Annotated in this window: 48 protein-coding genes, 1 pseudogene and 1 riboswitch (2 of these 50 running past the window's edge); of the genes and pseudogenes, 10 read left to right on the plus strand and 39 right to left on the minus strand. The window is 69.1% G+C overall.

The features are described from left to right. Nucleotides 1–1,420 carry the 3' portion of a glycoside hydrolase family 65 protein gene (locus ACLJPX_RS10350; RefSeq protein ID WP_410600040.1) on the plus strand. It extends 881 nt beyond the left edge of the window, so the window shows 1,420 of its 2,301 coding nt (coding positions 882–2,301); its start codon lies beyond the left edge, outside the window; its stop codon occupies nt 1,418–1,420. A gap of 80 nt (nt 1,421–1,500) precedes the next feature. On the opposite strand, the gene ACLJPX_RS10355 is transcribed toward ACLJPX_RS10350, so the two are convergent. The 5 genes from ACLJPX_RS10355 to ACLJPX_RS10375 form a co-directional block, all read right to left on the minus strand. Then, complete coding sequence (locus ACLJPX_RS10355) at nt 1,501–1,680, minus strand: hypothetical protein (RefSeq protein WP_101609374.1); 180 nt, start codon at nt 1,678–1,680, stop codon at nt 1,501–1,503. 52 nt (nt 1,681–1,732) lie between these two features. After that, nucleotides 1,733–2,689 carry a Ppx/GppA phosphatase family protein gene (locus ACLJPX_RS10360; protein ID WP_410599874.1) on the minus strand — a complete coding sequence of 319 codons (957 nt, stop codon included), beginning with the start codon at nt 2,687–2,689 and terminating at the stop codon, nt 1,733–1,735. Nucleotides 2,690–2,891: 202 nt separating this feature from the next. Then, nucleotides 2,892–3,932 carry an LLM class F420-dependent oxidoreductase gene (locus ACLJPX_RS10365; protein WP_101609376.1) on the minus strand — a complete coding sequence of 347 codons (1,041 nt, stop codon included), beginning with the start codon at nt 3,930–3,932 and terminating at the stop codon, nt 2,892–2,894. Nucleotides 3,933–3,964: 32 nt separating this feature from the next. Next, nucleotides 3,965–4,753 (minus strand): class I SAM-dependent methyltransferase, encoded by a 789-nt coding sequence (locus ACLJPX_RS10370; RefSeq protein WP_410599875.1) that lies wholly within the window; start codon nt 4,751–4,753, stop codon nt 3,965–3,967. Between the two features lie 39 nt (nt 4,754–4,792). Beyond that, nucleotides 4,793–8,107 carry a DUF885 domain-containing protein gene (locus tag ACLJPX_RS10375; protein ID WP_410599876.1) on the minus strand — a complete coding sequence of 1,105 codons (3,315 nt, stop codon included), beginning with the start codon at nt 8,105–8,107 and terminating at the stop codon, nt 4,793–4,795. Between the two features lie 133 nt (nt 8,108–8,240). Between ACLJPX_RS10375 and ACLJPX_RS10380 the strand changes: the two genes are divergently transcribed. Beyond that, the gene (locus ACLJPX_RS10380) at nt 8,241–9,221 is read left to right on the plus strand and encodes an AsnC family protein (RefSeq protein WP_410599877.1); all 981 of its coding nucleotides are present in this window, start codon (nt 8,241–8,243) and stop codon (nt 9,219–9,221) included. A 6-nt stretch (nt 9,222–9,227) separates the two neighbouring features. Here ACLJPX_RS10380 and ACLJPX_RS10385 read toward each other — a convergent pair whose 3' ends face one another. The 10 genes and pseudogenes from ACLJPX_RS10385 to ACLJPX_RS10430 form a co-directional block, all read right to left on the minus strand. Beyond that, a complete protein-coding gene (locus ACLJPX_RS10385) occupies nt 9,228–10,154 on the minus strand; it encodes an RluA family pseudouridine synthase (protein ID WP_101609379.1) in 927 nt (308 codons plus the stop codon). Further along, nucleotides 10,151–10,714, minus strand: coding sequence for a signal peptidase II (gene lspA / locus ACLJPX_RS10390; protein WP_101609380.1), 564 nt, complete (start codon nt 10,712–10,714; stop codon nt 10,151–10,153). Before lspA ends, ACLJPX_RS10385 begins: the two co-directional genes overlap by 4 nt. 24 nt (nt 10,715–10,738) lie before the next feature. Then, nucleotides 10,739–11,323: a hypothetical protein gene (locus ACLJPX_RS10395; RefSeq protein ID WP_410599878.1), complete on the minus strand. Its 585-nt coding sequence runs from the start codon at nt 11,321–11,323 to the stop codon at nt 10,739–10,741. 19 nt (nt 11,324–11,342) lie between these two features. Continuing rightward, nucleotides 11,343–12,719: an aminotransferase class V-fold PLP-dependent enzyme gene (locus tag ACLJPX_RS10400; protein ID WP_410599879.1), complete on the minus strand. Its 1,377-nt coding sequence runs from the start codon at nt 12,717–12,719 to the stop codon at nt 11,343–11,345. 32 nt (nt 12,720–12,751) lie between these two features. Then, a riboswitch (SAM riboswitch) is annotated at nt 12,752–12,866 on the minus strand. A gap of 163 nt (nt 12,867–13,029) precedes the next feature. Next, entirely contained in the window at nt 13,030–13,707 is a 678-nt protein-coding gene (locus ACLJPX_RS10405; RefSeq protein ID WP_410599880.1) for a M23 family metallopeptidase, read from the minus strand. 142 nt (nt 13,708–13,849) lie between these two features. Next, complete coding sequence (locus ACLJPX_RS10410; RefSeq protein ID WP_410599881.1) at nt 13,850–15,328, minus strand: potassium/proton antiporter; 1,479 nt, start codon at nt 15,326–15,328, stop codon at nt 13,850–13,852. A 111-nt stretch (nt 15,329–15,439) separates the two neighbouring features. Next, on the minus strand, nt 15,440–16,123 hold the full coding sequence (locus tag ACLJPX_RS10415) for an ArsR/SmtB family transcription factor (RefSeq protein ID WP_410599882.1): 684 nt from the start codon (nt 16,121–16,123) through the stop codon (nt 15,440–15,442). Nucleotides 16,124–16,166: 43 nt separating this feature from the next. Next, nucleotides 16,167–17,771 carry a penicillin-binding transpeptidase domain-containing protein gene (locus ACLJPX_RS10420; protein ID WP_410599883.1) on the minus strand — a complete coding sequence of 535 codons (1,605 nt, stop codon included), beginning with the start codon at nt 17,769–17,771 and terminating at the stop codon, nt 16,167–16,169. A gap of 205 nt (nt 17,772–17,976) precedes the next feature. Further along, nucleotides 17,977–21,147, minus strand: a complete 3,171-nt coding sequence (ileS, locus tag ACLJPX_RS10425; RefSeq protein ID WP_410599884.1) for an isoleucine--tRNA ligase — start codon at nt 21,145–21,147, stop codon at nt 17,977–17,979. Nucleotides 21,148–21,424: 277 nt separating this feature from the next. Then, a pseudogene (locus ACLJPX_RS10430) lies at nt 21,425–21,640 on the minus strand (hypothetical protein); the annotation flags it as partial. Nucleotides 21,641–21,719: 79 nt separating this feature from the next. Here ACLJPX_RS10430 and ACLJPX_RS10435 point away from each other — a divergent pair. Further along, the gene (locus ACLJPX_RS10435) at nt 21,720–21,944 is read left to right on the plus strand and encodes a hypothetical protein (RefSeq protein WP_410599885.1); all 225 of its coding nucleotides are present in this window, start codon (nt 21,720–21,722) and stop codon (nt 21,942–21,944) included. Nucleotides 21,945–21,966: 22 nt separating this feature from the next. Here the strand turns inward: ACLJPX_RS10435 and ACLJPX_RS10440 are convergent, their stop codons facing one another. Beyond that, on the minus strand, nt 21,967–23,223 hold the full coding sequence (locus ACLJPX_RS10440; protein WP_410599886.1) for a DUF222 domain-containing protein: 1,257 nt from the start codon (nt 23,221–23,223) through the stop codon (nt 21,967–21,969). Between the two features lie 326 nt (nt 23,224–23,549). On the opposite strand from ACLJPX_RS10440, the gene ACLJPX_RS10445 reads away from it, so the two are divergent. Continuing rightward, nucleotides 23,550–25,367 (plus strand): FUSC family protein, encoded by a 1,818-nt coding sequence (locus tag ACLJPX_RS10445; protein WP_410599887.1) that lies wholly within the window; start codon nt 23,550–23,552, stop codon nt 25,365–25,367. Here the strand turns inward: ACLJPX_RS10445 and ACLJPX_RS10450 are convergent. The 11 genes from ACLJPX_RS10450 to ACLJPX_RS10500 form a co-directional block, all read right to left on the minus strand. Continuing rightward, a complete protein-coding gene (locus tag ACLJPX_RS10450; protein WP_410599888.1) occupies nt 25,364–25,960 on the minus strand; it encodes a hypothetical protein in 597 nt (198 codons plus the stop codon). The two genes, ACLJPX_RS10445 and ACLJPX_RS10450, sit on opposite strands and share 4 nt — an antisense overlap. A gap of 110 nt (nt 25,961–26,070) precedes the next feature. Further along, nucleotides 26,071–26,934, minus strand: coding sequence for a DivIVA domain-containing protein (locus ACLJPX_RS10455; RefSeq protein WP_184893210.1), 864 nt, complete (start codon nt 26,932–26,934; stop codon nt 26,071–26,073). A 54-nt stretch (nt 26,935–26,988) separates the two neighbouring features. Next, nucleotides 26,989–27,264, minus strand: a complete 276-nt coding sequence (locus ACLJPX_RS10460; RefSeq protein ID WP_005155180.1) for a YggT family protein — start codon at nt 27,262–27,264, stop codon at nt 26,989–26,991. A 114-nt stretch (nt 27,265–27,378) separates the two neighbouring features. Next, the gene (locus tag ACLJPX_RS10465; protein WP_101609393.1) at nt 27,379–27,978 is read right to left on the minus strand and encodes a cell division protein SepF; all 600 of its coding nucleotides are present in this window, start codon (nt 27,976–27,978) and stop codon (nt 27,379–27,381) included. Between the two features lie 82 nt (nt 27,979–28,060). Further along, nucleotides 28,061–28,792, minus strand: coding sequence for a YggS family pyridoxal phosphate-dependent enzyme (locus tag ACLJPX_RS10470; protein WP_410599889.1), 732 nt, complete (start codon nt 28,790–28,792; stop codon nt 28,061–28,063). Beyond that, a complete protein-coding gene (pgeF, locus tag ACLJPX_RS10475) occupies nt 28,789–29,496 on the minus strand; it encodes a peptidoglycan editing factor PgeF (protein WP_410599890.1) in 708 nt (235 codons plus the stop codon). The genes ACLJPX_RS10470 and pgeF overlap by 4 nt, the downstream gene beginning before the upstream one ends. A gap of 75 nt (nt 29,497–29,571) precedes the next feature. Then, nucleotides 29,572–30,894 (minus strand): cell division protein FtsZ, encoded by a 1,323-nt coding sequence (gene ftsZ / locus ACLJPX_RS10480; protein ID WP_410599891.1) that lies wholly within the window; start codon nt 30,892–30,894, stop codon nt 29,572–29,574. A 251-nt stretch (nt 30,895–31,145) separates the two neighbouring features. Then, a complete protein-coding gene (locus ACLJPX_RS10485; RefSeq protein WP_410599892.1) occupies nt 31,146–31,916 on the minus strand; it encodes an anti-sigma factor domain-containing protein in 771 nt (256 codons plus the stop codon). After that, the gene (sigK, locus tag ACLJPX_RS10490; RefSeq protein ID WP_410599893.1) at nt 31,913–32,524 is read right to left on the minus strand and encodes an ECF RNA polymerase sigma factor SigK; all 612 of its coding nucleotides are present in this window, start codon (nt 32,522–32,524) and stop codon (nt 31,913–31,915) included. The genes ACLJPX_RS10485 and sigK overlap by 4 nt, the downstream gene beginning before the upstream one ends. After that, nucleotides 32,517–33,266: a DUF1365 domain-containing protein gene (locus tag ACLJPX_RS10495; RefSeq protein ID WP_410599894.1), complete on the minus strand. Its 750-nt coding sequence runs from the start codon at nt 33,264–33,266 to the stop codon at nt 32,517–32,519. Before ACLJPX_RS10495 ends, sigK begins: the two co-directional genes overlap by 8 nt. Beyond that, a complete protein-coding gene (locus tag ACLJPX_RS10500) occupies nt 33,260–34,585 on the minus strand; it encodes an NAD(P)/FAD-dependent oxidoreductase (protein ID WP_410599895.1) in 1,326 nt (441 codons plus the stop codon). Before ACLJPX_RS10500 ends, ACLJPX_RS10495 begins: the two co-directional genes overlap by 7 nt. A gap of 39 nt (nt 34,586–34,624) precedes the next feature. Between ACLJPX_RS10500 and ACLJPX_RS10505 the strand changes: the two genes are divergently transcribed. Both ACLJPX_RS10505 and ACLJPX_RS10510 read left to right on the plus strand, forming a co-directional pair. Continuing rightward, the gene (locus tag ACLJPX_RS10505) at nt 34,625–35,896 is read left to right on the plus strand and encodes a class I SAM-dependent methyltransferase (RefSeq protein ID WP_410599896.1); all 1,272 of its coding nucleotides are present in this window, start codon (nt 34,625–34,627) and stop codon (nt 35,894–35,896) included. After that, the gene (locus ACLJPX_RS10510; protein ID WP_410599897.1) at nt 35,896–36,681 is read left to right on the plus strand and encodes a DUF1295 domain-containing protein; all 786 of its coding nucleotides are present in this window, start codon (nt 35,896–35,898) and stop codon (nt 36,679–36,681) included. The genes ACLJPX_RS10505 and ACLJPX_RS10510 overlap by 1 nt, the downstream gene beginning before the upstream one ends. Here ACLJPX_RS10510 and ACLJPX_RS10515 read toward each other — a convergent pair. Then, nucleotides 36,668–37,177, minus strand: coding sequence for a DinB family protein (locus ACLJPX_RS10515; protein ID WP_410599898.1), 510 nt, complete (start codon nt 37,175–37,177; stop codon nt 36,668–36,670). The genes ACLJPX_RS10510 and ACLJPX_RS10515 overlap by 14 nt on opposite strands. Before the next feature lie 221 nt (nt 37,178–37,398). On the opposite strand from ACLJPX_RS10515, the gene ACLJPX_RS10520 reads away from it, so the two are divergent. Then, on the plus strand, nt 37,399–38,715 hold the full coding sequence (locus ACLJPX_RS10520) for a wax ester/triacylglycerol synthase family O-acyltransferase (protein WP_410599899.1): 1,317 nt from the start codon (nt 37,399–37,401) through the stop codon (nt 38,713–38,715). Between the two features lie 82 nt (nt 38,716–38,797). On the opposite strand, the gene ACLJPX_RS10525 is transcribed toward ACLJPX_RS10520, so the two are convergent. The 5 genes from ACLJPX_RS10525 to ACLJPX_RS10545 form a co-directional block, all read right to left on the minus strand. Continuing rightward, a complete protein-coding gene (locus ACLJPX_RS10525) occupies nt 38,798–40,189 on the minus strand; it encodes a class II 3-deoxy-7-phosphoheptulonate synthase (RefSeq protein ID WP_168214365.1) in 1,392 nt (463 codons plus the stop codon). Nucleotides 40,190–40,268: 79 nt separating this feature from the next. Beyond that, complete coding sequence (locus ACLJPX_RS10530) at nt 40,269–41,201, minus strand: trypsin-like serine peptidase (protein WP_410599900.1); 933 nt, start codon at nt 41,199–41,201, stop codon at nt 40,269–40,271. 191 nt (nt 41,202–41,392) lie between these two features. Then, a complete protein-coding gene (locus tag ACLJPX_RS10535; protein WP_410599901.1) occupies nt 41,393–42,358 on the minus strand; it encodes an FHA domain-containing protein in 966 nt (321 codons plus the stop codon). Continuing rightward, the gene (locus ACLJPX_RS10540) at nt 42,355–42,888 is read right to left on the minus strand and encodes an RNA polymerase sigma factor (RefSeq protein WP_410599902.1); all 534 of its coding nucleotides are present in this window, start codon (nt 42,886–42,888) and stop codon (nt 42,355–42,357) included. Before ACLJPX_RS10540 ends, ACLJPX_RS10535 begins: the two co-directional genes overlap by 4 nt. Then, nucleotides 42,885–43,097 carry a hypothetical protein gene (locus ACLJPX_RS10545; RefSeq protein WP_410599903.1) on the minus strand — a complete coding sequence of 71 codons (213 nt, stop codon included), beginning with the start codon at nt 43,095–43,097 and terminating at the stop codon, nt 42,885–42,887. Before ACLJPX_RS10545 ends, ACLJPX_RS10540 begins: the two co-directional genes overlap by 4 nt. Before the next feature lie 92 nt (nt 43,098–43,189). On the opposite strand from ACLJPX_RS10545, the gene ACLJPX_RS10550 reads away from it, so the two are divergent. Continuing rightward, on the plus strand, nt 43,190–43,606 hold the full coding sequence (locus ACLJPX_RS10550) for a hypothetical protein (RefSeq protein WP_410599904.1): 417 nt from the start codon (nt 43,190–43,192) through the stop codon (nt 43,604–43,606). Here ACLJPX_RS10550 and ACLJPX_RS10555 read toward each other — a convergent pair whose 3' ends face one another. The 3 genes from ACLJPX_RS10555 to gltB all read right to left on the minus strand — a co-directional run bounded on the left by ACLJPX_RS10555 (nt 43,607) and on the right by gltB (nt 51,187). Then, nucleotides 43,607–45,004, minus strand: coding sequence for an alpha/beta hydrolase (locus ACLJPX_RS10555; RefSeq protein ID WP_410599905.1), 1,398 nt, complete (start codon nt 45,002–45,004; stop codon nt 43,607–43,609). 113 nt (nt 45,005–45,117) lie between these two features. Then, complete coding sequence (locus ACLJPX_RS10560) at nt 45,118–46,626, minus strand: glutamate synthase subunit beta (protein WP_410599906.1); 1,509 nt, start codon at nt 46,624–46,626, stop codon at nt 45,118–45,120. Beyond that, entirely contained in the window at nt 46,619–51,187 is a 4,569-nt protein-coding gene (gltB, locus tag ACLJPX_RS10565; protein WP_410599907.1) for a glutamate synthase large subunit, read from the minus strand. The genes ACLJPX_RS10560 and gltB overlap by 8 nt, the downstream gene beginning before the upstream one ends. A gap of 430 nt (nt 51,188–51,617) precedes the next feature. On the opposite strand from gltB, the gene ACLJPX_RS10570 reads away from it, so the two are divergent. Then, complete coding sequence (locus ACLJPX_RS10570) at nt 51,618–52,682, plus strand: diacylglycerol kinase (protein WP_410600041.1); 1,065 nt, start codon at nt 51,618–51,620, stop codon at nt 52,680–52,682. Between the two features lie 87 nt (nt 52,683–52,769). Here ACLJPX_RS10570 and lgt read toward each other — a convergent pair whose 3' ends face one another. The 3 genes from lgt to ACLJPX_RS10585 are packed head-to-tail and all read right to left on the minus strand — an operon-like array spanning nt 52,770 to nt 56,196. Continuing rightward, the gene (lgt, locus tag ACLJPX_RS10575) at nt 52,770–53,858 is read right to left on the minus strand and encodes a prolipoprotein diacylglyceryl transferase (protein ID WP_410599908.1); all 1,089 of its coding nucleotides are present in this window, start codon (nt 53,856–53,858) and stop codon (nt 52,770–52,772) included. 29 nt (nt 53,859–53,887) lie between these two features. Next, nucleotides 53,888–55,057: a M20 metallopeptidase family protein gene (locus ACLJPX_RS10580; protein WP_410599909.1), complete on the minus strand. Its 1,170-nt coding sequence runs from the start codon at nt 55,055–55,057 to the stop codon at nt 53,888–53,890. After that, entirely contained in the window at nt 55,054–56,196 is a 1,143-nt protein-coding gene (locus ACLJPX_RS10585) for an amidohydrolase family protein (protein ID WP_410599910.1), read from the minus strand. Before ACLJPX_RS10585 ends, ACLJPX_RS10580 begins: the two co-directional genes overlap by 4 nt. 94 nt (nt 56,197–56,290) lie before the next feature. On the opposite strand from ACLJPX_RS10585, the gene ACLJPX_RS10590 reads away from it, so the two are divergent. Then, nucleotides 56,291–57,351, plus strand: partial view of a glutamine synthetase gene (locus tag ACLJPX_RS10590; protein ID WP_410599911.1) — the 5' portion only. 313 nt of this gene lie beyond the right edge of the window; the window shows 1,061 of its 1,374 coding nt (coding positions 1–1,061); its start codon is at nt 56,291–56,293; its stop codon lies off the right edge, out of view.

Consider the following 57,351-nt stretch of genomic DNA (forward strand, 5'->3'; position numbering starts at 1 on the left):
GGACATCGAAATCGACGGCGACCCGGAACTCCAGCAGGCGGTGCGGTTCTCGCTCTTCCATCTCCTGCAGGCCGGCGCCCGCGGTGAGGCGAGAGCCTTGGCGGGCAAGGGGTTGACCGGCCCCGGCTACGACGGGCACGCGTTCTGGGACACCGAAACCTTCGTCCTTCCCGTGCTCACCTACAGCATGCCGGACGCCGCCCGCGACGCCCTGCGCTGGCGTCACTCCACTTTGGACAAAGCGAGGGAAAGGGCGACGCAGCTGGGTTTGCGCGGCGCGGCGTTCCCCTGGCGGTCCATCAACGGCGCGGAATGCTCGGCGTACTGGCCCGCGGGCACGGCGGCGTTCCACGTCAGCGCGGACATCTCGGACGCCGTCGTCCGCTACCTCAACGCCACCGGCGACAGCGAGTTCCTGCGGACCTGCGGCGCGGAACTGCTCCTCGAAACCGCGCGGATGTGGTTGTCGCTGGGCCATTTCGACCGCCAGGGCCGGTTCCGGATCGACGGCGTCACCGGACCGGACGAGTACTCCGCGGTGGCGGACAACAACGTCTACACGAACCTGATGGCCCGCCGGAACCTCTTCTACGCCGCCGAAATCTGCGGTCAGCACGAAGACATCGCGACCGCGTTCGACGTCAGCGCGGAAGAGGTCGAGTCGTGGCGCGAGGCGGCCGAGTCGATGCTGGTGCCCTACGACGAGGACCTCGGCGTCCACCCGCAGTCCGAAGGGTTCCTCGAACACGACGAGTGGGATTTCGAGGCCACGGACGCGGACTTCTACCCGCTGCTGCTGAACTTCCCGTACTTCGACCTGTACCGCAAACAGGTGGTCAAGCAGGCGGATCTGGTGCTCGCGCTGCACCTGTGCGGCGATTCCTTCACCCCGGAGGAGAAAGCGCGCGACTTCGCCTACTACGAAGCGCGGACGGTGCGGGATTCGTCGCTGTCGGCGGGAACGCAGGCCGTGGTGGCGGCCGAGGTCGGGCATCTCGAACTGGCCTACGACTACCTCGCCGAGGCCGCGCTCACCGACCTGCACGACGTGCACAACAACGTCCGCAACGGCCTGCACCTCGCCTCGCTGGCCGGCGCGTGGCAAGGCACCGTCGCCGGGTTCGGCGGCCTGCGTGACCACGGCGGACGGCTGACCTTCGCGCCGCGGCTGCCGCCGCAGCTACGGCGGATCGCGTTCCGGCTGACCTTCCGCGGCACGCGGTTCCAGGTCGAGATCGACGGCGAGGGCGCGACGTATCACGTGATCACCGGGGAGCCGCTGGAACTCGCGCACCACGGCGAAACCTTCACCGTGAACTCCGAGCCGGTGCGGCTGCCGATCCCGGCGCTCGATCCGGGTCCGGCGCCGGTGCAGCCCGCGGGCCGGGCCCCGGTGCGGCGGCGCCCCAAGGACGCGTGAGCGGCCCCGCGGCGTGCTATGAAAGGCCCGTTACTTGCAAATTTTGCAAGTAACGGGCCTTTCATAGCACGCGCGGACGCTCAATCCGGAGGTTCGACCGGGACTTCGCCGCTGCCCGGCACGCCGTCGACCTCCTCGGTGCCGTGCGGGCCGATGTCGCGGTTGGGCGCGCTCGGCACGTCGGTCTTCGGCTGGGTCTTCCGGAGGTCCTCGAGGTCTTCTTCGTCGTCCTGCCCGAAGCTCTTCTTGCTTTCCCTCATGTGTCCGGGGTACCCGTTCGCGAGCGGATACGCCAGCTTTCGAGTGGATTGGTCAGGCGGCTTTCGCCGGTTTTCCCTCCAGCGTGACCAGTCCGTCGAGCATGCCGAGCAGCAGACCGTCCCTGGTGGACCACGGGCAGATGGCGACCTGACCACCGGAAAGCGTCAGCAGCGCCTCGGCGACGATCGCGCCCGCGAGCGCCTGGTGGGAGCGCTGGCGCGAGATGCCGGGCAGTTCGGCGCGGCGTTTCGCGGGCAGCTTCGCCAGCCGCGGGATCCACGCGCGGAGGTCGTCGAGGTGCAGTTCCCGTGCGCGGGACGGCCGGTCGCCGGCGAGCCGGGCGAGTTGCCGCAGCACCTTGGAGCAGCCGACGGCGCGGTGGTCGCGGATCTGCGGCAGGACGTCCTGCATCGCGTCGCGGACCTCGTCGAGGACGTGTTCCCGCATCGCCCGGACGACCTTGGGCGACGGGCATTCGGTGGCGAACCAGTCCCGCGTCAGCGAGCGGGCGCCGAGCGGCAGCGAGTGCGCGAACTCGGCTTCCTCCGCCTCCCCCGCGGCGAGTTCGACGGTCCCGCCGCCGATGTCGAGCACCAGCAGCCCGCCCGCCGAGGCGCCGTACCACCGGCGCGCGCCGACGTAGGCCAGTTCGGCCTCGCGGCGGCCGGTCAGGAACCGCAGTTTGACCCCGGTGGCCTTCGCGACGTCGCAGACGACCTGCTTCACGTTGGCCGCGTCGCGGATCGACGAAGTGGCGAGCGGGTACACGTCTTCGACGCCGTGCTTGGCGGCCATGGTCATGCCCGCCTCGACCGCCGAAGCGACCGCGTCGATGCCACGCCGGGTCAAGTTCCCGTCGTCATCGAGTTCCCTGTCGAGCCGCAGGCGCGTCTGGTGGCTCAGCACGGGGTCGAGCGGCGAACCGCCCTTGGCCAGAACCACCAGCCGTGCACTGAACGACCCGACGTCCAGGACCGCGGCGGACGGCTCCCCGATCTGCTTGCGCACGCGAGGCACCTCACCTTCGTCGCGAACGGATTCCCCCGAGGTCTCGCTTCCACTCCTGATAATGGCGGATTTTCCGGCCGTTCAGGCGTGGTTTACGTTCTCTTTCCACCGGGAGGCCGCTTTTTGACCACGATGGGGGTACACCGGCGCAGGTCAAGTATACCGTATCGATACAGGTGAGAGGTTCGACTCCTTCGCGCGGCTAACCAATCAGTTCGCGAAGCTTCGAAACCTGGGCGACGCGGGCCTCGCGGCCGGGCAGCAGCGGGTTGACCACCAGCGTGGTCGCGCCCGCCTCGCGGAAGGCGGCCAGCCGCTCCTTGACGTAGCCCTCGGGCCCGATCAGCGAGATCGCCCTGATCAGTTCCGTCGGCACGGCCGCGGCGGCTTCCTCCTTCTTGCCGTCCAGGTAGAGGTCCTGGATGAGCTTGGCTTCGGCTTCATAGCCGTAGCGCTGCGCGAGGCTGTTGTAGAAGTTCTTGCCCCGCGCGCCCATTCCGCCGATGTACAGCGCCAGCATGCCTCGCAGGTGGTCCAGCAGCCCTTCGACGTCGTCGCCGATCGCCAGCGCGGTGCCGACGAAGGTGTCCAGCTCACCCAGCGACGGGTCGCGCTTCGCCTTGCCCTCCGCGAGCGACGCGCCCCAGACGTCGGCGGCCTTCTCGGGGTGGAAGAAGATCGGCTCCCAGCCCTCGGCGAGTTCGGCGGTGAGCGCGACGTTCTTCGGGCCGATCGAGGCCAGCAGGATCGGGATCCGCGAACGCACCGGGTGGTTGATCAGCTTCAGCGGCTTGCCGAGGCCCGTGCCCTGCTCCGGCGGCAGCGGGATGTTGTAGTGCGTGCCGGAGTGCACGACCTTCTCCCGCCGCCACACCTGACGGCAGATGTCGATGATCTCGCGGGTCCTGCCGAGCGGCGCGTCGTACTTCACGCCGTGGAAACCCTCGATGACCTGCGGACCGGACGCGCCGATGCCGAGGGTGAACCGGCCGTCGGAGACGAAGTCGAGTCCGGCGGCGGTCATCGCGGTCAGCGTCGGCGTCCGCGTGTAGATCTGGAAGATGCCGGAGGCGATCTGGACCCGCTCGGTCTTCGCCGCGACGTAGCCGAGCTGGCTGACCGCGTCGAACGAGTAGGCCTCGGGGACGAAGACGATGTCCAGCCCGGCCTTCTCCAGCTCGACGATGTCCGCCACGCTCTCGGCGAAGCCACCGGCGTAGCTGATCGCGGTTCCGATCCTCATCCGTATCTCCTCACAAGTTACTGAGCGTTCGCTTAGCGATAGTATGCCCGGTGCAGGGTCGCCGCGAACTCCAGAACGATGCCACCATCTTCGTGCATTCGCCGGGCTCCCTCCAGGAACCGGCGGCGGAACTCCGCACCGCGCTCGGACGGCAGCGCCGAGATCATCTCGGCCAGCCCTCGCGGCATCATCCAGTCCAACAGGTCGTCCGGACCGGCCAGCGGTTTGGGCAGCTCGACGGTTTCCCTCGTCAGGTCTTCGAACCCGGCCTCGACGAGCAGCGCGTCGAGCTGGTCGAACGTCATGGGGCCGGATTGCGCGGCCTTCGGCTCGGCGGCGCCGCCGGGAGCGAAGAACTCCAGGCTCAGATCCTGGAACCACGCCAGGCGGCCGACGGACTGCCGTTCCAACGACAGCGCGACGGTGCCGCCCGGCGTCAGCACCCGCCGGAATTCGGTGAGCGCGGCGAGCGGCTCGTCGAGGACCTGCATCACGAAACCGGCGGTGACCAGGTCGAACGCCCCGTCCGCGAACCCCGTCCGGTAGAGGTCCCCCTCGCTCGCGGAGATCTCCGGGTGGTCCTCGGCCAGCCGTCGCATCATCAACGGTGACGCGTCGATCGCGGTGACGGCGCAGCCCTTGGCCAGCGCCGCCCGCGCGACCGCCCCGCGCCCGGCCCCGACGTCGAGCAGCCGGGTGCCGGGCGCGGGATCCGCGAAAGCGACGAGGTCCCTCCCCACGTCGGCGACGTAGAAGAAGATGTCCTCGTAGCGGTCCACGAGCTGGTCGTACTTGGCCTTCGCCTGGGCTGCGGTCACCATCGGGCGAGGGTATTTACGCTTCCCAGCGCCGAGATACCGCTATTTGTGTGCGGCCACCCACTCCTTCACCACGTTGTCCAGTACCCGCAGCGGCAGGATCCCGTTGCTCAGCACGACCTCGTGGAAGCCCTTGATGTCGAACCGGTCCCCGAGCGCGGTCTCGGCCTCGGCCCGGATCCGCTCGATCTCCAGCCGTCCCACCATGTACGACAGCGCCTGCCCCGGATACGCGGCGTACCGGTCGATCTCGGCCTCGATCTCCACGCGCGCCATCGGCGTGTTCTCGACCAGGTAGTCTACCGCCCGCTGACGGCTCCAGCCGAGCGCGTGCATCCCGGTGTCGACGACCAGGCGGCCGGCCCGCATCGAGTCCTGCGTGAGCATGCCGAACCGGGTCAGCTCGCTGGAGTACAGGCCCATTTCGTCGGCGAGCCGCTCCGAGTAGAGACCCCAGCCTTCGACGTAGGCGTTGACGTCGGCGTGGCTCCGCAGCATCGGCAGCCCCTTGAGGTGATGCGCGATGCAGATCTGGAAATGGTGCCCCGGAACGGCTTCGTGGAACGCGATCGCCTCGCTGGTGTGCTTGGGCCGCTGATCCGCTTCGTGGGTGTTCGCGTAGTACGTGCCCGGACGGGAGCCGTCGAGCGCGGCCTCCAGGTAGTACGCGAGCGTGCCGCCCGGCGCCTCCGCGGGCGGCACCGGCTCCACCTGGCACTTTTCCTCGGGAATGGTCGAGAACCACTGGGGGGCGACGGCTTCGGCACGGGCGATGGCGTCACGCGCGGCGTCGAGCAGTTCGTCGCCGTCGCGCCAGCGCAGGGCCGGGTCGGTACGTAGCCGCTCGAAGATCTCGCCGAGATCCTGGGTGTCGAAGATCTTCTCGCCCAGCTCGCGATACTGGCCGGCCAGTTTCGCGATCATGTCGAGACCGGTGTCGTGCAGGTCCTGCGCGGTACGTTCGGTGGAGGTGTGCGCCCGGATCAGCGCGGCGTACTTCTCCTGCCCGCCCGGCAGCGCGCACAGTCCGGGCTCTTCCTCGGGCTTCGCGAGGGGACGCAGTTCGCCGTCGAGGAAGTCGCGGTACCGCCGGTACGCGGGCCGGACCACCTCGGCGAGCAACCGGTCGCGCTCGGTTTCGTAGCCCTCCACGGAAACGGACGCGGTGAGTGCCAGCGGGTCGCCCGCCTCGTCACCGAGATACCGCTCCACGTAAGCGACACCGCTCTCGACGAGGAAGCCGGGCGGCACCAGTCCTTCGGCCGCCGCCGCGCGCTGGCGCACGATCAACGTGTCCAAATAGGACCCGAGTCCTTCCAGCCGTTCGAGATAACCCCGGACCCGTTCCTCGTCGGTCAGCGCCAGCATCGCGAGTTCGTTGAGGACCGACAACGCGGGCGAGGCCAGCCCGTCGCTGACCGAGATGTCCGCGGAGCGGGAGTCGGCGAGGTCGATCATCGCCTTCGCCTGCTGGATCACGACCTCGCGGGTGACCGCCTCGGTCGCGGAAAGTCCTTCGACGGCGAGGGCTTCGGCCCGCTCGGCGATGGCGGCCGCCGACGCGCGCTGGACCGCCACGGCCTCGGCGCTCGGGTCGGGCAGTGAGCCGTCGTGACCGGGCAGTCCGAGCAGGGACCGCCACAGCGGGTACTCCTCGAACTTGAGCTCCATCAGCTCGCCGGCGAGGCTGTTCGGGGTGTCGCCGTGACCGGCGACCCAGTCGCGGACCACGCCGTCCAGCACCGAAAGCGGCAGTGAGCCACCACCGAGCACGACGTCGTGGAAGGCCTTGATGTCGAACCGGCCGCCCAGCGTCAGCTCGGCTTCCTCGCGGATGCGCTGGATCTCCAGCCGCCCCACCATGTACGACAGCGCCTGACCGGGGAAGGCGATGTAACGGTCCACTTCGGACTCGATCTCGACCAGCGCCATCGGCGTGTTCTCGGTGAGGAAGTCGATGGCCTGGCGGCGGCTCCAGCCCAGCGCGTGCAGGCCGGTGTCGACGACCAGGCGCCCGGCGCGCATCGAATCCATGGTCAGCATGCCGAGCTTCGCGACGTCGTCGGAGTACAGGCCCATCTCGTCGGCGAGGCGCTCGGTGTAGAGGCCCCAGCCCTCGGCGTACGCGTTGAAGTCTCCGATGCGGCGCAGCAACGGGAGTTCGGAGAGTCCCTGCGCGAGACTCAGCTGGAAGTGGTGCCCGGGGATGGCCTCGTGGAACGCCGTCGCCTCGGCCGCGTGCCGGAACCGTTCCTCGGCCTTGTGGGTGTTGGCGAAGTAGATGCCCGGCCGGGAGCCGTCGATCGCGGGCCACATGTAGTACGCGGCGGGCGCGCCGGGCGCCGATTCGGCGGGGACCGCCTCGACCTTCCACGGCTGCGGCGGAATCCGGCCGAACCACTTCGGCGCCTCGGCCTCGGCCCTGGTGATGGCCGCACGGGCGGAATCGAGCATCTCGTCGGCGTTGGACCAGCGCAGCGCCGGGTCGGTGCGGAGCTTGCTGAAGATCTCCGCGAGGTCGGTGGTGCCGAAGACGCTGGAGCCGTACTCGCGGTACTCGGCGGCGAGGTTCGCGATCACGTCGAGCCCGGTCTGGTGCAGCTCACGCGGGGTGCGGACGGTCGTGGTGTGCATTTCGGCGAGCAGGGCGTAGATGCGCTCGCCGTCGGGCAGCCAGCAGACGCCGGGTTTGTCCTCGGGGCGGCCGTGCGGCGCGATCTCCTTCGCGAGCACCTCGCGGTACTCCGCGATCGCGGGCCGGACGACGTCGCGCAGCAGGTCGGCGCGCCGGGTCTCGAAGTCGTCGTCGGGCGCGGGCTGGCGCAGCAGCGGGTCGGCCGACGGGTCGGCGAGGTGCCGGTCCAGGTACTCGACGGTGGAATCGACGAGGTACGCGACCGGGACCAGGCCGCGGGCGACGCCGTCGCGATGCCGCTGGGCGGCCTGCCGGAGGAATTCGGGGATCGCGGCGATCCGCCCGAGGTGGGCCTCCGCCTGCGCGCCCGTGCCGACCGACATCATCGGCAGCACGGTCAGCACCTCGGCGGCGGGCGAGATGAACAGGTCGCTGATGGTGAACTCGACGAACCGCGAGTCCAGCAGCGCGATCTTCGCCCGCGCCGACGCGATCAGGACGTCCCGGGTGGTCTTCTCCTCCGCGCTCAAGCCGTCGGTGCCGAGCGCTTCGGCCCGCTCGGCGAGGCCGGCGAGCTTCGCGCGGAAGGCGTCTCCCGCGGCCTCGCTGAGATCGGTGAGCCCGGTCGATTCCGGACGGAAGCCCTGCAAAGCGGGCGTGACCGGCTCGGCGTCGAAGAGGACTTCGACGAACTCGTCGGCGAGGGCGGAGACTTCGCTCATGTTTCTTCCCCAGGGATCGGTGGAGGCGGTATCCCCGACCCTAATGGAGACCACGACCTACCGAAGCCGGGTTTTGCGGCACGCGGGCGGGCACTCCCGCGGCGCCGGGGGCGAGGCGGTAGCGTTCCCGGACGTGGCCGTGACCGATCCCGTGGATATCCGTCTGCTCGCCGCCCTCGCGGACCTGGGCAAGGCGGCCGTACACGAACTCGCGGCCAAGGTGGGGATGGATCCGCGCGAGGTCGCGTACCGGCTCGTCGCCCTCTCCGGCAGCGGGTTGCCGTTGCTCGTCGGCGTGGAAAGCGACCCGAACGGGCTACGCGCCGCCATCGCGAGCTCGCCGCCTTCCTGGGCACAGCAGCAACCCCAGCAGCGTCCGCCCGCGCAGGGATCCGGACCGCACAACGTCCAGGGCACCCCCTCTGGTCCGTACAACGTCCAGGGGACTCCGTCGGGGCCGTACAACGTGCACGGAACGCCGTCGGGCCGCTACCCCGGCCCGCCGTCGGCTCCGGTCCGCCAGCCGATGGCACCACCGCAGCCGCAGCAGCGCCCGCCCGCCTCTCAGCAGCAGTTCGCCGCTCCCCCGATGGCGCCCGCCGACCCGGTGATGAGCACCTGGGGCGTCCCCCAGACGGCGTCGTGGGCCCGCGGCGACGAGCAGCAGCCCGCGCCGCGGCAGGTCCCGGAGGGCAAGAAGGGCAAGACCGGCGACGTCATGGAGACCCAGGGCCTGGAGGGCGAGCAGCTCACCGTCCAACTGCTCGAGGTCCAGGACCCGGCGGACTACCTGTTCAGCGCGGCGGGTTACTCCCTGGAAGCCGGGGAACGGTCGGTCGTGGTGCACACCGAGATCACCAACCGCGGGAACATCCCGTTCGTCTCGCTGCCGGACAACTACCTCGAACTGCTCAGCGCGGACGGCAAGCCGATCACGAAGGCGCCGGTGTCCCTGACCTCGCGGCCGCCGCACAAGATCGGCGTCCGGCCCGGCGAGACCCTCGGCGGCCACACCGTGTACGTACTGCCGGACGCCACCCGTGTGGTCGCCGTGCGCTGGTCACCGAGGCCGGAGCCCGACGAGCGCACGCTGACCTGGTCGATCGACGACTAGCCCCGGCTAGTTCTCGTCCTGCAGGATCCGCAGCGCGTTGGCCAGGTCGTCCGGGTACTCCGACTCGAACTCGACCCAGCGCCCGTCGGACGGGTGAGCGAAGCCGAGCGTCTTCGCGTGCAGCCACTGCCGGGAAAGCCCGAGTTTGCGCGCGAGCACCGGGTCGGCGCCGTAGGTCAGGTCGCCGACGCACGGGTGCTTGAGGGCCGAGAAGTGCACGCGGATCTGGTGCGTGCGGCCGGTCTCCAGCTTGATCTGGGCCAGCGACGCGGCACGGAAGGCCTCGACGACCTCGTAGTGCGTGACGCTGGGCCGTCCGCCCTGGACGACGGCGAACTTGTAGTCGTGCCGGGGGTGCCGGTCGATCGGCGCGTCGATGGTGCCGCGCGTCGGATCCGGGTGGCCCTGGACGATGGCGTGGTAGCCCTTGTCGACGGTGCGTTCCTTGAACGCCCGCTTGAGCACGGTGTACGCGTGCTCGCTCTTGGCCACGACCATCACGCCGGTGGTACCCGCGTCCAGCCGGTGCACGACACCCTGGCGTTCGGCCGCGCCCGACGTCGCGATCCGCAGCCCGGCGGCGGCGAGACCGGCGACGACGGTCGGCCCGTTCCAGCCGGGGCTCGGGTGCACGGCGACACCGACCGGCTTCGAGATCACCACGATGTCGTCGTCGTCGTGCAGGATCTTCATCCCGTCGACGTGTTCCGCGACGACCTCGATGGGCGAGGCCGGATCGGGCAGCGTCACCTCGAGCAGCCCGCCCGCGGCCAGCCTGTCCGACTTCCCGGCGGGCCTGCCGTCGAGCAGGATCTCGCCGGATTCGGCGAGTTCCGCCACGACCGTGCGGGAAAGTCCCAGTAGTTTCGCCAGCCCCGCGTCGACGCGCATGCCGTCGAGCCCGTCGGGAACGGGCAACATCCGCGCGCTCATGCGCTCGCCGCCTTCTTCTTGTCCTTTGTAGACGATCCGTCGTAGTCCTTGCCCAGCAAGGAAAGGATCACGATGAGCACCCCGCCGACGCAGATCGCGGAGTCGGCGACGTTGAAGATCGCCCAGCCCTGCCCGTTCGGCGCGAACGCGGAGATCATGTCGACGACGTGTCCTTGCAGCGGGCCGGGGGCCCGGAAGATCCGGTCGGTCAGGTTGCCGAGCGCGCCCGCCAGCACCAGCCCGAGGCCGATCGCCCAGCCGACCGAGCGCAGCCGCCGGGCCAGCCAGACGATGGCGACCACGACCGCCACCGCGACCAGCGCGAGCACCCAGGTCAGCCCGGTCGCCATCGAGAAGGCCGCACCGGGGTTGCGCACCAGCTGGAAATACACCAGCCCGCCGAGGAACTCGACCGGCTGCTTGCCCTCCAGCGTGGACACCGCGATCTGCTTGGTGAGGAGGTCGATCCCCCACAGCACCGCGGCGACGGCGAACACCACGGCGACGCGCTTCTTGGGCAGCGGCGGCGCCGGTGGCGCGGTTTCGGGCTCTGTACTCACGCCCCCATTGTCCACGGAGCGTGCTCAGGTCTCCTCGGCGGCTGTCTTCGGCCTGCTCAGCAGGGCCGCGAACGCCCCGGCGAGCGCGACCAGCGACGACAGCACCAGCGCGAGCTGTCCCTGGGCGAGCACGACGGCGCAGAGCACGAACGCGGCGGCCACGACCAGCACCAGCACGCTGCGGTCCAGCCAGGCGAGCAGGACCAGGCCCAGCGTCACCAGGATCGCGCTCCGCGCGTCGCCGTCCATGTCGAGTTCCCAGTAGCCGACCAGATCCGCCAGCGCGATGGCGACCAGCCCGCCGAGAGCGATCGCGAGGACCTTCCACCACGGCAGGCGCTTCGACCGGAAGGCATAGAAGAGCACGGTGCCGAGGTAAACCGCGAAGACGGCGAACAGCCAGTCGTCCATCCTGCTCATGCCGATGACCGAAACGGCGGACACGGCTTCACGGCTCATCTCCACGCTGTGGACGGATCCCAACAGGCCACCGTTCCCGTAGGCCGTGTAGTCGACCGGGCCCGTGCCGACGGACAAGGCCACCACCGTCAGCTGGGCGAAACCCAGCAACGCCAGCGGAAACCAGTAACGCGGTCGCTCGCTCCCCATGCGAGGGGAGAGTAGTGGGTCAGGCGCAGAACGGGGGAAGCTCCCGCGGGTCGTTCTCCGGCACCCAGCGGCCTTCCGGCTTCTCGTACTGCCAGCGGGCGCCGCGGGCGACGATCTGGCGCAGCGCCAGGACGAGCCGGTCCACGTGCTCGGCGGTGCTGCCGAGACCGAGGCTGACCCGGACGGCCTGCTGGCCGGTCGAACCGGCGGCGGAGATGAGCCGTTTGGTCGCGATGTGCGCGCAGAACGCGCCGTCCCGCACGCCGATGCCGTACTCCGCGGACAAAACAGCGGCGAGCCAGCCCGGGTCGAAGCCGTCGATGACGAAGCTCAGGGTGCCGACGCGGTCGACGGGCGCGTCGAACAGCCGCAGCTCGGCGAAACCGGGGACACCGGCGAGACCACGGCGCAGCCGTGCCAGCAGTTCGTCCTCGTGGGCGACGATCGCGTCCCAGTTCCCGGCCAGCGTCTCGCAGGCGACACCGAGCGCGTAGACGCCGACGGTGTTGGGAGAACCGGCTTCGTGCCGCTCGGCGCCGGCGTTCCAGACCACGCCGAAGTCTTCGGAGTCGCGGGTGACGAGCTTCGTCGCGCCGCCACCGGCGAGGTACGGCTGGGCGGCGCGCAGCCAGTCGGCGCGGCCGATCAGCGCACCGGCGCCGAAAGGCGCGTACAGCTTGTGCCCCGAAATCGCGATGTAGTCGACGTCCAGTTTGCGCAGGGAGATCTTGCGGTGCGGCGCGAGTTGCGCGGCGTCGAGCGCGATCCGGGCGCCGTGCCGCCGCGCGACGGCGGAGATCTCCTTGACCGGCAACAGTTCCCCGGTCACGTTGGACGCGCCGGTGATGACGACCAGCCGCGGGCCCTGAGGGCAGTCCGCGAGCGCTTCGTCCACAGCGGACACCGCGGCGAGGCGGGTGCGCGGGGTCTGGATCCGGCGGACGTTCGGGCCCTTCCACGGCAGCAGCGCGGCGTGGTGCTCGGTGTCGAACACGACGACCGACGTGTGCTTCGGCAGGCTGCGGGCGAGAAGGTTGAAGGAATCGGTGGTGTTGCGGGTGAACACGACGGTGTCGGTCGACCGCGCGTCGACGAAGTCCCGCAGGATTCCGCGCGTCCGCTCGTAAAGCTTGGTGGAGACCTGCGAAGCGAACCCGGCGCCGCGGTGGACGCTGGCGTACCAGGGAAGGAACTCGTCGACGGCGTCGCGCACCTTGTCCAGGCAGGGAGCGCTCGCCGCGTGGTCGAGGTTGGCGTACCCGATGTCGCCACCGGTGACCAGCGGGACCCGCAGATCGGCACACGCCACGGCCGGGATTTCGCGGGTGGCAACGGTTTCCGCGACAGCGGTGGAGATGTCGGCGGGGGTGCTGGTGCGTTCGAGAGCGAGAGTCATCGTCATCCTCCGGGCCTGGGGACCCGACGAGGATCCCGCGCTTGCCCGCCGCACCACGCGACGAGCCAGGTCCTCACCCGGGGCACCCCACCGCGGAAGGAGGGTTGCCGGTCAGCTAGCCGGGGCTTGACGCTGACACTCGTGACCTACGAACGAAGTTAGCGGATGCACCCGCGATCGAGCCACCCCTCGTCCGGATGTTGAGACGCCGGTCACGCGTTCCGCGACCGAGGAGAACCCCCGCGTTTCGTCCTCTGGTTGCGGTACTTGCACGCGCAACTACCGCAACCAGAGGACTAATTGCGGGAGGTCAGACGCGGAATCGGCCGGGCAGGGGGATGGTCGCGCGGGACGAGACCTCGGTGGCCGTACCCGAGTACTGATCGGTGCCCGCGGCGAACTGCCAGCCGCCGAAGATCTTGCCGTCGACCGCTTCGCCGTAGGCCTCGGCGACCTTGGTCGAGACCTCGTCGTAGGACATGCCGTTCCAGTTGCCCGCTCCGACGCCGAAGTCGCGCGAGTCACCGCCCTTGGCGACGGCGGGCAGGGTCCACAGGGTGAAGTGCACGTGGGCGCCGGTGCTGCTGCCGCCGCAGGGCAGCGCGTTGCCGGTCCGGCCGAGGGCGTCGCCCGGGACGACCCGCTGGCCGTCGGTGACCGAAATGCCCTCCATGTGGTAGTACCCGGTCCGCCAGCCGCCGTCGTGGTCGACGGTCACCCAGTCGCCGCCGTCGCAGTGCTGGATCCGGACCGTGCCCGCGAGCGGGGCGCGTACGGTCTTGTCACCCGGGCTGAAGTCGATGGCGTTCTTCACGCCGGAGGTCCCGTTGTCCGAGTGGATCCCCGCCGAGTAGACCGACCGGCCGGTGTCGAACGGCAGGCCGAACGCCGGGAACGCGCCCGCGGCCGCGGCCGGCGTCGAGAGAACCACCCCGACGAGGACGGCGGCGGCCCCCAGGCCGGCGAACCGCACAGGAAGTTTCGTCACCTTGCGTACTCCTTACCCCGTGACACTCACCCATTCGATGGAGTGGATTGCGGGGAAAGTAATCCAAAAGGAGTACAAAAGGGAACAACTCGTAGTGAATTTTCTGAGATCAACCGACGAAAGACTGGTGCGATCTCGTGACCTATTGGCCGGATTCGCCCTTCCACCTGGCGAGGCGTCCGGCACGGTCGACGGCCCGGAGGCGTCGTTCGGCCGCGTCACGGGCGTCGGACGTGGTCACGACGAGTAACTGATCGCGTTCCTGGAGCCGGGTGTCCTTGTTGGGCGTGAAGCCGATGCCGTCGCGCACGAGCAGGCTGATCGTCGCCCCGATCGGCAACCGCAGCTCCGCCAGGTAGACGCCGTGCATCTTCGACCCGGGATTGATCCGGACCTGCAACAGGTCGGCGCCCATCTCGTCGAGCGGTGCGGAGTCGACGTCGATCTCGTGCGCTTGGGCGTGCTGGGTCAGCCCGAGCACTCTCGCGAGCGGGCTCAGCGTCGCACCCTGGAGCAGGGTCAGCACGATGACCAGCACGAACACGGCGTCGACCAGCTCCTGCGCACCGGGCACCCCGGACGACAGCGGGATCAGCGCGAGCACGATCGGGACGGCCCCGCGCAACCCGGCCCAGGACAGGAACACCTGTTCTCGCCAGGGGATCTTGAACGGCAGCGCGGACAGCACCACCGACAGCGGACGGGCGAGCAGCAGCACCACGGCGCCCGCGACGAGCCCCTGGATCAGGCTCTCGAAGATCCTGCTCGGCGAGGCGAACAGGCCCAGCAGGACGAACAGCCCGATCTGCGCGAGCCAGCCGAGCCCCTCCGCGAAGGACAGCGTGTCGGACCGGTGCGGCAGCTTCGAGTTCCCCAGCACCAAGGCGGCGACGTAGGTGGCGAGCAGGCCGGAGGCGTGCGCCAGCTGCCCGCTCGAGTACGCCACGACACAGACGGCGACCGTGGCCAGCGGATACAGGCCGGTCGCCGGCAGCGCGGCCCGTCGCAGCGCGTGCGTGCCGATCCAGCCGAAGGCCAGGCCGATGACCAGCCCGGCGGCGAGTTCGTAGACCACCAGCAGCGGCAGCGACCAGTCGATGGTCGTGCCCTCGGCCAGCACGACGACGGCGATGTACGCCGGGGCGTCGTTGATGCCCGACTCGATCTCCAGCGCGCCGACGAGCCGCTTCCCGACCCCCGCCGATCTCAGCACCGAGAACACCGCGGCGGCGTCGGTCGAGGCGAGCACCGCGCCCCACAGCAACGCCATCCGCCAGTCGAGGCCCAGCAGCCAGTGCAGGGCCGCGCCGGTGACCGCGATACTCACCGCGACGGCCACTGTGGACAGTGCGATTCCGATGCCCAGCGAGGGTTTCACGGCCGTCCACCGGGTGGTGAGACCACCTTCGGACAGGATCATCACCAGCGCGGCGAGGCCGAGCGACTGGGTGAGCTCGGGATTGTCGTACTGGATGCCGAACCCGGCTTCGCCGAGCAGCACCCCCATGCCCAGGTAGAGCAGTAGCGAGGGAAGACCGACCCGGATCGACACGCGGACGGCGATCACGGCGACGAGCAGGACTGCACCACCGGTACCGAGAACGAGCGGGAGCTGCTCCATGTCGCCTCCCGTCCGGTCGCCGTGAGGCCTCCAGAATAGTGAGGCGGTGGTCGTCACTCGTTCGTGTACCGGTCGAAAACCGTCCGGATAGCCTGTGTTACAGACTGTCCTTTACGGACTCCGCAGGGCCACCAGGTCCACCCCGAGTTCCGCGAACGGTTTCTCCGCCGCGGGCAGGACTTTCACCGCGCGGTTGCCCTCACGGGACAACCAGCCGGCACTCACTCCGTGAGACAGTAACGCCGCGGGGACCCGGCCCGCCAAATGATCACGGCGCACTGTCCAATCGAGACAGTCACGCAGCATCGGACGGCGGCTTTCGGCGATCTCCACCCCGAGAGCGCCGAGCACCTCGCGTCCGCGACCGGTCAACGTCAGGCCGTCGGCCTCGTCGATCAGCCCGGCGGTGAGCATCCCGTCCCGCAGCGCGACCCCGACCGTCCCGGCGAGGTGGTCGTAGCAGGTCCGGGCGAATTCGAGCCGCTTCACCCGGACCGACGAGCGCAACCCCTTCACCGGGCGATGCTCGGCGTGCTGCGCCAGATGCTCGATCAGCTCCGCCACCCGGGGGTCGGCGATCCGGACGTAGCTGTGCCGCCCCTGTTTGACCCGCACGACGAAGCCGGCCTCGGCCAGCTTCGTCACGTGTTCGCTCGCCGTCGACGCGGCCACTTCGGCCGCTCCGGCCAGCTCGGTCACCGTCCAGGCACGTCCGTCGAGCAGCGCGAGGCACATCGACGCGCGGCTCGGATCGGCGAGCACGGCCGCGACCTCGGCCAAGGCGATCGTTTCCATGAGTTCACCGTAGAAGACGCACGGTTCGGCGAGGGCCGAAACGTCAGCCCGCCAGGAACTTCGCCGCCAGCCGGACCGCGGGCCCGGAATCGTTGGAGCCCTCGAGCATGACGGCGAACGCGACGTCGCCGCGATACCCGACGAACCAGCCGTTGGCGTCGGCACCCGAACCGAACTGCGCCGTCCCGGTCTTGCCGAAGACGGCTCCGCTGCCCTTCAGTGCCTTCGCGGTCCCCGTCGTGCAGACCTCGCGCATCATCGCCCGAACCTGGTTCAGCACCCCGGCGGGCGGGGCCTGGTAGCCGGTGTTGACCTTGGTCTCGAGCCCCTGCCACAGCTTCGGCACCACCGGCTTCCCCGTCGCGACGGTGGCGGCCATGAGTGCCGCGCCCAGTGGGCTGACCTGCACCCTTCCCTGCCCGATCCCGGCCTCGACCTGCTCGTCGCCGCCCGCCGACGGCTCCACCTTGCCGGTCTCGGTCGCCAGTCCCGGGATCTCGAAGTCGGCGTTGAGGCCGAACTGACTCGCGGCCTTCGCGAGGCCGTCCGCGGGCAGTTGCCCGGCGAGCCGCCCGAACGTCGTGTTGCACGAGGCCGCGAAGGCCGTCTTCAGCGAGACGGTCCCCAGGTCGAACCCGTTTTCGTTCTTGAGCGTGCGGGTCCCGATCTGCTCACTGCCCGGGCAGGCCACCGGTGAGTCGGCGGAGATCCCGCCCTTCTGCAGCGCCGCGGTCGCCGTGGCGATCTTGAAGGCCGAACCCGGCGAATAGAGGCCGTTGAGCGCCTTCGGCTGGTTCCCGGCCGCGCCGTTCTGCGCGACGGCCAGCAGTTCGCCCGAAGTCTTCATCGCGACGATGATCGCCGGCCCCTGGAAGCCGTCGACGGCCTTCTGCGCGGCGCTCTGGGAAGCCACGCTCAAGGTCGAAGCCAGCGGTTCGTCACTCTCGCCCGCCTGCCCGAACAGCGTTTCGACCGGCTTGCCGGAGGCATCGACCCGCGACACGGCGACGGTGGCGGGCGTCCCGGAGCCGCCGTTCTGCTCGGACGCGACCTTCGACAGCGCCCCTTGCAGGATCGGCGCGACACCCGCCGCGTCACCGCCGACGAGGGCTTTGTCGTCCCTGTCGGCCACGACCGGCTTCGCCGAAACGGGAGCCACGGAAAGCTGCTGACCGGCTTCGAGCTTCGGGTGGATCACCGACATCGCCCAGCGGACGACCCATTTCCCCGAGTTGCGGACCAGCTCCAGCTTGCCTTCGTACTTCCAGACGCTGTTGCCCGTGAACGTCCACGAAGCGTGGAAGGTGGCCGACGTCGTGGTCGCGTCCCCCGGCGTCGTCGGAACCTCGCCCAGGGACGTCTTGACCTGCGCCCCGCCGAGCGCGGCGCGCGCCGCGGACAGGGCCGCCGTGCCCGCCGCCGGATCGTCGACCGGCGCACCGGTCAGGTCACCGGTGTCGAACTGCCGCAGGAACCGGACGGCGACCTGGGCGGGGCTTTGGCTCGCGCTCTCGGTCGGCTCTCCGGGCCCGCCGGTGGCGGCGGGCGCCGGATCCTCCTTGACCAGCAGCACCACCGCGGCCACCACGATGACGACGACCGCCAGCGCGGCGCCGATCAGGATCCCTCTTTTCCGGGCAGGACTCATGGACTCGCTCTCCCCCAGTACAGCGCGTACTTCGCGCGCCCCGGGCCAGCCTGCCGATTTCCCCCGCGCGAGGCGGCGCGGCGGCGAGAAAGCGACGGTTCCGAATCCTTTTCGTGATCCCGGTGGTCGGGACCCCTCCGGACGCTATGAAAGGCCCGTTACTTGCAAAATTTGCAAGTAACGGGCCTTTCATAGCGCGCTCGGGTCAGGCTTTGGCGACCGCCACGGTCACCTTGGTGCCCTCCCCGACCGTTCCGGCCGAGCCGTCGGCGACGGCGCCGTAGACCACCGAAGTCGCCAAGGTCTCCGAAGCGATGAACTCTTCGTGCGTCTTCGCGGCCGTGACCACGTCCTCCGGCGCGTCGACCGTCAGCGCGATCCGGTCGGCGACGTCGAAACCGGCGTCGCGGCGGGCCTGCTGGACGACCCGGACCAGGTCGCGGGCCAGGCCCTCGGCCGCCAGTTCGTCGGTGACCTCGGTGTCGATCAGCACCAGCCCCGCCCCGCCGGGCAGTTCCGCGGCCGCGCCGCCGCCCTTGGCGACCAGGCGCCGGTCGTACTCGCCCTCGACGAGCTCGATCCCGGCGGCCACGACGGCGCCGCTCTCCGACGTCGTCCACTCGCCGGCCTTGACGGCCTTGATCACCGTCTGGACGTCCTTGCCCAGCCGCGGCCCGGCCGCGCGGGCGTTGACCGCGACCTCGAAACCGCCGTGCGCCGCGACGTCCGCGGTCAGCTCGACCGACTTGACGTTGACCTCGTCGCGCAGGATGTCGGTGAACTCGCGCAGCGAGTCGGCCTCGTGCGCGGCGACGACCAGCTTGGCCAGCGGCAGCCGCACCCGCAGCTTGTTCGCCTTGCGCAGCGAAAGCGCCGAAGACGCCACCTGCCGCACGCGGTCCATCGCCGTCACCAGCGCCGCGTCGGCGGGCAGGTCGAGCGAGTTCGGCCAGTCGGCCAGGTGCACCGAACGGCCGCCGGTCAGGCCGCGCCAGACGACCTCGGTGGTCAGCGGCAGCAGCGGCGCCACCACCCGGGACGTCACCTCCAGCACGGTGTGCAGGGTGTCGATCGCGTCCTGCTCGCCCGCCCAGAACCGGTCACGCGAGCGGCGCACGTACCAGTTCGTCAGCACCTCGAGGAAATCGCGGACGGTCGAGCAGGCACCGGCGACGTCGTAGGTGTCGAGCGCGTGCTCGACGTCGGTCACCAGTTCGTGCGTCTTCGCCAGCACGTACCGGTCGAGGACGTGCTTCGAATCGGTGCGCCACTGCCCTTCGACACCCTCGGCGTTCGCGTAGAGCGCGAGGAAGTAGTACGAGTTCCACAGCGGCAGCACGGCCTGGCGGACGGCGTCGCGGATGCCCTTGTCGGTGACGACCAGGTTCCCGCCGCGCAGGATCGGGCTCGCCATCAGGTACCAACGCATCGCGTCGGAACCGTCGCGGTCGAAGACCTCGTTGACGTCCGGGTAATTGCGCAGCGACTTGGACATCTTCTGGCCGTCCGAGCCGAGCACGATGCCGTGCGAGATGCAGGTCCGGAACGCGGGCCTGTCGAACAACGCGGTCGCCAGCACGTGCAGCAGGTAGAACCAGCCGCGCGTCTGCCCGATGTACTCGACGATGAAGTCGCCCGGGTAGTGGTGCTCGAACCACTCGGTGTTCTCGAACGGATAGTGCACCTGGGCGTACGGCATCGAACCCGAGTCGAACCAGACGTCGAACACGTCCTCGATCCGGCGCATGGTGGACTTCCCGGTCGGGTCGTCCGGGTTGGGCCGGGTCAGCTCGTCGATGAAGGGCCGGTGCAGGTTGTCCAGCCGCACACCGAAGTCGCGCTCGAGCTCTTCGAGCGAGCCGTAGACGTCCGTGCGCGGGTACGCCGGGTCGTCCGACTGCCACACCGGGATCGGCGTGCCCCAGTACCGGTTGCGGGAGACCGACCAGTCGCGGGCGTTCTCCAGCCACTTGCCGAACTGGCCGTCCTTGACGTTCTCCGGGTACCAGGTGATCTGCTGGTTCAGCTCGATCATCCGGTCCTTGAACTCGGTCACCGCGACGAACCACGACGAGACGGCGCGGTAGATCAGCGGGTTCCGGCAGCGCCAGCAGTGCGGGTACGGGTGCTCGTAGGTCTCGTGGCGCAGCAGGACCGCGCCCTGACGGCCGGCGGAACCGGTGCCGTTCTTGAGATCCTTGATGATGTTCGGGTTGGCGTCGAACACCTGCTGGCCCGCGTAGTCCCCGACGGTCGCGTCGAACTTGCCCTGCGCGTCGACCGGCGTGACCGGCACGATCCCGACGGCGTCGGTGACGGCCTTGTCCTCTTCACCGTAGGCGGGCGCGATGTGGACGATCCCGGTGCCGTCTTCGGTGGTGACGTAGTCCGCGGACAGCACGCGGTACGCGTTCTCGTGTCCGGCGAAGTACGGGAACGGCGGGACGTAACGGGTTCCGAGCAGCTCGGTGCCGGTGTAGTGGCCGACGACAGCCGGCTCCTCGCCGAGTTCACGGGCATACGAGGCGACGCGCGCTTCGGCGAGCAGGAACCGCTTGCCCTCCTGAGCCTCGGATTCCACGACGACGTACCGGACGTCGGGGTGCACCGCGGTCGCGAGGTTGGACGGCAGCGTCCACGGGGTCGTCGTCCAGATCAGCAGGTAGGTGCCGTCGAGCTCGTTGTCGTTGCCCTCCAAGCGGAAACCGACCGTGACGGCCGGGTCCTGACGGCTGGCGTAGACGTCGTCGTCCATCCGCAGCTCGTGATTGGACAGCGGCGTCTCGTCGCGCCAGCAGTAGGGCAGGACGCGGTAGCCCTCGTAGACCAGGCCCTTGTCCCACAGCTGTTTGAACGCCCAGATGACCGATTCCATGTACTTGACATCGAGCGTCTTGTAGTCGTTGTCGAAGTCGACCCAGCGGGCCTGGCGGGTGACATAGTCCTGCCACTCGCCGGTGTAGCGCAACACGGACTCGCGGCACGCGTCGTTGAAGACGTCGATGCCCATGGCGTCGATCTCGGCCTTCTCGGTGATCCCGAGCTGACGCATCGCCTCGAGTTCGGCGGGCAGGCCGTGGGTGTCCCAGCCGAAGCGGCGCTCGACGCGCTTGCCCTTCATGGTCTGGTAACGCGGCACCAGGTCCTTCACGTATCCCGTGAGCAGGTGACCGTAGTGCGGCAGACCGTTCGCGAACGGCGGGCCGTCGTAGAAGACGTACTCGTTCGAGCCGTTGACGCCGGGATCGCGGGCGTCGATCGAGGCCTGGAAGGTCCGATCGGCTTCCCAGTACGCGAGGACGCGCTTTTCCGACTCGGGGAACGAAGGCTGGGACGGGACGCCGGTCTCGCCGTCCACCTGTGCCTTGGGATACATCTTCGGTGCTCCTCGCGGTTCGTCTCACTCGTACGGGCTTTCACCCACACGGGGACGAGACGGCCGTTTCCGGCGCGTTCCGCGGTACCACCCCGCTTGCCCTTCCGGTGGTGTTCCGGCCGGGCCGCTCATTCGACGGCTGTGACGGGCCGTACCCGTCCGGTTCTACTGGGGGCGCGAGCCCTGTTCTTCCGGAGGCTCCCCGGTGATAGCCGGATCGGTGCCAGTTGACTCAAGGGTAGCGCGCGGGGGCAACCAGGTTGTCCGGGGTGGTGGCTCAGCCCTCTTCGACAGCTTCTTCGACAAGCTGGACCAGACCGACCCACGCGGAATCACCACTCGCATGGACCGCGCGGATGGCGAAACGCCCCCTTTCGACCTCGACGCGAGCCTGCTCCGGGAGAGAGCAGGTGGTCGCGGGTTCATCGCCGAGGATCAGCGTCTGCACTCCGCCTTCGCCGATCGAGACAGCGCCGGCGAGCGCGTTCACCGCACACGCACGGCATACCTCCGCCGACGTCCCTTGCCTTCAGCTGTACAGCCTCCAGGCTTGGCTTGACCACGGCGGCGCGGTGGAAACCGGCACCTATCAGGACGACGACGGACGTTGGCGCGGGATCTATCGCTGGAGATCCTTTCCTGAGTTACCGGTCGGCTCGGCTCACGGCGGCGGCCTGATCTTCCAACGGCTCGACGAATCCGTCCTTGCCTTCACTGATCCCGGCGCGGTTGATCATTCCCCGTGGAACACGGCGCGCCGGATCCGCCAGCTGGCTCGCGAGACCCCGGACGTGTAGGTCGTTATACAGCGGGTTCGGCCTATGTCCTGAGGTGCATGGTGTTGCGTCGGGGTTCTCCGGCGGGGTCGAGGTAGGCGGGGGCGGTGAATTCCGGCAGGCCATCCTGAGCGATGACCACTTTCCATTGGCTGTGGTGGATCAACCGGTGATGCTTCGTGCACAGCAGAACCAGGTTGTCGATCTTCGTTTCGCCGTGGTGTCGCCAGAAAACAATATGGTGAGCCGTACAGCGCGGCACGGGCATGTCGCAGCCGGGGAACGCGCAGCCACCGTCGCGGATGGTGAGCGCGTATTTCTGGGCCAGTGACACGGTGCGTTTCGAGCGGCCGATGTCCAGGGGTTCGCCCGCGGTGCCGAGAACCCCGGGCCGCACGCGGGCATCGCAGGCGAGGATGCGGGCATCGGTCGCGCTGATCGGACCCACCAGATCCAGCTGAGCCTCACCCAGGTCATTGATCAGGTCCTCGTAGGACATGGTGACGAGGATGTGCGTGGCCTCGCCAGCCTGGCCGGGAAGGTTCCGGCTGGTGGTCTTGAGCCGGACGTAGTCGGTGAAGGCGTCGCCGTAGCGTTCGTCCTGAGTGCGGGAGTCCCGGACCCCGTCGATGGCCTTGTGCGGTTTGGCCATCGGATCCAGGTCAGACTTCAACCGCGCGTAGGTCTCCAGATCCAGCGTGCCCTTCAAACCCAAGGTGCCGTTGCGGTGCTTGACGAACCGCAACTCCGGCCGCGCGTCCTTCGGGTTCTCGTCGCGGGGTTCTTTCCCATCGGGATCCAGCCCGTCCAGCAACCGCCGACCGGCCTGGCTGATCTGACGGGGCCCGGAGTATCGGGCGAGGTCGACCAGGATCTTCTCTCCGGCCCGCACGTCCGCTTCTGGGATGTAGGACGGGATCCGCGCCAGAGTGCGGATGATCGCGTCGATCTGCGAGCCACCGATAGCGCCTTCTGCGGCGGCCTCGGCGGTCAGGGGAGCCAGCGGTGGCACTCGGTCACCGCCCACCGCCAACCCGGCGTGCAAGGCGAGAACCCGGTCGGCGCGGTCATCGGCTTCCTTGCCGGTGACGTGGAAGTCCTCGAAAATCATCGCCGACAATGTGGAATGACCCGAACATCCCCGAACCCCGCGGATATTTATTTCCGCGAGGATCGCGTTCTGCTCGGCGTCCAGTTGGCGTTTGAGGACTTCGACTTCTTGTTTGCGGGCATGCAATGTGGCCGTGTCGACGCGCCACCACTCGACAGATGTCGTCCGGGTTCTGTCATCGCTGGCCACGGCACTAACAATACTTGCAGTCGAACACCTGTGCTATCACACGTTTATGTGACACAGCATCGAGAGAAGATCGCGAAGAGCTCTTAACGGCGCGAAGGGTCGCTAAGAGCTTGAGGAGACAATGGGAACCAGGGCTTCAGCACAGAGAGGCGTAACCACGCCACGCTTGCCTTCCCCTCGATAGAAGAATAAGAACAAAGGCGTCCGGTCGCCGGTGGGGTGATGGCCCCTGGCCGTGAGTGACGAGCATGGCCACCACCCCGACCCCGAGTTGCCGTCCCGCCCATCGCCTCTAGGTTGACGGGTATGTCGATCAGCGAGGCCCGATGAAAGGGCCCGGACTCCTCGTCGTCGTGCTGGTGGTCCTCGGCGGTGTCAGCGGGCTCGGGTTCCTGCTGGGACTGGGCAACGCGGCCATCCTGGCGGCCCTCACCGCGCTCTTCTGCCTCATCGCGGCGGTCGGCGGGCCGCTCTGGGCGGATTTGCGGCTGTTGGCGTGGTTCGCGCCCGCGATGGTCCTCGCGGTCGGTGTGCCACGGCTGCTGGGGACGGTGTCGCAGTGGGCCGCGATCGGCCTGCTGGTGGTGATCGTGGTGATCGCCGGGTTGTTGCCCGCGCTCGGGGCGCGGTTCGTCACGGTGGGGCTGGGGCTCGGGATGGCGTCGCTGTTCGGGTACGGCTTCCAGTTGACGGGGACGGCGTCGGCGGGGCAGGTGCTCGGCGCGCCCGCGCTCGCGGTGGGGGTCGTGCTTCTGTTGCGGGTGCTGATGGGCGCGAGGGATCCGGCCAAGCCGACCCGGGACGCGCTGGCCGACGCGCTCGCGACGGGCACTTCCGAAACGCAGGAGCGGGCGGCGAGGCTCTGGCTCGCGGACCGTCCCCGGCGCTGGACGGCCGGGGTGCTCGGCGGCATGTTCCGGTACCGGGCGGCGACGGGGTTGCTCGAGATCCGCGGGAAACGGTTGGACAACCCGGAAATCGGCGAAACCCTCGACGCCGCCAGGGAAGAAGCCGCCAGGCTCGCCGGCGCGGTGCGCTCGGCGCAGGCACCGGAGGACGTCGAACCGGTGCGGCGCAAGGAACCCGCCGAGTTGCCCGGTGCCACGGCGAGGCTCGTCACCGCGCTCTGGGACTCTCTCGAAACCGTCCGCACGGCGGCGACCGAGCGCGACGAGTCGCGTGTGGACGTTCCGAAGGGACTTCGGAAGGAGCTGCGCCGGATCGAACTGAGTGGCGCGTTTTCCTGGCAGTCACCGCAGTTCCGGCACGCGATCCGCTGCGGGCTCGGGGTGGCGCTGGCGCTCGTCGTCGCGAGCTTCCGGCCTGGCGACCCGCTCACCGTGTCCTTCCTGCTCGGCACTTTCGCCATCATGCAACCGGAATGGCGTGACAGCCTCAGCAAGGCCTGGCAGCGCATCGGCGGTTCCCTCGGTGGCGCCGTCGTGCTCACCCTCGTCCTTTGGCTTCTGCCGCAAGGGTTTCTATTGCCGATCGGGCTCGTCGCGCTACTCGGCGGATTCTCCGTCATGCGGACGCGCCCGGCGGTGTTCAACGGTTGCATGGTGCTGATGTCGGTCGGCATGAACGCGACGACCAGGCATCTCGACCCGCGTTACGTGCTCGTCGAGTACCTGCTCTTGATGGTCCTCGCCGGCGCCATCGCCCTGCTCTTCGGTTTCGCCGCGATCCCCGGTGTGCCGAAACCCGGTCCGGCGGAACGCTTCGGGACCGCGGTCGGCGCCACCCGCGCACTGCTCGGCTCGGTCGGGCGGAAATTGCGCGGCGAGGACGTCGACCCGCGGACGCTCGGCCGTGAGTTCCGCGCCGCCGCCATCGCGCATCACGGCCTGCTCACCGCGGAGCCGGGCACCAAGGAACCCGCTCCAGGACAACGGGACGCGCTGGAGAACGCGGCCGAGGCCTTGCGCGGCCTGTCCGTCACGGCGTCGTCACTCTTGCTGCGTCCCGGATCGGCCGGCGCCGCGGACGCCGTCGAAGAGGCGGCACGGACACTCGGGACCGAAGAAGCGGCCGAGATCCCTGTGCCGCGAGATGCCGAGGAAGAACAGCGTCTGGTGCTCGACACGATCGCCGCCGACGTGGTCACGGTCGGCGAAGCGGCTCAGACGCTCGAAGACGCCTAGCTGTCCGCTTTGGTCTTGTCGCGGTGCTGCCCGGCGATCTCGGCGTCGGGCGCGCACAGCGCGCACGGGGTGAACCCGAGCTGACGCGCCTCGCCGATACCGAGCGGGATCGTGTCCCGGGTTTCGAGCCACGCGCAGGTCGTCACGTGATAGCGCGGGTACTCGTCCACGACGACGACCTCGATTTCGAGGTCCGAGACGATCGCCACATCCGCGGGATCGCTCTTCTCCTCGCCGGGGTCGCCGTTGCGCTGAGGTTCCGGAGCTTCGTCCGTGTCGCTCAGCTCACCGGCGGCGGGCATCAGGACGGTCTGCTCGGCGTCCTCCGGCTTTTCCTCGTCGTCCGGCGCGCTCTTTTCGGCTGAAGCCGAATCGTCGGCCTCTTCCGAGTCTTCCGGTTCTTCGGACTCGGCAGGGGCGGCGGCCTCGGCGGCACGCTTCTTCCGGCGGCGCAGCCAGTCGAAGACGAGCAGCAACCCGGCGACGACGGAGAGGCCGATGGAGATCCAGGCCCACAGGGAGTTCGCGGTGATGAGCGCCGCGACGAGCAGCCCCAGAGCCGCCAGTACCAGTACTAGGACGATGTAGAGCACGGTGAATTACAACACGAGGGGCAAGCGAAACGGCCCCGACCCTCCGGAGAGTGCCGAGGCCGTTCCACTGTGTAGAAATTCAAGCAGGAGAAAATCGGGCCGTGGTGAAATCAGCCCGCTTCGGCCCGAGGACCGAACGAGTAGCCCTGTCCGCCGCCCGAGGACGATGCCGGCTGCCCCGAGTTCGACGAAGACGCCGAGGCGGGAGCGGCCGAACCACGGTCGTCGAGCTCACGCAGCTGGGACTCGAGGAACCCGCGCAGCCTCGTGCGGTACTCCCGCTCGATCGTGCGCAGCTCTTCGATCTTCTTGCCCAGCGAGCCCTTCTCCGCGTTCATGTTGTTCATGGTCTCGGTGTACTTGCGCTGAGCCTCGCGCTCCATGGTCGTCGCCTTGTCGCGCGCCTGGCGCTCCAAGGTCTCGGCACGGGTTCGCGCGTCGTTCAGCATGGTCTCGGCACGCGTGCGCGCCTCGTTCACCATCGAGTCCGACTTGGACCGCGCGTCCGAAAGCAGCTGCTCGGACTTGGTCCGGGCTTCGGCGAGCATGCCGTCCGACTCGGTCTTGGCCTCGGCGGTGAGCCGGTCGGCCATTTCCTGCGCCAGTCCGAGCACCTTCGCGGCCTGGACGTTGGGCTCCCCGTTGTCCGGCACCATCGAGTGGGCCTGGGTCTGCTCCATCGCCGACTGCGGCGGCGGCACCGGCGCCAGGCGACGCGACGGCTCGTCGCGCACCTGTGGCGGCGGGCCGACTGCTCCCGCCTTGGCGTTCTCGAGCTCACCACGGGTGGTCTCGAGCTCGTTGTCGAGCTGTTCGACCTGCTGCCGCAGCTCGTTGTTGTCCTCGATCAACCGGGCAAGCTCGGTCTCCACCAGGTCGAGGAACGCGTCCACCTCGTCCTCGTTGTAGCCCCTTTTGCCTATGGGCGGCTTGCTGAACGCGACGTTATGCACGTCAGCGGGGGTCAACGACATCAGATCACCTCACGCACTCCATGGCCTGCAGGTCCACCCGGGCTTCCCCGAAAATCACCCTGGCGTTGCCAGCTGCATCGCAAAGAACACAACCAACAGCAGCACCATAATCGATAAGTCCAGTCCGACGCCGCCGATTCGTACGGTCGGGATGATTCGTCTGAACAGACGAACCGGTGGGTCGGTCACTGTGTAGATGGTCTCGAGCGTTACCGCAACCCCTCCGGCAGGACGCCACTCGCGAGCGAAAGCACGCACGAGTTCGACGACGATCCGTGCCGTCAGCAGGAGCCAGAAAGCGAACAGCACGTACCAGACGACCAGCAACACAGCATTCACGTAACCACTCTGCCATGCCCCGCGTCAAAAGACGCAGTTGACGGCCTCGAGATGCCGATGAGTCGACAAAATCACATCCGGCTGCGCTCAGCGGTCACCGGGTGATCAGCCGCGCAGGAATAATCCGCCTTCGGCAATCCGCCGACGGTCCTCCGCGGTGACGTCCACATCGGGCGGTGAGAGAAGGAACACCTTGTTGGTGACCTTGTCCATCGATCCGCGCAACGCGAAAGCGAGCCCCGCGGCGAAGTCGACGAGACGCTTCGCGTCCGCGTTCTCCATCTCGGTGAGGTTCATGATCACCGGGATGCCTTCGCGATAGTGCTCGCCGATCGCCCGCGCCTCCGCGTAGCTCGTCGGGTGCAGCGTCGTGATCCGGCTCAGCGGGTCACGGACGGCCGGACGGACCGGTTCCGTCACCGGGCGCAGCCGTGCGACCGGTTCGGGCTGGCGATCCATCGCCAAGGCCCCGTGGACCGCCGGCTCCGGACTGGGCACGGAGCGTGACCGAGTCCGGGCGACAGGCTCGTCATAAGTGTCATCGACTTCCCGGTAGCGTCCACCCCGCGACCGGGCAGGCGGCTCATCGTCGTAGTCGTACTCGTCTTCGGCGTAACCTCGCCGGTAGTCATCCTCGACGTCATAGCCGTCTTCGTCCGCGGGCACCATCCCGAAGTAGGCCTTCAGCTTCTGCAGCGCGCTCATGCCTCTCCCTAGCCTTAGCCGCGTCCCGCACCGTGCTCCCCCGCCCTCGCCACCACTCCCCGTAACGACGAGACGGTATTCCCTAGGGCGAGGCTAAACCGCGTCCACCGAGCAACGCGGTTCCGACACGCACACAGGTCGAGCCGTGCGCGATCGCCTGCTCGAGATCATTGCTCATTCCGGCGGAGATCTCACGGGCATTTGGGTGATCTGCCCGAAGACGTTCCGACGCACGAGCGAGCTTCTCGAACGCCTCTGCCGGGTCAATACCCAGCGGAGCGACCGCCATAAGCCCTCGGAGGCGAATATCACCCACATGGGCTATCCGCTCCGCCAGCTGGCCCAACTCGTTCACCCGAGTGCCCCCGCGCTTCGGATCGTCATCGAGACTTACTTGAATGAGGACGTCCAACGGCTGATCGCGTTGCCCGGAATCGAGCGCCGACCTGGTCGCTTTCGCGAGCGCTTCGGCGAGGCGTTCGGAGTCGACGGACTGCACCTCGTCGGCCCAGCGCACGACCGAGCGAGCCTTGTTCCGCTGGAGACTGCCGACCATGTGCCAGCGGACGCGGGCGTCCGGGCGCAGCCCGGCGACCTCTTCGGCCTTCGCGCCCGCCTCCTGATCGCGGTTCTCGGCGAGGTCGAGCGCGCCGAGGTCGGCGAGCAGCGCGGCGTCGAGCGCGGGGAAGGTCTTGGTGACCGCGAGCAACCGGACGTCGTCGCGGTCCCGGCCGGCGGCCTTGCACGCGGCGCCGATCCGTTCTTCCACTTCGGCAAGGGAGGCGGCGAGTTCCGCCTTTCGCGCGTCACTCACGACGCGTCCAGCCAGGTGATACCCGCGATCCGGCCGGTGGTGCCGTCGCGGCGGAAGCTGAAGAGCGTCTTGTCTTCGTTGGTGCAGCGCGGATCGACGCCGATCTTGCCGACGCCGAGGTCGGCGAGCTGCCGCCAGAGGCCGGCGCGGAGATCGAGACCCGGGGTGCCCTTCCGGGTTTTGCAGGCGCTGCCGGGCACGTGCTTTTCGACGTCGGCCGCCATGTCTGCGGGGACTTCGTAGCAGTCGCCGCAGATCGCGGGGCCGAGCAGTGCTTCGGTGCGGGCCGGGTCTGCGCCGAGCGAGCGCATCGCCTCGACCGCGGCGGGGACGACGCCGACGCGAGCACCGACGCGGCCCGCGTGCACGGCGGCGACCACACCGGCTTCGACGTCGGCCAGCATGAGAGGAACGCAATCGGCGACGAGCACCACGAGGGCGAGGCCCGCCTCGGCGGTGACGAGGGCGTCGGTCGCTTCGGCGGCGGAGGTCTCGGAGCCGTCGACGACGGTGGCGGTGCGGCCGTGGACCTGCTCCATCCAGGCCAGCCTGTCCTCGGCGAGGCCGAGTTCGGTGGCGAGACGTTTGCGGTTGGCGAAGACGTCGCCCGCGTCGTCACCGACGTGATCACCGAGGTTGAAGGTGTCGTAAGGCGGCCGGGAAGCCCCGCCGGCCCTTGTCGTGACGACCCGCCGTACCCGCACGCGTTTCCTCCTAGACCTGAGTGAAGGCCCCCTCGACTGTAGTCAAGGAGGCCTTCACGGAACCGTACTGGCGAACTACCGCCGCATGAAGGGCGGCACGTCGACCTCGTCGTCCGACGGGTCGTCGTGCACCGGGGTGGCCCGGCTGGGCAGGCTGCCGTGGGTCGAGTTCGACCCGATCGGCGAGTACCCGCGCGAACCGCCGCCGGACTGCGGAAGCCCGCCGGTCAGCGAGCCGTTGCCCTCGTTGCGGGAGGACGGCATCGGCGTGTGCGTGCGCGGCGGCGCGACCGGGTAGCCGTTCGAACCCGTCGACGGCACCGGCGTGGCACCCGAGGGCGGGCCCTGCACCGGCGTCGCCCCGCCACCGTTGACCTGACCCGCCTGGGCGGACGCGGTCGAGTTCGACCGGGAACCGAAGGTCGACGGGTCGAGCTTCTTGTGGGTCGGCGTGCCGGCGTCGAAACCGGCCGCGATCACGGTGACCCGGACCTCGTCGCCGAGCGAGTCGTCGATGATCGTCCCGAAGATGATGTTCGCGTCGGGGTGCGCGGACTCCTGCACCAGCGACGCGGCTTCGTTGATCTCGAACAGGCCGAGGTCCGACCCGCCCGCGATCGACAGCAGCGCGCCGTGCGCCCCGTCCATCGACGCTTCCAGCAGCGGCGAGTTGATCGCCTTCTCCGCCGCCTGGATCGCCCGGCCTTCGCCACGCGCCGAGCCGATGCCCATCAGCGCGGAGCCCGCGCCGGACATGACGCTCTTGACGTCGGCGAAGTCCAGGTTGATCAGACCCGGCGTGGTGATCAGATCGGTGATGCCCTGGACACCCGAAAGGAGGACCTCGTCCGCCGAGCGGAAGGCGTCCATCAGCGAGACGCCGATGTCGCCCAGCTGCAGCAGCCGGTCGTTCGGGATGACGATCAGGGTGTCGCATTCGTTGCGCAGCTGCTGGATGCCGTCTTCGGCCTGCTTGCTGCGGCGCTTGCCCTCGAAGGTGAAGGGGCGGGTGACGACGCCGATGGTCAGGGCGCCGAGTTTGCGGGCGATCTGGGCGACGACGGGAGCGCCACCGGTGCCGGTGCCACCACCCTCACCCGCGGTCACGAACACCATGTCGGCGCCCTTGATGACCTCTTCGATCTCTTCGCGGTGGTCTTCGGCGGCCTTCTGCCCCACCTCGGGGGCGGCGCCGGCACCGAGGCCGCGGGTCAGTTCCCGGCCGATGTCGAGCTTGACGTCGGCGTCGGACATGAGCAGTGCCTGTGCGTCGGTGTTCACCGCGATGAACTCGACACCCTTGAGGCCGACCTCGATCATGCGGTTCACGGCGTTCACTCCGCCGCCGCCGATACCGACGACCTTGATCACCGCAAGGTAGTTGTGCGGGGGCGTCATCGGAGCCGCCTTCCTGATCGTGTGTGCTCGTGCTGCCCGCCGGTCGCTGAGCCTGGGCCGAACCCTCGATCTGAACCTCAGAGTGAGAGTTATGTCAACTGCCGACGTTGAAGCAGGACGGTATGCACCAGGCAGGCTCGAATCCAGTAGCCACGCCGTGTGTCGCAAAGGTGTTTTGCCACAACATCTTCCCGGGCGCAAGAGTGAGCCCCGGAGGAAGCGCCGGACGGCGGCCTGCTAAGGACCGGAGATCAGGTCGGCATGGACATGACCATGACGACGTCCTTCGACGGTGATCCGGTCGGTGATCCGCCCGCCTGCTCGACGCTGAGCGCGAACTTCTCGGCCCCGCCGAGTCCGTCCGCGACCAGCAGCGCACCGTCCTGACCACCGGAAATGAGCCCGGCGGGCTTGGGCGCGGTGCCCGGGTACATCAGCCAGGCCTGATACGTCCGGCCCGGATCGTTCTTCGGCAGCTGGGCCGCCATGAAGACGAGCCGGTCCTTGGCGCGCGACATCATCACGGTCCCGCCGCCCCCGGCGGAGGTCTCGGCGTGCCCCGTCCGGAGATCGGCGGCCGCGAGGACGTCGGCGACCGGCGCGTACCGATCCGCGGCCCGCGTCGCCTGTTCCCGCGCGGCGGTCAGCTGGGTGTGGTTGTCGTAGGCGATCCCGCCGAACACGGCGGTGCCCGCCAGCCCGACGATCGCCGCCGCGGCCGCGGCGATCGCCCAGCGCGGGGCGCGTCGGCGGTCCTTGACGCGCTCTCCGGTTTCGAAGCGGGTCTTCGGCGGCTGCTGCCGGGTCGCCATCGCCTCCGCGAGCACCCGGCGCTTGAGCTCCGGCGGCGGGTCTTCGGCCAAGGCGGCACCGAGCCGGGTCGCGGTCATCTGCAGTTCGAGGACCTCTTGTGCGCACGAAGCGCACTCGCCGAGGTGCCGCTGGAACTGGGCACGCTCCAAATCGGACAGTGCGTCGACGGCGTAAGCGCCGGTGAGCGTGTGCATTTCGGGCATCGTCATGCCGTCACCCCCAAACAGTCCCGGAGCCTGATCAGGCCGTCCCGGAGTCGAGTCTTGATGGTTCCGTGCGGGGTCTCCAGTACTTCGGCGACCTCGCGATAGGTATAGCCCTGGTAGTAGGCGAGCAGGACGGATTCCCGTTGCAGTTCGGTCAGGCTGGTCAGGCAGCGGCGCACCTGCGAACGTTCCCAGCGGGCCGCGACGGCCTCGGCCACCTCGTCGAAGGGCCGGGCGCGGGCGGCTTCGAAAGTCGCCTTGACCTCGCGATCCGAGCTGGCCCTCGCCGAACGGACACGGTCGACGGCACGGCGGTGCGCGAGCGTCATGGCCCAGTTCAGCGCGCTCCCCCGCTCCGGGGAGTAACGCGCGGCAGTGCGCCACAGCTCCACCATGACCTCCTGGGTGACCTCTTCGGACTGTGCGACGTCACGGAGGATTCGCCGCACCAGGCCGAGGACCGGACCGGCGAGCCGGTCGTACAGCGCGTCGAAGGCCCTCTCGTCCCCCTTCGCGACCCGGACGAGCAGTTCCTCGGACGTCGGGCCCGCCGGTTCGCCGTCCGTCGCGGGAACGGGCGCCATGTGGCGCGGGCGTGCTGCTTCATCCATCGAGACTGCCTCCGACGATCTGTGGCGTCTGTGTCGACCTCGGGGTCAGCGGCGCCTTCTTCAACCACAGTTTGACCCCATGCCGCCGGATCAGCGCGGAGACCCGGTGCGGCATGAGCGGACGGGTGATCAGCATGTGCACGAGCCATTTGGCGGTGGCGGGGCGCCGCACCCCGCGCAGTGACGCGGTCAGCGGTGTCTCCCCGCCCTGGCGGAGGGCGATCTTGACCGAGAGCAGCGACTCCGGCCGCGGCACCTCCATCCGGTACTCGCCGTCCATCGACTGGAACGGGGAGACGTAGAACTCCTTGTCCGCGTGGGCGTTCCCGTCGGCGTCGGGCCGCAGGAGATACGCGTGCCTGCCCCGGTAGGTGTTGTGCACCTCGGCGACGACGCATTCGAGTTCGCCGTCGGGCCGGTGGCACCAGTAGAGGGTGATCGGGTTGAAGTTGTGCCCGAGCACGCGCGCGCCCGCCAGCATCAGCACCCGGCCGCCTTGGAGATCGACGTCGCGGGCAGCGAGCCAGCGGTCCAATTTGGACCGGATGCTGGAGGTGTCTTCGGGCGCGAAGTGGTCTCGCGAGTCGAAGCGGGCGAAGGGCTGGAGCCACTTCGGAAGCTTCGGCGGCGCGTCGAGGTCGATGAGCCACAGATAGACGCGGTGGGCGAACGAGACCGGCGGATCGATGCGCCGGACATGCGCCACCGTGGAGTCGTAGAGCACGGCCATGACGGTCACCATCGCACCCCGAAGTTCTCGGCCGCGCGGACACCGGACGCGCAGCCGTCCTCGTGGAATCCCCACCCGTGATAGGCGCCCGCGAAGGCGACCGTTTCGTCGTTCAGCTCGGGCAGGCGGCGCTGGGCGGCCACCGATTCCGGGGTGTAGACGGGGTGTTCGTAGGTCATCTTGGCCAGCACCGAACCGTCGTCGGGGGCGGTGCCGGGGTTGAGCGTGACGACGTAGCCGGTCGGCTCGTCGAGCCGCATCAGGCGGTTCATGTCATAGGACACCTGGACCGCGCCATGGTTGGCACCACAGAACGGGGTGGCGTAGTTCCAGCCCGCGCGCGCCGATTCCGCCGTCGGGAGCACTCCGGTGTCCGTGTGCAGCCAGGCCTCGTTGCTGGAGTACCGGAACGAGCCGAGGACGTCGCGCTCGGCCTCGGTCGGCGACGCGAGCAGCTTCAGCGCCTGATCCGCGTGGGTGGCCAGGACGACCTTGTCGACCCGGTGCCGGGTGTCGGCGTCGTCGCGGACCTCGATCCCGCGCGCGGTGCGCTTGACCGAGCGGACCGGTGTCGACAGGTGCACGGCCGTCAGCTGTTTCGCGGCGAGGTCGACGTACTCGCGGGAGCCGCCGACGACCGTGCGCCAGCTCGGGGACCCGCCGACCGAAAGCATCCCGTGGTTGCGCAGGAATTCGAACAGGTAGCGCGCGGGGTACTTGAGCGTGTCGTTCCGGTCGGCCGACCAGACTGTCGAGACGACCGGGAGCATGAAGTGGTCGACGAAGTACTTCGTGTACCCGCCGATCGCGAGGAACGCGCCGAGGGTGACGTCTCCGGCCTCGGGAGAGTCGAGGACGCGCTTCGCGTGCAGGTGGAAGCGTTTGACGTCGGCGAGCATCCGCAGGTAGCGCCCCCGGGCGAGGTTGCGCGGCTGGGCGAACAGGCCCTTCAGGCCCTTGGCGCCGGCGTACTGGAGGCCACAGCCGTCACAGCGGATGCTCATCGACATCTCGGTGTCGCGGGTGGCGACGCCCAGTTCGGCGAACAGCCTCAGCAGGTTCGGGTAGGTGCGCTCGTTGTGCACGATGAACCCGGAGTCGACGCCGACGGTGCCGCCGTGCGCGCTGGGGACGTCGTGGGTGTGCGCGTGCCCGCCCAGCCTGTCTTCGGCTTCGAACAGCAGCACTTCGTAGCGGCGTTGCAGCAGGTAGGCGGCCGTGAGGCCGGCGACGCCGCTGCCGATGACTCCGATGCGTTGACCCTTGGTGTGCACGAAAGGGATTCGGAACAGGGGCCGGGCCGGATTGGACCGGGTGAACCGGGGCGTCATCCGACCCATCCTTTACCTGTCCGGGGTCGAATGACGACTATGCCGAACAGTCCCGCGTCTCGCCTAGTCCCGTTCGTCGAGCGGCTCCTCGGTGGCTCCCTCCCGGTCGGTCTCCGCACCTGGGACGGCGTGCGCGCCGGGCCGCCGGACGCCCCGACCGTGGTACTCCGCAACCGGCGCGCCCTGCGCCGTCTCCTCTACTCCCCCGGTGAGCTGGGTCTCGCGAGGGCCTATGTCTCCGGTGATCTCGACGTCGAGGGCGACCTCGCCGACGGATTCCGCCGGATCTGGGCGCTGACCCGGTCAGGCGCCGTCCGCGGCGCGAAGCTCGGGCCCCGTGACTGGGCCGAAGCGTTCCGGCTCGCGGTGAGCCTCGGCGTCGTCGGGCCGCCGCCCAAACCGCCCGCCGAAGAGGCCCGGCTCTCCGGGAAGCTGCACAGCCTGCTCCGCGACAAGTCGGCGATCTCACACCACTACGACCTCAGCAACGCCTTCTACCAGCTGCTGATGGACGAATCGATGGCCTACTCGTCGGCGTACTGGACGTCGGAGGAGGAGGGCTACGGCCTCGAACAAGCCCAAGCGGACAAGCTCGAGCTGATCTGCCGCAAGCTCGGGCTGCGGCCGGGGATGCGCCTGCTCGACGTCGGCTGCGGCTGGGGCTCGCTCCTGGTCCACGCGGCCAAGCACCACGGCGTGCACGCCGTCGGCATCACGCTTTCGGCGGAACAGCTGCAGCACATCCGCGGCCGCCTCGCCCAGCACGACCTGGAGGATCGCGTCGAGGTCCGGCGGCAGGACTATCGCGAGCTGACCGACGAGCCGTTCGACGCCGTCGCCACCATCGAGATGGGTGAGCACGTCGGCGAAGAGAACTACCCCGAGTACACGCGGACGCTGTACCGGATGCTCAAGCCCACCGGACGGCTGGTCCTGCAGCAGATGTCCCGCGGAGCGGTGGCCCCGGGCGGCGGGGCGTTCATCGAGCGCTACATCGCCCCCGACATGACGATGCGGCCGCTGAGCCGGACGCTCGGGCATCTGGAGACGGCCGGGTTCGAAATCCGCGACGTCCACGCGCTGCGCGAGCACTATGTGCGTACGGTCCGGGCATGGGAGAAAACGCTCGAGAGCAACTGGGACGACGTCGTGGCGCTGATCGGTGAATCCGGCGCGCGGGTCTGGCGGCTCTACCTGGTCGGCGGCGCGCTCGCGTTCGAGGAGAACCGGATGGGCGTGGACCAGATCCTCGCGGTGCGCTCGTCCGATGAAGGCTTGAGCGCGCTTCCCGCCACCCGGGAGTGGTCCTGATGTCTCTCGGGGGGACCCTGCTCGTCACCGCCGGGGTGACCCTGCTGGCGGTCGCCGTCACGTTCGGCATCGCGCTGGCGCGCAAGCGGTACGACACCATCGACACGTTCTGGGGGCCGGGCTTCGCGCTCGTCGCGCTGGTCGCGGCCCCGCTCGGGGACGGGTCGGTAACGCTGCGAGTGGTCGCCGCGGCACTGACTGCGATCTGGGGCGTGCGCCTCGGCGTGCACCTCCACCTGCGCAACCACAAGCTGCCCGAAGACCCGCGCTACGTGCGGATGGTGGAGAACGCCGGCCCGAATCCGGCGCTCAAGCTGTTCGTCCGGGTGTACCTGCTCCAGGCCGTGGTGCTCTGGTTCGTCTCGCTGCCGGTCCAGTTCGCGATGTACGGCGATTCCTTCGGCGTGACGGCGTGGCTGGGTGTCGCGGTGTGGCTGGTCGGTTTCGGGTTCGAGACGATCGGCGACGAGCAGCTGCGCCGGTTCAAGGCCGACCCGGACAACAAGGGGAAGGTCCTCGACAGCGGGCTGTGGCGCTACACCCGGCATCCCAACTACTTCGGGGACGCGTGCGTGTGGTGGGGCCTGTACCTGCTGGCCTGTTCGAGCTGGGTGGGGGCGGCGACGATCCTGTCGCCGATCGCGATGACGTACACGCTGGCCAAGGGCACCGGAAAACCCTTGCTGGAGAAGGGTTTGCAGCGTTCCCGGCCGGGATACGCGACGTACGTCGAGCGGACCAGCGGGTTCTTCCCGCTGCCCCCTCGCCGTCTCACTCCCCGGTAAGCCCGTCGATCGCTTCGCGCAACAGGTCGAGGTGGCCGGCGTGCCTGCCGGTCTCCTCGATCATGTGCGCGACCACGAACCGGACGTTGACCTGGCGATCGCCGCGGAAGGCGACCTGGTCGTCCAGCCCCATCCGCGCGACGACCTTGCGGCTCCGCTCGCACTCGGCCTCGTAGGCGGCGATCAGCTGCTCGATCGGGGTCTTCATGGCGACCCGGAACTCGGCGTCGGGGTCGGCCTCGAGCGCCTCCTTCCAGAGGTCCTCCTGGCCGTCGAGCACCACGTTGAACCAGTACTGCTCGACCAGGGTCAGATGCCCGAGCAATCCGGCGATGGTGGTCAGCTCGCTGGGCACGAGCGGCCGCCTGGCCTGCTCGTCGGTGAGGCCGGAGCACTTCCACACGACAGTGGCGCGGAGGAAGTCGAGAAAGCCGTTCAGCTGGGTGCGCTCGTCGCCGGTGAGCGGCGGTTCGGGACGCTTCGGTTCTTCGGTCATGGTGCTGCAGTCTGCCGGTTTCCTCGGATGATCCGCTAACGAGTTACCCGCGCCGGGCTGTCCGCCATCTGCCGCACGTCCGTGGTCCATGTCCGCGCGGGGTCCCATCGTTCGAGTGAAACCGACGGTAGTTAGCGCCCCCGAAACATGACGACCACCCGCTCGTCATGTCAGGCTGGTGCAGTTGTGCCCATCGCCCCCGGTTCCGAGAAAGGTCACTGATGTCAGGCCCCCAGCTGAGCGCACTCGATGTCGCTTTCCTTTGCATGGAAAGCGAAACGACGCCCATGCACATGGGCGCGGTGGTCACCTTCCGTCCGCATGGGCAGGTGCACGCGCGTAAGCTGACCGCGCTGCTGGCCGAGCGGGCCGCACGGATCCCGAAGCTGCGTCAGCGTCCCCGCACCGCGCTGTTCCCGCCCGGCGCCGCCGTCTGGGCGGACGACCCGGGTTTCGTTGCCAGTGAACATATTTCACATCATCACCTGAGCTCCCTGTACGAACCGGATCCGCTCTCCGCCTACGCGTCGCGCTGGATGGGACGACCGCTCGACACCGGAAAACCCTTGTGGGACTTGCATCTCGTCACCGGCCTGCCGGACGGCGAGTTCGCGTTGCTGTTGAAACTGCACCACGCGCTCACCGACGGGGCGGGCGCGTACGCCGTCGCCGCGGGCCTGCTCGACGCGGTCCCTCGCGCCGTCAGGCGCCCGCACAGCGGTGCCGTACCTCCCGCGCCACGGTCCCCTGTGGACGCCGTCAAGGACGCCTTCGGTTCCACCCTCGCCCAGGCGGGCGAGTCGGCGGGGATCGCTTCGTCGGTCGTCCGCGCGACCCGTTCGCCGCTGTCCCCGATCAGCGCGCCGCCGTCGACCGAGCGACGGCTCGGCCTCGTCCGGCTGGACACCGGCGAGATCCGGCGGATCCGCCGGACCCACGGCGGGACCGCCAACGACGTCGTGCTGGCGATCCTCGCCGGCGCGCTGCGCGAATGGATGATCAACCGCGGCCAGCGGGCCGACGACCGGACCCTGCGGGCGCTCATCCCGGTCAGCGTGCGCGGCCGGTCCGCCGAGCAGCTGGGCGGGAACAAGCTGTCCGGCTACCTCTGCGATCTGCCGGTCGGCCTCGACGATCCGGTGAAGCGGCTGCTGGCCGTCCAGCGCGAGATGGGCCGGAACAAGGCCGCGGGCCCCGGCCGGGGCGCGGGCGCGTTCCCGCTGCTCGCCGACCGGATGCCGCCGATGCTGCACCGGCTCGGCAGCAGGGCCGCCGGGCTGGCCGCGCCGCTGCTGTTCGATCTCGTGGTCACCACGGTGCCGGTGCCGCCCAACCGGCTCACCCTCGACGGGACGCGGCTGGAAAGCGTCTACCCCTTCGTGCCGCTGGCGCCGCGGCAGGCGGTCGGGATCGCGGTGGCGACCTACCGCGACTCCGTCCACATCGGACTGCAGGCGAACGGGGCGGCGGTTTCGGACGTGGGCTCGCTGCGGGACGGCGTGCTCAAGTCCGCGGCGAGGCTGCTGGACACCGCTTAGCGCGTGCTATGAAAGGCCCGTTACTTGCAAATTTTGCAAGTAACGGGCCTTTCATGTCACGCGTGTGCGGAAGGCGCAGCCGTCAGCCGCGCAGCATCTCGGCGACCAGGAACGCCAGCTCGAGCGACTGCTGGGTGTTCAGCCGCGGGTCGCACGCGGTCTCGTACCGGCCCGAAAGGTCCAGATCCGAGATCTCCTGCGCGCCGCCGAGGCATTCGGTGACGTCCTCGCCGGTCAGCTCGACGTGGATGCCGCCGGGGTACGTGCCGAGCTTGCGGTGCACCTCGAAGAAGCCCTGGACCTCGTCCACGATGCGGTCGAAGTGCCGGGTCTTGTAGCCCGTCGACGCCTCGTGGGTGTTGCCGTGCATCGGGTCGCACTGCCAGATGACCTTGTGCCCGGACGCCTCGACCTTCTCGACGATCGCGGGCAGCACCTCGCGGACCTTGCCGTTGCCCATCCGGGCGATCAGCGTCAGGCGGCCGGGCTCGTTGCGCGGGTCGAGCCGCCGGACGTATTCGACGGCCTGTTCGGGCGTGGTCGTCGGGCCGATCTTGAGGCCGATCGGGTTGGCCAGCAGTTCGGCGAACGCGATGTGCGCGCCGTCGAGCTGCCGGGTCCGCTCGCCGACCCACAGGAAGTGCGAGGACAGGTTGTACAGCTTCGGGTTCGTCGCGTCCGCGCGATCCATCCGCAGCATGGAGCGCTCGTAGTCCAGCAGCAGCGCCTCGTGGCTGGCGAAGATCTCGGTGGACTGGAGCGAGGTGTCGGTGACGCCGCAGGCCGACATGAACCGCAGGCCGCGGTCGATCTCCGCGGCCAGCGCCTCGTAGCGCTCGCTGGCGGGCGAGGACTTCACGAAGTCCTTGTTCCAGTCGTGCACCTGGTGCAGATCCGCCATCCCGGCGCCGGTGAGCGCGCGGACGAGGTTCATCGCGGCACCCGCGTTGGCGTACGCGCGGATCATCCGGCCGGGGTCGGGCACGCGGAGTTCGGGCTTGGCGACGAGCGAGTTGATGATGTCGCCGCGGTACACCGGCAGGCCGAGCGCGTCGGTGGACGCCGAACGCGGCTTCGCGTACTGGCCCGCGATCCGGCCGACCTTCACCACCGGCAGGCTCGCGCCGTAGGTGAGGACGACGGCCATCTGCAGCAGGGTGCGCAGGTTGGCGCGGATGTGCGGTTCGGTGTTCGACTCGAACGTCTCCGCGCAGTCACCGCCCTGCAGCAGGAACGCTTCGCCGCGGGCGACCATGGCGAGCCTGTCGGAGAGCCTGTCGATCTCGGCGGGGACGGTGATCGGCGGCACACTCTCCAGCACGCCGCGTACGCGCCTCGTCAGCTCGGGGTCCGGCCATTCGGGCTGCTGCGCGGCGGGCCGGGAAAGCGCGTCGTCGAGCCGGTTGCGCAGCTCGGGCGGCAGAGGAGGCAGTTCGGGGAGCGTGTCGACGGGAACGTCCACTGTCCAGTTCACCGGCCCAGGATATGCCGAGCCGAAAGCCGCCCGCCCACCGGGACAAAAGTCCCAAACGGTGGACGGGCGGCGGCGAAGATCAGGCGGCCTGCACCTTGTTGTAGAGGTTCTGCGCGTCCGTGCCGAAGTACGGACCGAACATGTACCCGGGCAGGAAGGTGTAGCCGAAACTGTTCACCGACGCCTGGACGCCGGTACCGGTCGCCTCACTGAAGTTGAGGAACCACGGGCCGCCGCTCGAACCGCCGGTCATGTTGCAGTTCATGCCGTGGTCCTTGGTCAGCAGGAAATCGGTGAACGTGCTTCCGCTGCAATAGATCAGCTTCGTACCGTCGTACGGCGCCGCCGCCGGATATCCGAACGTGTACATCGACTGGTTGCGCGCCTGGTTGAACGCGATCCCCTGCGCGCCGACGACGTCGGTCAGCTTCTGCCCGTTGAGCGGGTTGACCACGGCCGCGCCGATGTCGTAGTTCATGTCCTCGCTCGCTTCCCACTGCGGAGTGGTCAGCGTGCTCTTCGCGGCCCAGGTGCCGTAAGGCGTGTTGCCGTTGTCGTAACCGGGCGCGAAGGTCCAGTTGGTGTGCCAGGCACCCTGGTACTTCACGCAGTGCCCGGCGGTGATCACGACACTGCCGTTCGTGCTGGTGACCGCGTCGCCGGAGCACGAAGCGTTGCGCCCGCCCATGGTGAAGAACACGCGGCCGACGGTCTGGACGACCTTGCCCGCCCCCGTCCACGCGCCGCCGCCGTTGGGAATGCTCTGGATGATCGTGCTCTCACCCTTGGCGACGTCCTTGGGCGAAAGGTTCGGGGCCTTCACCAGCTGCTCGATCGGCACCGCCGACCGCATCCGCTCGGGCGTCCAGTAGGCCGCCACCGCTTGAGCGTCGACGGCCGCTTGATGGTGGACCGGTCCGGCGTGGGCGGGACTCGCGACCGCTGTCAGCGCTGTCACCGCCAGCCCCACGAGCGCCCCCAGGATCCCCGTCCGGGAAACCGTCCTCTTCATGGCGTACCACCTTTCGCCACCGGTGAATTGCCGTATGACCTGTACGGCATTTCGAAAGTATTTGTCCGGCTACCGGGCGTACAAGGGACCGTTCGGCCGCATCCGGGGCGGTGTATGGGCCGTTCGGCCCAGCACGGCGAACGCCGCGGGCGAGAACGTGAATCCTCACCCGCGGCGTTCGGGAAACGGCGCTATCCGACGCGGTGCCGGTCCTGCCTCAGCAGGTCGAGGTCGGCAGGCGTCAAGGTCGCGGACGTCAGCAATTCGCGGATCAGATTGCGCTTCAACGCGTCGCCGACCGGCTCGCCGACTTCCTCCTTCGTCAGCGCCGGGACACCGTCTCTCGCCAAGCGTGTGCGGACAGCGGTCACGATGTGCTCGACGCGTTTGGTGGTCCAACTGACTTCGGGCTGCAATTCCGCCAGCGAAGCGGCCACGGTCCGCAGGGACAACGGCCGCGGCTCCGGTTCGTGGAGCAGATAGCGCTGGCTGAGCATCGTGAGGACCACTCTTTCCCCTGCGGTGAGTCGCCAGGTCGCCGGAACCACGGTCTCGTCGTTCGGGCGCGCGACGGGGATCGCGTGGTCCCGCCCGACGACTCGCAGTTCCAGCGCGTGGACCCGGCCCGGCGAGCCTTCGACCAGCAGGGTCGAATAGCCCGGGCCGAGCGGGAGCGGCTCCCCGTCCGGCAGGACCAGGCGGAAGCCCAGCCTGATGGGCACCTTTCCGGTGTTGCGCACCCGCCAGAGACCGTCGTGGAAGGTCAGCTCACCGCATTCACGAGCGACCCGGCGATCGTCGACACCCAAGGGGATGTGGACGTCGTGATGGTTCCGCCCGAAGGAAACCCTCCGCCCTTCCCCCGGCTCGCAGGAATAGCCACCGTCGAGAGTCCGCGCGACGAGGGTGTTCAAGGAGGTGCCGGAATACGGCTGCTCCGAGTGGAAGGTGTGGACGACCGTCGCGGTGGTTCCGCCCACGGCCCTGACGAACTCCGCCGTCTTTCCGGAGCCGGTGGCGTGGGCGATCATCGAGTGGCCTGCCCGGCTCATGACGTCCCGCAGGCCCGCTTCGACATCGAACTCACTCTCGGCGGAAGTGGCTTCGTAGGCTTGCCGCACGAGCCCGCGAAGGGCCTCGTCTTCGTTCGCCGTCATGCCCGCTCACCTCCTCCATCGAGCCTTTCGTGCCGGTGGGCCAGCGGTCTCAACCGGACACGAAGCCTTTCCACCTGTGTCCGGACCGTGGACGTACTGATCTCGAGATACTCCGCGATCTCCGGGCCACTGAACTCCGCGAGGAAGTACAGGATCCCGATCATCCTCCGCCGGGCGGGCTGGTTTTCCAGAAGCAGCGTCACTTCTTTGTACAACGTCAGCCGATCGAGCACCTGCTCGGGGAAGTCGCCCGGCCCGGAAAACTCGTTTTCGTCGCCGAGGGGAACGAACCGGTTGTTGCGCCGGTACCAGTCGGCCACTTTCTTCGCGGCGATGCCGACCACATAGCGGCGGTTGTCGCCCGGAGGCCGCGCCTTGCGTTCGTGCCAGCGTTCGAACATCACCAGATAGGCGTCCTGCGCCGCGTCACCCCCGATTTCGCGGTCCCCCGCCAAGGAGTTCGCGATATCCCTGGTTCTTCGGGCGGTATCGGCGTAGAAGTCTTCGAATCGTTCCGAGTACTCGGTCATGGCCCCGATCGCTCCGCCGGACCACCCGTCACGATTTCCATTCCCCCACCGTTCGCGGTCCGGTCGACGACCCGCAGCCCCGTCGGCGCGAGTTCCACGAGGCGCTCGATGTTATGCCTCCGGGCGGCGTCCCGGCGCAACGCCACGAGGTCGCGGAAAATCGTGACGGCGGCCGGGACGACGATCGCGAGTACAGCCCACGATTCCATGATCATCACCTCCAGTCGGTTCGCTCATGCGGAGTACTCGCGACAGGCCGCTTGGGCGTCTACATCGTCACTCGAAAGAGTTAGGCTGACTGGTGGGGATTTCACGGAACGACTTCGCCCGGCTGGGCACGAAAGTCCTGGCACCGTGGGTATGGATACTTCTGACCGCGATCGTGGTCGTCGTGGGCGACACCAAGGGCATGGCCCGCCTGTCGCTCCTCGCGCTGGCCATCACGACACTGCTGGCCCTCGGGGTGGGTTCGCTGACCACCTACGGTTTCGGCTTCAGGATCTCGCCGCACGTGACGGCCACGTCCGCCGCGGTCATCCTGCTGACGTTCACCTTCGGGCCGCTGCTGCTGCTCGGCGGGCTCCTGGTGGCCTGGGCGTGCTGGTCGCGCATGAAGCTGGGTGAAGACGGCTACCCCGAAGCCGCCGCGGGAGCCATGCTGGGACTCCTCGCCGGCGGCCTCGGCTGGCTGGGCTTGATCTTCGTGCTGTTCTCCTGATCAAGCGGGGCAGTGCGAATCTGCGGCGGGAAGGACGCCGTCCCGCAGGTACCGGACGACGACGTCGTTCCCGCACGCGTTCTCCTTGGTGAAAACGCCGTGCCCGCCCGCGTCGACGGTGACGAACCTGGCCCGGCCGCCCAGCGCCGAGCGCAGTTCCCTCGCCCCTACCAGCGGTGTCGCCGGATCGCGGAGGTTCTGCACCAGCAGGATGTTCGACGGTCCACGGTCGGTGATCCGCACGGGGCGTTCGCGGCGCTCCACCGGCCAGAACGCGCAAGGGGTGATGTTCGCGGCGGCCGGGCCGAACATCGGATGCGTCACGTGAGCGCGTTCGACGGCTTTTTGGTACCAGCGCACGCTTTCCGGCCAGTCGGAGTCGTTGCACAGCACCTGCAGCTGGAGTGCCGCGTGGTTGTCGCCGTCGAGCGGCCCGCCCTGTGCCGACGCGGACGGAGTGGCCCATTGCTTCGCGAGGACGGGGAAGTTCGCGTCGTCGTACAGCGCTCCCCACGTGTCGGTCCGGATTCCCGGGCCGCGTTCTTCGGCCAGCTCGAAGAACTTCGCCGTCACTTCGGCGGGTGTCCGCCCGAGGTGGTAGACGTCGTCCCGCGCCGCCGCCCAGGCCGCGAAATCGCCGAACCTGTCGTCGAAACCGTCCGCGAACCGTTGGTGCGCCTGGACGTCCAGCCCCTTCGGGCCGACAAGGCTGTCCAGCACGATCCGGTCCGTCTTCGCCGGGAACATCGACGCGTAGGCGGCGCCGAGATAGCTCCCGTACGAGACGCCATAGAACGAGATCTTCCGCTCCCCCAGCGCCTCGCGGATCCGGTCCAGATCGCGGGCGGTGTTCGCGGTGGTCATGTGCGGCAGGAGATCCGCGGTCTTCGACGCGGCGCATTGCTCGGCCACCACCCGGGATTTCGCCGCCTTCCCGGTGACGTCACGGGGGCCGTCCGCATACGGGCCGACGAGGATGAACCGCTGGTCCCCGGTCAGGTCGCAGGTCACCGGCGTGCTGTAGGTGGTGCCGCGCGGATCGAAACCGATGACGTCGTAACTGTCGAGCAGGCCGCTGTGTCCCTGCCGCTGCGCGAGTTGCGCGGGCATCGCCAGACCGGGGCTCCCGGGGCCGCCGGGGTTCATCAGCAGCACGCCCCGGCGTTTCGGCGAGGTGCTCGCCTTCCGGGAAACGGTGAGTTCGATGGTCCGCCCGCCGGGGTCGGCGTAGTCCAGCGGGACCTCGAGTTTCGCGCATTCGAGGCCCGCCGTCGGCGAGGGTGTGACGCCGTAGTCCGGGCAGGGTGACGTCCAGCGCAGGGCCGGTGCCGCTTCGGCGGTCGCCGGGACGGCCACGGCGAGGGGGAGGAAAGCCAGTATCGCCAGCGTTTTTCTCATGCGGGAGAGCTTGGCGCGCGAGGCCGCCCTACCGCGTCGGCCCCGGGACGGATCCTGACCCTCCACCTTGGGTGGGAGGAACGCGCCGACGACGCTGTCGGCGCGAACCGGGATCAGACGACGGCGAGCGGAAGCGCCGTCGGGTGCACCGGCGAGGGCAGGTCCGAAGCGCCGGTGAGGTAGGCGTCGACGGCACTCGCCACCGAACGTCCTTCGGCGATCGCCCACACCACCAGCGAGGCACCGCGATGCGCGTCGCCGCAGACGAACACGCCGGGCGAGGAGGTCTGCCAGTCCACGCCGCACGAGAGCGTGCCGCGTTTGGTCAGCGACAGGCCGAGCCCGTCGAGCAGCGGCATGTGCTCGACACCCTCGAACCCGATCGCGAGCAGCACGAGATCGGCGGGCAGTTCCTCGATCTCGTCGTTGACCGGGATGACCTCGCGGCGGCCGGTTTCGCGATCCTTCTGGACCTTGACCTGCTGGAGTTCGACAGCGCGCACGTTGCCGTTCTCGTCGCCGACGAAGCGCTTGACCGCGACGGCGAACTTGCGCTCGCCCGCCTCCTCGTGCGCCGGGTAGGTGCGGAGGATGTACGGCCAGGTCGGCCACGGCGAGCGCTCGTCGTCCCTTGCGGACGGTGGCGTCGGGTACTGGTCCAGCTGGGTCACCGAAAGCGCGCCCTGCCGGGTCGCGGTGCCGTACGAGTCGGCCCCGGTGTCGCCGCCGCCGATGATGACGACGTGCTTGCCCGCCGCGTCCACCGGCGACGGGCCGTCGCCCTCGACGTACTTGTTGGCCGGGACCAGATGCTCCATCGCCAGGTGGACCCCGGACAGCTCGCGTCCCGGCGTCGTCGTGTCGTCGCGGCCGCGCAGCGCGCCCACGGCGAGCACCACCGCGTCGTAGCCCGCCCGCAGTTCCTCGACGGTCAGGTCGACGCCGACCTCGCAGCCGGTGACGAACTTCGTGCCCTCCTTGCGGAGTTGCGCGAGCCGCCGGTCGAGGACCTTCTTCTCCATCTTGAACTCGGGGATGCCGTACCGCAGCAGGCCGCCGAGCCGGTCGTCCCGTTCGTAGACGGTGACCTCGTGGCCGGCGCGGGTCAGCTGCTGCGCGGCGGCGAGCCCGGCGGGACCGGAACCGACGACCGCGACCCGCTGTCCCGACGACACCGCCGAGACCTGCGGCTGCACGTAGCCCGCTTCCCAGGACTGGTCGGCGATCGTCTGCTCGACCCGTTTGATCGACACCGGACCGCCGGACAGGGGCGAGATCGACAGGACGCAGCCCGCCTCGCACGGCGCGGGACACAGCTTCCCGGTGAACTCGGGGAAGTTGTTCGTCGCGTGGAGCCGGTCGCTCGCCGCGGCCCAGTCGCCGCGGCGCACCAGGTCGTTCCACTCCGGGATCAGGTTGCCCAGCGGGCAGCCGGAACCACCGGAGTGACAGAACGGGATGCCGCAGTCCATGCACCGCGAAGCCTGCTTGCGCACCTTTTCGTTGCGCTCGGCGGGTTCGACGTCGGCGTAGACCTCGCCCCAGGTGGCGAGACGTTCCTCTTTGGACTTCTTCTTAGGCTCTTCGCGTTCGTGCTTCAGGAAACCCGTCGGATCAGCCACGAGCGGCCTCCATGATCGCTTCGTCGACGTCGCGGCCCGCGGCACGCGCCGCCTTCGCCGCGTCAAGGACACGCTGGTAGTCGCGGGGCATCACCTTGGTGAACGCCGCCGAGCGGCGCGGCCAGTCGCCGAGCAGCGACGCGGCCACGGCCGAACGTGTGAGATCGTAGTGCTTCTGCACGGTCTTCTTGAGCCAGGCGAGATCCTCCGACGACGGCGTCAGGAGGTTGACCATCTCCTCGTTGACCCGGCCGCGGTCGAGGTCGAGCACATAGGCCTCGCCGCCGGACATACCGGCCGCGAGGTTGCGCCCGGTCGGGCCGAGCACCACGGCCTGCCCGCCGGTCATGTACTCGAAGGCGTGGTCGCCGACGCCCTCGGCGACCACCACGGCGCCGGAGTTGCGCACGCAGAACCGCTCACCGACCTGGCCACGCAGGAACATCTCGCCGCCGGTCGCCCCGTAGGCGAGGGTGTTCCCGGCGATGGTCTGGCCTTCCGCGGCGAACTTCGCGTCCGGATGCGGGCGCACGACGATCCGCCCGCCCGAAAGCCCCTTGCCGACGTAGTCGTTCGCGTCGCCGACCATGTCGAGTGTGATGCCGCGCGGCAGGAACGCGCCGAGCGACTGCCCGGCGGAACCGGTCAGCAGCACGTGGATCGTGTCCTCGGGCAGGCCCTCACCGCCGTAGCGGCGGGTGATTTCGGAACCGAGCAGCGTGCCGACCGTCCGGTTCACGTTCCGCACCGGCAGTTCGATACGCACCCGATGCGCGTCCTCCAGCGCTGCCTCGGCGAGCTGGATCAGCGTCCGGTCGAGCGCGTGTTCCAGGCCGTGGTCCTGCGTCCGCGTGCGCCGCTTCGCCCCGCCGTACGGGGTCTCTTTCGGCATCTCGAAGATCGGCGACAGGTCGAGCCCGGAGGCCTTCCAGTGCTCGATCGCCTTGTCGGTGTCCAGGATCTCGGCGTGGCCGATGGCCTCGTCGAGCGTGCGGAAACCGAGTGCCGCCAGCGTTTCCCGTACTTCTTCGGCGACGAACCGGAAGTAGTTGACGACGTGGTCGGCCTGGCCTGTGTACCGCTTGCGCAGATCCGGGCTCTGGGTCGCGACGCCGACCGGGCAGGTGTCGAGGTGGCAGACGCGCATCATGACGCAGCCTTCGACGATCAGCGGCGCCGTCGCGAAGCCGTACTCCTCCGCGCCGAGCAGCGCGGCGATGACGACGTCCTTGCCGGTCTTCATCGCACCGTCGACCTGCACGGTGATCCGGTCACGCAAACCGTTGAGCAGCAACGTCTGCTGGGTCTCGGCGAGCCCGATCTCCCACGGCGTGCCCGCGTGCTTGAGCGAGTTCATCGGGGAGGCGCCGGTGCCGCCGTCGTGGCCGGAGATCAGCACGACGTCGGCGTGCGCCTTGGACACGCCCGCCGCGACCGTGCCGACGCCGAGCGAGGACACCAGCTTCACGTGGATGCGGGCGTTCTCGTTGGCGTTCTTGAGGTCGTGGATCAGCTGGGCGAGATCCTCGATCGAATAGATGTCGTGGTGCGGCGGCGGCGAGATGAGCCCGACACCCGGCGTCGAGTGCCGCGTCCGCGCGATCCACGGGTAGACCTTGTTCGGCGGCAACTGCCCGCCCTCGCCCGGCTTCGCCCCCTGCGCCATCTTGATCTGGATGTCGTCGGCGTTGACCAGGTACTCGCTCGTGACGCCGAACCGGCCGCTCGCGACCTGCTTGATCGCGCTGCGCCGGGTCGGGTCGTAAAGCCGCTCGGGGTCTTCCCCGCCCTCACCGGTGTTGGACCGGCCGCCGATGCGGTTCATCGCGATCGCGAGGGTCTCGTGTGCCTCGGCCGAAATCGAACCGTAGGACATGGCGCCGGTGTTGAAGCGCTTGAAGATCGCCTCGACCGGCTCGACCTCGTCCAGCGGGACGGGTTCGCGCGCGCCCTCGCGGAAGGCGAACAGCCCGCGCAGCGCGCCGCCCTGGCGGTAGAGGCGGTGGACCTCGTCGGAGTACTGCTTGTACACCTCTTCGCGGCCGGTCTTCGTCGCGTGCTGCAACAGGAAGACGGTCTCCGGGGTGAACAGGTGCAGTTCGCCTTCGCGGCGGTACGCGTACTCGCCGCCGGTCTCGAGTCCACGGTGGACTCGATCGGTCGGGTTGTCCGGGTACGCGCGGCGGTGGCGCGTGGCGACCTCTTCGGCGAGCACGCCCAGGCCGACGCCGCCGAGTTTGGACGACGTCCCGGTGAAGTACTCGTCGAGCAGATCCTGGGCCAGGCCGAAGGATTCGAAGACCTGCGCCGCGGTGTACGCGCCGACGGTCGAGATGCCCATCTTCGACATGATCTTCAGGACACCCTTGACGAGCGCCTTGACGTAGTTCTGGATCGCCTTGGCGGGCTCGATACCGGTGATGGCACCGGTCGAGATCATGTCCTCGATGGTCTCGAAGGCCAGGTACGGGTTCACCGCGGCGGCGCCGTAGCCGAGCAGGACGGCGATGTGGTGGACCTCGCGGGCGTCACCGGTCTCGACGACCAGCGCGACGCGGAGCCTTTCCTTGGTGCGCACCAGATGGTGGTGCACCGAGGACACCAGCAGCAGCGACGGGATCGGCGCCATGCGGTGGTCGGAATCGCGGTCGGACAGCACGAGCGTGCGCGCGCCCGCCGCGATCGCCTCGGAGGCCTCGCGGCGGACCCGTTCGATCGCGGACGCCAGCGCGTCGGCCCCGCCGTCCACTTCGTACAGTCCGGAAAGGACACTGCACGCGAAGCCGGGGAGGTCGCCGTCGTCGTTGATGTGGATCAGCTTGGCGAGTTCGTCGTTGTCGATCACCGGATACGGCAGCTGCACGTGACGGCAGGAGGCCGGGCCGGGGGCGAGCAGGTTCCGCTCGGGGCCCATGATCCGGCTCATCGAAGTGACGAGCTCTTCGCGGATCGCGTCCAGCGGCGGATTGGTGACCTGCGCGAAGTTCTGCTTGAAGTAGTCGTAGAGCAGCCGCGAACGCTGTGACAGCACCGCGGGCGGGGTGTCCGAGCCCATCGAGCCGATCGGCTCCATGCCCTTGATCACCATCGGCGCGAGGAGGATCTTCAGCTCTTCTTCGGTGTAGCCGAAGGAAAGCTGGCGCCGCAGCACGGAATCGTGACTCTGCACGATGTGGTCGCGGTCCGGCAGATCGGCGATCTGCAGCAGCCCGGCGTGCAGCCAGCCCTCGTACGGGAGTTCCTTGGCCAGCTCCGACTTGACCTCTTCGTCGTCGACGATCCGGCCCGCCTCGGTGTCCACCAGGAACATGCGGCCGGGCTTGAGACGGCCCTTGGCCACGACGTCCGCGGGGGCGACGTCGAGGACCCCGGCCTCACTGGCCAGCACGACCCTGTCGTCGGCGGTGCGCCACCATCGGGCGGGGCGCAGGCCGTTGCGGTCCAGCACCGCGCCGACGAGCGTGCCGTCGGTGAAGGTGACACAGGCCGGGCCGTCCCACGGCTCCATGAGGCTGGCGTGGAACTGGTAGAACGCACGACGCTGGGCGTTCATCCCGGCGTGGTTCTCCCACGCCTCGGGGATCATCATCAGCACCGCGTGCGGCAGCGACCGCCCGCCGAGGTGCAGCAGCTCCAGCACCTCGTCGAACGAGGCGGAGTCCGACGCGTCGGCCGAGCAGATCGGGTACAGCCGGGTGAGGTCGCCGGTGATGAGGTCCGATTCCAGCAGCGCCTCACGGGCGCGCATGCGGTTGCGGTTGCCGCGGATGGTGTTGATCTCGCCGTTGTGCGCGACGAACCGGAACGGATGCGCCAGCGGCCACGACGGGAAGGTGTTGGTGGAGAACCGGGAGTGCACGAGCGCGATGGCGCTGGCGAGCCGGGTGTCGGTCAGGTCGGTGAAGAAGAGCGGGAGCTGCTCGGGGGTCAGCATTCCCTTGTAGACGATCGTCCGCGAGGACAGCGAAGGGAAGTAGGTGCCGCAGCCCGCGGTCACACTCTCGTTCTCGACGCGCTTGCGCAGGCAGAAGGCCAGGCGATCCAGTTCGAGCCCGCCGGGGCGGCTTCCGCCCGCTTCCTGGGCCGCGACGAACACCATCACGAAATGCGGCATGACCGAACGCGCCGTCGGGCCGATGTCGGCGCGATCGGCGTCGACCGGGACCTCGCGCCAGCCGAGGACGTCGAGGCCCTCTTCGGTGGCGATGCGCTCGATCAGGGCGACGGCCTTGCCGCGCTCCTCGGTGTCCGAGGGCAGGAAACCGATCCCGGTCGCGTAGGTCTGCTGACCGTCGGCGCCCGCCTCGGGGAGGGTGAAGTCCACTTCCGCGCGCAACAGCTCGTCGGGCAGCTGCACCAGGATGCCCGCGCCGTCGCCACTGGTCGGCTCCGCGCCCGCGGCACCGCGATGGTCGAGATTCGTCAGCGCGGAAAGACCGTCGGTGACGATGCCGTGCGACCTTCGTCCGCGGACGTCGGCCACCATGGCCACACCGCAGGAGTCCTGTTCGGATTCGGGATCGTAGAGACCTTGTTTGCCGGGAATGGCGGAGAAGATCATGAAGGGACCTCCTTCGTCGTCTGTGCTCAGCGGCCGGACGGGCCGGCCGGGGGAATGCGCACGGGACGACGATGGCCCGTTCGTTAGCGCGACTTTAACACCTAGGAAACATGTGGGCATCAGTTCATCGGACGAGAAAGCCCGCTGATGGTAACGATCTGGATGCCCGGAACGACACAGTTCCTGATGGGGTCACGGTAGTTCGTTCCGCTAAGTATATGTCCTGTTCCGGGATGCCACGAGACGCGGTGAAGCGACCCTAGTCACTCCGGGCAGGCGGCGCACGCTGGGGCTCGATAAATAGAACGTGTTACAGTTTTGCGGCAACGTCCCCTTACTGGAGGCGGGCGGCTCGATCATCGAAGTCGACGCATGCCTGCAGGCCCCGAACCTGGAACTGGGCCTGCCCGATCTGCAGGAGGCGAACGCCGTGCGCGTGGTCCAGTGGAGCACCGGGAACGTCGGCCGACACGCGCTGGCGGGGATAGCCGCGCGACCCGATCTCGACCTCGCCGGGGTCTGGGTTTCGAGTGAGGCCAAGGCCGGTGTGGACGCGGGGGAACTGGCCGGGCTCGGGCGTTCGCTCGGTGTCGCGGCGACCACCGACGCGGACGCGCTCATCGCGCTGCAACCGGACTGCGTGCTCTACACGGCGATGGCCGACGACAGGCTCGTCGAAGCCGTCGAGGACCTGAAACGGTTCCTGCGCGCGGGGATCAACGTGGTCTCCAGCAGCCCGGTGTTCCTCCAGTACCCCGAAGGCGTCGTCCCTGCGGAGATGATCGAGCCGATCCGCGAGGCGGCCAGGGAAGGCGGCGCTTCGCTGTGGGTCAACGGCATCGACCCCGGTTTCGCCAACGACTGGCTGCCGCTGGTGCTCACCGGCGTGTGCGAACGGATCGACGAGGTTCGCTGTCTGGAGATCCTCGACTACTCGACGTACGACCAGGCCAAGGTCCTGTTCGACATCATGGGCTTCGGGCGGGAAATGGACGACCTTCCCTTGCTGCTGCAGCCCGGAGTGCTGTCGCTGGCCTGGGGCAGCGTCGTACGGCAGCTCGCGGCGGGGCTGGACGTCGAACTCGACTCCGTCGAGGAGGTCTACGAACGGCTTCCGGCACCCGAGACGTTCGAGATCGCCTCGGGGACGATCAAGGAGGGCACGGCGGCGGCGCTGCGGTTCGAGGTGCGCGGCATGCGCGGCGGACGGGCGGTGTGCGTGCTGGAGCACATCACGCGGCTGCGCGGCGACCTCGGCCCGGAGTGGCCGCAGCCGTCCGGGCAGGGTTGCTACCGCGTCCAGGTGACCGGGGAGCCCAACTACGTGCTGGACCTCCGGCTGGTCGGGACCGACGGTGACCACAACACGGCCGGGCTGAAGGCGACCGCGATGCGGCTGGTGAACGCGATCCCGGCGGTGGTGGCGGCTCCGCCGGGGCTGCTGACGGCGCTGGACCTGCCTTTGGTGACCGGACGGGGCCTGGTCTCCCCCTGACGGCCCCACACACGCGCTATGAAAGGCCCGTTACTTGCAAATTTTGCAAGTAACGGGCCTTTCATAGCGTGTGTGGGGAGCGGATCGCTACTTCTCGGAGTCGGGTTTCGGGTCCTCGGTCGCCTTGTCGGCGGCCGAGTCCCGGACGGTGTCCGGAGCCGCCCCCACCTCCGCGTGCTCCTCGTCCTTGGCCTCGGCAGGCGAAACGGCAGTGTCGGAACCGTCGGAAGAGGAGGCGGTGTCGGAAGAGGAGGCTCCGGCAGCGGAGTCCTCGCGTGGCACGTCCTTGCTCCACAGCGTTTCCGGCGCTTCCCGCGGCCCTCGCTTGGCGGCCACCACGAAGTAGGCGATCGCCGCGGCGAACAGCAGGATCGACGTCCACACGTTGACCCGCAGGCCGAGGATGTGGTTCGCGGTGTCGGTCCGCATCATCTCGATCCAGAACCGGCCCGCGGTGTACCCGGCGACGTACAGCGCGAACACGCGGCCGTGGCCGAGGCGGAACTTCTTGTCCGCCCAGATGACCAGCAGCGCTACACCGAGGTTCCAGATCAGCTCGTACAGGAACGTCGGGTGCACCGGGCTGTCCGGCAGCGGGACGTGCCCGATGGCGATGCCGTTCAGGAAGTCGTCCGGGTTGGTCGGGTTGTAGCGCTGGTAGATCTCCAGGCCCCACGGCAGGTCGGTGTGCGCGCCGTAGAGCTCCTGGTTGAAGTAGTTGCCGAGCCGCCCGATGGCCTGCGCGATCACGATCCCCGGCGCGAGCGCGTCCGCCATCGCGGGCAGCGGGATGCCCCGGCGGCGGCAGGCGATCAGCGCGCCGACCGCGCCGAGCGCGATCGCGCCCCAGATGCCGAGGCCGCCGTCCCAGATCTTCAGCGCGTTGATCGGGTTCTTGCCCTCGCCGAAGTACAGCTGGTTGTCGGTGATGACGTGGTACAACCGCCCGCCGACCAGGCCGAACGGCACCGCGAAGACGGCGACGTCGATGACGGTGCCCTTCGTGCCGCCGCGATTCACCCAGCGCCGTTCGCCCAGCCAGATCGCCACGATGATGCCGGCGATGATGCAGAGCGCGTAGGCACGGATCGGGACCGGCCCGATATGCCAGACGCCCTGGTCGGGACTGGGGATGGTCGCGAGGAACGCTGCCGAGGCGGTATTCACGGAGGCCACCGTAGCGCTTCGTCCACTTCTTGGGGGCGTCAGCCCTCGACGGCGGCCAAATAGCCCGCGATCAGCGCCGAAGCGACGTGCCCGACTGCGGCGTCCGGCGGCAGGAAGACCTCGTCGTGCAGGCTGGGCGCGCCCGCGGTGTCGCCGAGGCCGACGAACATCATCAGCCCGCGCGCCACCCCGCGGTAATGGGCGAAATCGTCGGCGCCGAACGACCGGAACTCGGTGTCCACGCCCGCCCCGGCGCGGACCAGCCGCCGGTGTGCGTGCTGGGTGAGCCCGGCGTCGTTGTGCAGCACCGGTTCGCACGGGCTGATCTCCAGTTCCGCCCGGCAGCCGTGTGCCTTCGCGGTGCCGTGGACGACCTCGGCGAGCCCCTCCAGCGCGAGATCGCGGTCCTCGGCGCGCATCAGCCGCAGCGAGCCCGACAGGCGGGCCTCGTTCGGCACGACGTTCGCCGTGGTCCCCGCCTCGATCCGGCCGACCGAGCAGACCGCGCCGAACACCGGGTCGACCCGGCGGCTCGCGAGCTGCTGCAGGCTCACCACGATCTGGCTGAGCGCGAGGATCGGGTCCCGCAGCAGATGCGGGTAGCCGGCGTGCCCGCCCTGGCCGCGGACGACCACGTCGAACTCGTCGGTGGAGGCGTTGACCGGTCCCGGTACCGCCGACACCACGCCCGCCGCGAGCCGCGGCTGGACGTGCGCGCCGATGACCGCTTCGACGCCGTACTCGGTGAGCACTCCGGACTCGACGATGTCCAGCGCGCCCGACGGCGAGGTCTCTTCACGCGGCTGCAGGAGGGCGAGGATCGGCCGCGGCACCCCCACGGCGGCCGCCGCGCGGCAGGTGGCGACGAGCGCGGCCATGTGCACGTCGTGTCCGCACGCGTGCATGAGCGGCGTCTCCGAGGCCCACGGGACCCCGGTCCGCTCGGTGACCGGCAGCGCGTCCAGTTCGGCGCGCAGCGCCACGGCCGGTCCCGGACCGGTGCCGGGGAACAGCACGGCACGCCCGGTCTTGGCGACCCGCACCCCTTCGCCGACGCCCAGCGCCTCGATGAGGACCCGCGCGGTGTCCTCTTCGTCCCCCGACGCGCGAGGATCGGCGTGCACCCGGTGCCGCAGCCCGATCGCGGACGGCAGCTCCGCCTCGACGGCCGCCTCCCACCGGTCCTGCAGTTCGTCCAGTTCCGTCATGTCCCCTCCAGTCCGTACACCCGTTCGGCGTTGCGGTGCCCCACCAGGGCCGTGATCCGGCGTGCGTCCACTTCGGACAGTACGTCCGCGGTGAGCCCCGCGTACAGGAAATCCGACAGTCCTCGCCGGAACAGGGCGGTGCCGAGGTGGTACAGCTCGGCGAGCCCGAACGCGTCGGTGGAGAACAGCAGTTTCCCGAACGGCACGATCTCCATTGTCTCCGCGATGATCGCGGGCGCACGGTGACCGGCGTTGTGCGTCGCGAGTCCCACGTCGATGAACACGTGCTCGAACACCTGCGCCAGATACGCGGCGTTCCGGTGGAAGGGGTAGTTGTGCAGCAACATGATCGGCACCCCGCGTGACCGCGTCGCCCGCAGCAGCCCGGTGAGCAGCAGCGGATCGCAGCGATGCAGGTCCACGTCGGAGTCGCCGAAACCGACGTGGAACTGGATCGGGAGGGCCAGGTCGAGCCCGGTCCAGATCAGGAACCGGTGCAGGACCTCGTCGGCGAGCCGGACCGGTTCGCCCGCCTCGATCCCGGAGAGCCAGCGTCCCGCCGCCTCGGTGACCTCGGCGTCCGTGGGGCGCTCCCCCGCCAGGTCGAGGCCGACGCGGTAGGCGGCGATGGACTTGAACCCCACCGCCGTCGTGGCGCGTTTCGCCAGTTCCGCGGTGAAGGCCGCGGCGAATCCCGCGGCCGTGCTGGACTCCACGACGGCTTCGGCGACCTGTTCGAGCCGGACGATGTCCCGCGCGCGGGCGGCGGACAGGGCCGCGAACTGCTCGGTCGTGGTCAGCGTGTCCGGCAGGAAACCGCCGTCGAGCAGGAACTCGGTCGTGCCGGTGGCGCGCAGGAACCGCGCGTTGACCTCGGTGGCGCCCAGTTCGGCGCGCCGGGCCAGATAGACCTCGGCCGGGACGTGCGAAGGCAGGTCGAGCACCGGCGCGCAGCGGGCACGGACCGCGAGCCCGATCAGCGAGTCGAACAAGGTCGTGCCCAGTGACGAGACGGTGTCGGCCTCGGTGAGCATCTGCTCGAACTCGATCCGGCCGAGATCGCCGGTGACGACACCGTGGCAGTGATGGTCCACCAGCGGCATCTCGGCTACGAACGGCAGAATTCCGGGTCCCGGCATGGCGCGTCCCTTCCGGTGATCGACGAATGCGCCTCACCCTAGGGCCGGAGCCGGACGTGGCAAGGGGCTCGCGATGAGGCCAGGATGAGGAACCATGGTGAACCGGGAAGCACTGACCGCCCGCGCGACCGCCCTCACCGGGGAACTCCGGGCACGGGGTGTCGAACTCGTGGCGCTGACCTTCGTGGACAACGCCGGGATCTCGCGGGTCAAGGCGGTGCCGCTGCGCAAGCTGGCGGCCGCGGCCGCCTGGGGCGTCGGCGCTTCGAATTCCTTCGACTTCTTCGGTTCCGACGACGGCATCACCGGCGGTGAGCATTCGCTCGGGCCGGTCGGTGACCTGCGCCTGCATCCGGATCTCGACGCGCTGACCGTGCTCGCCGGGCAACCCGGCTGGGCGTGGGCGCCGGTGACGAAGCTCGACCAGGAAGGCGAGCCGCATCCACAGGATCCGCGCACCCTCCTCATGACCGCGGTCGGCAGGCTCGCCGCACGCGGTCACCGGGCGCTGATGAGTTTCGAACTCGAATGGGTGGTCACCAGCGCCGACGCCCCGGACGATCCGATGTCGGCCACCGCGGGCCCGGCCTACGGCTACGCCCGGCTTTCCGAGCGCGCGGACTATCTCCGCGCTCTCGTGTCCACTTTGGACCAGCAGGGCGCCGGGGTGGAACAGATCCATCCCGAGTACGCCGACGGCCAGTTCGAACTGTCCGTCACCGCCGCCGATCCGGTGCGCGCCGCCGACGTCGCCGTCCTGACGAAGGAGACGATCCGCGCGCTCAGCCACCGGCACGGGCTGAAGGCGTCCTTCACCCCGAAGTTCGCGCCCGCGGGCGTCGGCAACGGCGGCCACGTGCATCTGAGTGTCTGGGACGGCGCCCGGAACCTTTTCTCCGGCGGGGAAAGGATTTTCGGGCTGACGCCGGTCGCGGAATCCTTCAGCGCGGGCATCCTGCGGCGGCTTCCCGCGCTGCTCGCGATCGGGGCGCCGTCGGTCGTCAGCTATCTGAGGCTGGAGCCGCACCATTGGGCCGGCGTGTACGCCGCCTGGGGACTGGAGAACCGGGAGACGCCGTTGCGGCTGGTGCGCGGGGTCGCCGGGAACCGGGACGCGGCGGCGAACCTCGAGGTCAAATGCTTCGATCTGACCGC

This window comes from Amycolatopsis sp. lyj-90 (genome assembly GCF_046549035.1).
Lineage (GTDB): Bacteria > Actinomycetota > Actinomycetes > Mycobacteriales > Pseudonocardiaceae > Amycolatopsis.

Excerpts from the sequence above, each read along its gene's own strand:
- ACLJPX_RS10355 (WP_101609374.1), bottom strand. The coding sequence starts at position 1,680 with ATGAGGGAAAGCAAGAAGAGCTTCGGGCAGGACGACGAAGAAGACCTC.
- ACLJPX_RS10365 (WP_101609376.1), bottom strand. The coding sequence starts at position 3,932 with ATGAGGATCGGAACCGCGATCAGCTACGCCGGTGGCTTCGCCGAGAGC.
- ACLJPX_RS10370 (WP_410599875.1), bottom strand. The coding sequence starts at position 4,753 with ATGGTGACCGCAGCCCAGGCGAAGGCCAAGTACGACCAGCTCGTGGAC.
- ACLJPX_RS10375 (WP_410599876.1), bottom strand. The coding sequence starts at position 8,107 with ATGAGCGAAGTCTCCGCCCTCGCCGACGAGTTCGTCGAAGTCCTCTTC.
- ACLJPX_RS10385 (WP_101609379.1), bottom strand. The coding sequence starts at position 10,154 with ATGAGCGCGCGGATGTTGCCCGTTCCCGACGGGCTCGACGGCATGCGC.
- ACLJPX_RS10395 (WP_410599878.1), bottom strand. The coding sequence starts at position 11,323 with ATGGGGAGCGAGCGACCGCGTTACTGGTTTCCGCTGGCGTTGCTGGGT.
- ACLJPX_RS10400 (WP_410599879.1), bottom strand. The coding sequence starts at position 12,719 with ATGACTCTCGCTCTCGAACGCACCAGCACCCCCGCCGACATCTCCACC.
- ACLJPX_RS10410 (WP_410599881.1), bottom strand. The coding sequence starts at position 15,328 with ATGGAGCAGCTCCCGCTCGTTCTCGGTACCGGTGGTGCAGTCCTGCTC.
- ACLJPX_RS10415 (WP_410599882.1), bottom strand. The coding sequence starts at position 16,123 with ATGGAAACGATCGCCTTGGCCGAGGTCGCGGCCGTGCTCGCCGATCCG.
- ACLJPX_RS10420 (WP_410599883.1), bottom strand. The coding sequence starts at position 17,771 with ATGAGTCCTGCCCGGAAAAGAGGGATCCTGATCGGCGCCGCGCTGGCG.
- ileS (WP_410599884.1), bottom strand. The coding sequence starts at position 21,147 with ATGTATCCCAAGGCACAGGTGGACGGCGAGACCGGCGTCCCGTCCCAG.
- ACLJPX_RS10445 (WP_410599887.1), top strand. The coding sequence starts at position 23,550 with ATGAAAGGGCCCGGACTCCTCGTCGTCGTGCTGGTGGTCCTCGGCGGT.
- ACLJPX_RS10455 (WP_184893210.1), bottom strand. The coding sequence starts at position 26,934 with ATGTCGTTGACCCCCGCTGACGTGCATAACGTCGCGTTCAGCAAGCCG.
- ACLJPX_RS10465 (WP_101609393.1), bottom strand. The coding sequence starts at position 27,978 with ATGAGCGCGCTGCAGAAGCTGAAGGCCTACTTCGGGATGGTGCCCGCG.
- ftsZ (WP_410599891.1), bottom strand. The coding sequence starts at position 30,894 with ATGACGCCCCCGCACAACTACCTTGCGGTGATCAAGGTCGTCGGTATC.
- ACLJPX_RS10485 (WP_410599892.1), bottom strand. The coding sequence starts at position 31,916 with ATGACGATGCCCGAAATGCACACGCTCACCGGCGCTTACGCCGTCGAC.
- sigK (WP_410599893.1), bottom strand. The coding sequence starts at position 32,524 with ATGGATGAAGCAGCACGCCCGCGCCACATGGCGCCCGTTCCCGCGACG.
- ACLJPX_RS10495 (WP_410599894.1), bottom strand. The coding sequence starts at position 33,266 with ATGGTGACCGTCATGGCCGTGCTCTACGACTCCACGGTGGCGCATGTC.
- ACLJPX_RS10500 (WP_410599895.1), bottom strand. The coding sequence starts at position 34,585 with ATGACGCCCCGGTTCACCCGGTCCAATCCGGCCCGGCCCCTGTTCCGA.
- ACLJPX_RS10505 (WP_410599896.1), top strand. The coding sequence starts at position 34,625 with ATGCCGAACAGTCCCGCGTCTCGCCTAGTCCCGTTCGTCGAGCGGCTC.
- ACLJPX_RS10510 (WP_410599897.1), top strand. The coding sequence starts at position 35,896 with ATGTCTCTCGGGGGGACCCTGCTCGTCACCGCCGGGGTGACCCTGCTG.
- ACLJPX_RS10515 (WP_410599898.1), bottom strand. The coding sequence starts at position 37,177 with ATGACCGAAGAACCGAAGCGTCCCGAACCGCCGCTCACCGGCGACGAG.
- ACLJPX_RS10520 (WP_410599899.1), top strand. The coding sequence starts at position 37,399 with ATGTCAGGCCCCCAGCTGAGCGCACTCGATGTCGCTTTCCTTTGCATG.
- ACLJPX_RS10530 (WP_410599900.1), bottom strand. The coding sequence starts at position 41,201 with ATGAAGAGGACGGTTTCCCGGACGGGGATCCTGGGGGCGCTCGTGGGG.
- ACLJPX_RS10535 (WP_410599901.1), bottom strand. The coding sequence starts at position 42,358 with ATGACGGCGAACGAAGACGAGGCCCTTCGCGGGCTCGTGCGGCAAGCC.
- ACLJPX_RS10540 (WP_410599902.1), bottom strand. The coding sequence starts at position 42,888 with ATGACCGAGTACTCGGAACGATTCGAAGACTTCTACGCCGATACCGCC.
- ACLJPX_RS10545 (WP_410599903.1), bottom strand. The coding sequence starts at position 43,097 with ATGGAATCGTGGGCTGTACTCGCGATCGTCGTCCCGGCCGCCGTCACG.
- ACLJPX_RS10555 (WP_410599905.1), bottom strand. The coding sequence starts at position 45,004 with ATGAGAAAAACGCTGGCGATACTGGCTTTCCTCCCCCTCGCCGTGGCC.
- gltB (WP_410599907.1), bottom strand. The coding sequence starts at position 51,187 with ATGATCTTCTCCGCCATTCCCGGCAAACAAGGTCTCTACGATCCCGAA.
- ACLJPX_RS10580 (WP_410599909.1), bottom strand. The coding sequence starts at position 55,057 with ATGACGGAACTGGACGAACTGCAGGACCGGTGGGAGGCGGCCGTCGAG.
- ACLJPX_RS10585 (WP_410599910.1), bottom strand. The coding sequence starts at position 56,196 with ATGCCGGGACCCGGAATTCTGCCGTTCGTAGCCGAGATGCCGCTGGTG.